This is a genomic window from Klebsiella sp. Sb-30, from assembly GCF_057652795.1.
The window spans coordinates 3778881-3836551 of the sequence record NZ_CM172749.1 but is presented as its reverse complement, the minus strand read 5'-3'; the positions used below and the strand labels follow the sequence as shown (position 1 = coordinate 3836551).

52 protein-coding genes (1 of these 52 only partly in view) are annotated in these 57671 nt (G+C 58.2%); 24 read left to right on the top strand and 28 right to left on the bottom strand.

All coding sequences use genetic code 11. From position 1 onward, the window contains the following. Positions 1–282 carry the start of a Fe(3+)-siderophore ABC transporter permease gene (gene fepD / locus AC236I_RS17960; protein ID WP_015584924.1) on the bottom strand. The gene continues 726 nt to the left of window position 1, outside the view, so 282 of the gene's 1008 nt are visible here — the first part of the coding sequence; it begins with the start codon at positions 280–282; the stop codon falls past the left edge of the window. 237 nt (positions 283–519) lie between these two features. Between fepD and entS the strand changes: the two genes are divergently transcribed. Further along, on the top strand, positions 520–1761 hold the full coding sequence (entS, locus tag AC236I_RS17955) for an enterobactin transporter EntS (protein WP_004859354.1): 1242 nt from the start codon (positions 520–522) through the stop codon (positions 1759–1761). A gap of 49 nt (positions 1762–1810) precedes the next feature. Here the strand turns inward: entS and fepB are convergent, their stop codons facing one another. After that, entirely contained in the window at positions 1811–2770 is a 960-nt protein-coding gene (fepB, locus tag AC236I_RS17950; protein WP_004859357.1) for a Fe2+-enterobactin ABC transporter substrate-binding protein, read from the bottom strand. Between the two features lie 187 nt (positions 2771–2957). On the opposite strand from fepB, the gene entC reads away from it, so the two are divergent. The 7 genes from entC to AC236I_RS17915 all read left to right on the top strand — a co-directional run bounded on the left by entC (position 2958) and on the right by AC236I_RS17915 (position 10584). Next, on the top strand, positions 2958–4133 hold the full coding sequence (entC, locus tag AC236I_RS17945; RefSeq protein ID WP_487608566.1) for an isochorismate synthase EntC: 1176 nt from the start codon (positions 2958–2960) through the stop codon (positions 4131–4133). Between the two features lie 9 nt (positions 4134–4142). Beyond that, complete coding sequence (gene entE, locus AC236I_RS17940) at positions 4143–5750, top strand: (2,3-dihydroxybenzoyl)adenylate synthase EntE (RefSeq protein ID WP_487608834.1); 1608 nt, start codon at positions 4143–4145, stop codon at positions 5748–5750. Positions 5751–5763: 13 nt separating this feature from the next. Then, positions 5764–6615, top strand: coding sequence for an isochorismatase (locus tag AC236I_RS17935; RefSeq protein ID WP_004859366.1), 852 nt, complete (start codon positions 5764–5766; stop codon positions 6613–6615). After that, positions 6615–7370 carry a 2,3-dihydro-2,3-dihydroxybenzoate dehydrogenase EntA gene (gene entA, locus AC236I_RS17930; protein WP_004859369.1) on the top strand — a complete coding sequence of 252 codons (756 nt, stop codon included), beginning with the start codon at positions 6615–6617 and terminating at the stop codon, positions 7368–7370. The genes AC236I_RS17935 and entA overlap by 1 nt, the downstream gene beginning before the upstream one ends. Then, positions 7371–7784 carry a proofreading thioesterase EntH gene (gene entH, locus AC236I_RS17925; RefSeq protein ID WP_004859373.1) on the top strand — a complete coding sequence of 138 codons (414 nt, stop codon included), beginning with the start codon at positions 7371–7373 and terminating at the stop codon, positions 7782–7784. A gap of 448 nt (positions 7785–8232) precedes the next feature. Then, positions 8233–10338, top strand: a complete 2106-nt coding sequence (cstA, locus tag AC236I_RS17920; RefSeq protein WP_004859376.1) for a pyruvate/proton symporter CstA — start codon at positions 8233–8235, stop codon at positions 10336–10338. 48 nt (positions 10339–10386) lie between these two features. Then, positions 10387–10584: a YbdD/YjiX family protein gene (locus tag AC236I_RS17915; RefSeq protein WP_004859378.1), complete on the top strand. Its 198-nt coding sequence runs from the start codon at positions 10387–10389 to the stop codon at positions 10582–10584. A gap of 159 nt (positions 10585–10743) precedes the next feature. Here AC236I_RS17915 and AC236I_RS17910 read toward each other — a convergent pair whose 3' ends face one another. Both AC236I_RS17910 and AC236I_RS17905 read right to left on the bottom strand, forming a co-directional pair. After that, complete coding sequence (locus AC236I_RS17910; protein ID WP_004859381.1) at positions 10744–11487, bottom strand: SDR family NAD(P)-dependent oxidoreductase; 744 nt, start codon at positions 11485–11487, stop codon at positions 10744–10746. 60 nt (positions 11488–11547) lie between these two features. Continuing rightward, entirely contained in the window at positions 11548–12645 is a 1098-nt protein-coding gene (locus tag AC236I_RS17905; RefSeq protein WP_004859384.1) for an oxidoreductase, read from the bottom strand. Positions 12646–12806: 161 nt separating this feature from the next. Between AC236I_RS17905 and AC236I_RS17900 the strand changes: the two genes are divergently transcribed. From AC236I_RS17900 to AC236I_RS17885, 4 genes are all read left to right on the top strand, one after another. After that, positions 12807–14309 carry a sugar ABC transporter ATP-binding protein gene (locus AC236I_RS17900; RefSeq protein ID WP_004859389.1) on the top strand — a complete coding sequence of 501 codons (1503 nt, stop codon included), beginning with the start codon at positions 12807–12809 and terminating at the stop codon, positions 14307–14309. Further along, positions 14306–15304: an ABC transporter permease gene (locus tag AC236I_RS17895; protein WP_004859391.1), complete on the top strand. Its 999-nt coding sequence runs from the start codon at positions 14306–14308 to the stop codon at positions 15302–15304. The genes AC236I_RS17900 and AC236I_RS17895 overlap by 4 nt, the downstream gene beginning before the upstream one ends. Positions 15305–15324: 20 nt before the next feature. Beyond that, positions 15325–16389: a sugar ABC transporter substrate-binding protein gene (locus AC236I_RS17890; RefSeq protein ID WP_004859396.1), complete on the top strand. Its 1065-nt coding sequence runs from the start codon at positions 15325–15327 to the stop codon at positions 16387–16389. A gap of 125 nt (positions 16390–16514) precedes the next feature. Then, positions 16515–17720: a hypothetical protein gene (locus AC236I_RS17885; RefSeq protein WP_182925161.1), complete on the top strand. Its 1206-nt coding sequence runs from the start codon at positions 16515–16517 to the stop codon at positions 17718–17720. 146 nt (positions 17721–17866) lie between these two features. Here AC236I_RS17885 and mtnK read toward each other — a convergent pair whose 3' ends face one another. Then, a complete protein-coding gene (mtnK, locus tag AC236I_RS17880) occupies positions 17867–19066 on the bottom strand; it encodes an S-methyl-5-thioribose kinase (protein WP_104896177.1) in 1200 nt (399 codons plus the stop codon). Between the two features lie 103 nt (positions 19067–19169). On the opposite strand from mtnK, the gene mtnA reads away from it, so the two are divergent. Beyond that, the gene (gene mtnA, locus AC236I_RS17875) at positions 19170–20198 is read left to right on the top strand and encodes an S-methyl-5-thioribose-1-phosphate isomerase (protein ID WP_004859407.1); all 1029 of its coding nucleotides are present in this window, start codon (positions 19170–19172) and stop codon (positions 20196–20198) included. Positions 20199–20375: 177 nt separating this feature from the next. On the opposite strand, the gene AC236I_RS17870 is transcribed toward mtnA, so the two are convergent. From AC236I_RS17870 to codB, 7 genes are all read right to left on the bottom strand, one after another. After that, on the bottom strand, positions 20376–21644 hold the full coding sequence (locus AC236I_RS17870) for a histidine-type phosphatase (protein ID WP_213894175.1): 1269 nt from the start codon (positions 21642–21644) through the stop codon (positions 20376–20378). Between the two features lie 25 nt (positions 21645–21669). Beyond that, a complete protein-coding gene (locus AC236I_RS17865; RefSeq protein WP_088402172.1) occupies positions 21670–23031 on the bottom strand; it encodes an MFS transporter in 1362 nt (453 codons plus the stop codon). Positions 23032–23367: 336 nt separating this feature from the next. Then, positions 23368–24177 (bottom strand): inositol monophosphatase family protein, encoded by an 810-nt coding sequence (locus AC236I_RS17860; protein ID WP_004859418.1) that lies wholly within the window; start codon positions 24175–24177, stop codon positions 23368–23370. 120 nt (positions 24178–24297) lie between these two features. After that, positions 24298–25287, bottom strand: a complete 990-nt coding sequence (locus tag AC236I_RS17855; RefSeq protein WP_004859419.1) for a LacI family DNA-binding transcriptional regulator — start codon at positions 25285–25287, stop codon at positions 24298–24300. Positions 25288–25431: 144 nt separating this feature from the next. Continuing rightward, positions 25432–26670, bottom strand: coding sequence for a cytosine deaminase (codA, locus tag AC236I_RS17850; RefSeq protein ID WP_088912098.1), 1239 nt, complete (start codon positions 26668–26670; stop codon positions 25432–25434). Then, complete coding sequence (locus AC236I_RS17845) at positions 26667–27902, bottom strand: PucR family transcriptional regulator (RefSeq protein ID WP_015584912.1); 1236 nt, start codon at positions 27900–27902, stop codon at positions 26667–26669. Before AC236I_RS17845 ends, codA begins: the two co-directional genes overlap by 4 nt. Beyond that, positions 27899–29167: a cytosine permease gene (gene codB / locus AC236I_RS17840; protein ID WP_004859431.1), complete on the bottom strand. Its 1269-nt coding sequence runs from the start codon at positions 29165–29167 to the stop codon at positions 27899–27901. Before codB ends, AC236I_RS17845 begins: the two co-directional genes overlap by 4 nt. A 794-nt stretch (positions 29168–29961) precedes the next feature. Here codB and AC236I_RS17835 point away from each other — a divergent pair. From AC236I_RS17835 to AC236I_RS17825, 3 genes are read left to right on the top strand one after another with little or no spacing between them, the layout of a single operon-like run. Next, entirely contained in the window at positions 29962–30573 is a 612-nt protein-coding gene (locus tag AC236I_RS17835) for a methylthioribulose 1-phosphate dehydratase (RefSeq protein ID WP_004859435.1), read from the top strand. 25 nt (positions 30574–30598) lie between these two features. Continuing rightward, positions 30599–32095, top strand: coding sequence for an FGGY-family carbohydrate kinase (locus AC236I_RS17830; protein ID WP_004859438.1), 1497 nt, complete (start codon positions 30599–30601; stop codon positions 32093–32095). Further along, positions 32092–33120 (top strand): 2-hydroxyacid dehydrogenase, encoded by a 1029-nt coding sequence (locus AC236I_RS17825; protein WP_487608565.1) that lies wholly within the window; start codon positions 32092–32094, stop codon positions 33118–33120. Before AC236I_RS17830 ends, AC236I_RS17825 begins: the two co-directional genes overlap by 4 nt. 15 nt (positions 33121–33135) lie before the next feature. Here AC236I_RS17825 and AC236I_RS17820 read toward each other — a convergent pair whose 3' ends face one another. From AC236I_RS17820 to AC236I_RS17800, 5 genes are read right to left on the bottom strand one after another with little or no spacing between them, the layout of a single operon-like run. Further along, positions 33136–34080: a carbohydrate kinase family protein gene (locus tag AC236I_RS17820; protein ID WP_004859445.1), complete on the bottom strand. Its 945-nt coding sequence runs from the start codon at positions 34078–34080 to the stop codon at positions 33136–33138. Between the two features lie 11 nt (positions 34081–34091). Continuing rightward, positions 34092–35090 (bottom strand): ABC transporter permease, encoded by a 999-nt coding sequence (locus AC236I_RS17815; protein WP_004859447.1) that lies wholly within the window; start codon positions 35088–35090, stop codon positions 34092–34094. Beyond that, positions 35090–36076, bottom strand: coding sequence for an ABC transporter permease (locus AC236I_RS17810; RefSeq protein WP_032716874.1), 987 nt, complete (start codon positions 36074–36076; stop codon positions 35090–35092). The genes AC236I_RS17815 and AC236I_RS17810 overlap by 1 nt, the downstream gene beginning before the upstream one ends. Continuing rightward, positions 36073–37578, bottom strand: coding sequence for a sugar ABC transporter ATP-binding protein (locus AC236I_RS17805; protein ID WP_155075374.1), 1506 nt, complete (start codon positions 37576–37578; stop codon positions 36073–36075). Before AC236I_RS17805 ends, AC236I_RS17810 begins: the two co-directional genes overlap by 4 nt. A 44-nt stretch (positions 37579–37622) precedes the next feature. Further along, positions 37623–38603 (bottom strand): sugar ABC transporter substrate-binding protein, encoded by a 981-nt coding sequence (locus tag AC236I_RS17800; protein WP_048024613.1) that lies wholly within the window; start codon positions 38601–38603, stop codon positions 37623–37625. Between the two features lie 416 nt (positions 38604–39019). Here AC236I_RS17800 and AC236I_RS17795 point away from each other — a divergent pair, with 416 nt between their 5' ends. Continuing rightward, positions 39020–41329, top strand: coding sequence for a molybdopterin-dependent oxidoreductase (locus AC236I_RS17795; protein ID WP_069476137.1), 2310 nt, complete (start codon positions 39020–39022; stop codon positions 41327–41329). A gap of 109 nt (positions 41330–41438) precedes the next feature. On the opposite strand, the gene AC236I_RS17790 is transcribed toward AC236I_RS17795, so the two are convergent. Both AC236I_RS17790 and mtnC read right to left on the bottom strand, forming a co-directional pair. Beyond that, positions 41439–41981: a 1,2-dihydroxy-3-keto-5-methylthiopentene dioxygenase gene (locus AC236I_RS17790; protein WP_015584906.1), complete on the bottom strand. Its 543-nt coding sequence runs from the start codon at positions 41979–41981 to the stop codon at positions 41439–41441. Beyond that, the gene (mtnC, locus tag AC236I_RS17785; RefSeq protein WP_004859463.1) at positions 41978–42667 is read right to left on the bottom strand and encodes an acireductone synthase; all 690 of its coding nucleotides are present in this window, start codon (positions 42665–42667) and stop codon (positions 41978–41980) included. Before mtnC ends, AC236I_RS17790 begins: the two co-directional genes overlap by 4 nt. A 168-nt stretch (positions 42668–42835) precedes the next feature. Between mtnC and AC236I_RS17780 the strand changes: the two genes are divergently transcribed. Beyond that, the gene (locus tag AC236I_RS17780) at positions 42836–43981 is read left to right on the top strand and encodes a pyridoxal phosphate-dependent aminotransferase (protein ID WP_162661861.1); all 1146 of its coding nucleotides are present in this window, start codon (positions 42836–42838) and stop codon (positions 43979–43981) included. Here AC236I_RS17780 and AC236I_RS17775 read toward each other — a convergent pair whose 3' ends face one another. From AC236I_RS17775 to dsbG, 4 genes are all read right to left on the bottom strand, one after another. After that, on the bottom strand, positions 43982–44608 hold the full coding sequence (locus tag AC236I_RS17775; protein WP_044023555.1) for an IbrB-like domain-containing protein: 627 nt from the start codon (positions 44606–44608) through the stop codon (positions 43982–43984). Further along, positions 44593–45816, bottom strand: a complete 1224-nt coding sequence (locus AC236I_RS17770; protein WP_004859472.1) for a phosphoadenosine phosphosulfate reductase — start codon at positions 45814–45816, stop codon at positions 44593–44595. The genes AC236I_RS17775 and AC236I_RS17770 overlap by 16 nt, the downstream gene beginning before the upstream one ends. A gap of 112 nt (positions 45817–45928) precedes the next feature. Further along, positions 45929–46855, bottom strand: a complete 927-nt coding sequence (gene citR / locus AC236I_RS17765) for a DNA-binding transcriptional repressor CitR (protein WP_004859477.1) — start codon at positions 46853–46855, stop codon at positions 45929–45931. A 190-nt stretch (positions 46856–47045) separates the two neighbouring features. After that, complete coding sequence (gene dsbG, locus AC236I_RS17760; RefSeq protein WP_004859480.1) at positions 47046–47792, bottom strand: thiol:disulfide interchange protein DsbG; 747 nt, start codon at positions 47790–47792, stop codon at positions 47046–47048. A 408-nt stretch (positions 47793–48200) separates the two neighbouring features. On the opposite strand from dsbG, the gene ahpC reads away from it, so the two are divergent. Together ahpC and ahpF are read left to right on the top strand one after the other, a co-directional pair. Beyond that, positions 48201–48764 carry an alkyl hydroperoxide reductase subunit C gene (gene ahpC / locus AC236I_RS17755; RefSeq protein WP_004859485.1) on the top strand — a complete coding sequence of 188 codons (564 nt, stop codon included), beginning with the start codon at positions 48201–48203 and terminating at the stop codon, positions 48762–48764. A gap of 239 nt (positions 48765–49003) precedes the next feature. Continuing rightward, positions 49004–50569, top strand: a complete 1566-nt coding sequence (gene ahpF, locus AC236I_RS17750; protein ID WP_487608564.1) for an alkyl hydroperoxide reductase subunit F — start codon at positions 49004–49006, stop codon at positions 50567–50569. A gap of 68 nt (positions 50570–50637) precedes the next feature. Here the strand turns inward: ahpF and uspG are convergent, their stop codons facing one another. Both uspG and rnk read right to left on the bottom strand, forming a co-directional pair. Beyond that, positions 50638–51066 carry a universal stress protein UspG gene (gene uspG / locus AC236I_RS17745; RefSeq protein ID WP_004859493.1) on the bottom strand — a complete coding sequence of 143 codons (429 nt, stop codon included), beginning with the start codon at positions 51064–51066 and terminating at the stop codon, positions 50638–50640. 198 nt (positions 51067–51264) lie between these two features. Then, complete coding sequence (gene rnk, locus AC236I_RS17740) at positions 51265–51675, bottom strand: nucleoside diphosphate kinase regulator (protein ID WP_004859496.1); 411 nt, start codon at positions 51673–51675, stop codon at positions 51265–51267. Positions 51676–51915: 240 nt separating this feature from the next. Between rnk and AC236I_RS17735 the strand changes: the two genes are divergently transcribed. Next, positions 51916–52746 carry an alpha/beta fold hydrolase gene (locus AC236I_RS17735; protein ID WP_015584901.1) on the top strand — a complete coding sequence of 277 codons (831 nt, stop codon included), beginning with the start codon at positions 51916–51918 and terminating at the stop codon, positions 52744–52746. Between the two features lie 28 nt (positions 52747–52774). On the opposite strand, the gene rna is transcribed toward AC236I_RS17735, so the two are convergent. Then, positions 52775–53572 carry a ribonuclease I gene (gene rna / locus AC236I_RS17730; protein WP_015584900.1) on the bottom strand — a complete coding sequence of 266 codons (798 nt, stop codon included), beginning with the start codon at positions 53570–53572 and terminating at the stop codon, positions 52775–52777. Positions 53573–53657: 85 nt separating this feature from the next. Then, on the bottom strand, positions 53658–55028 hold the full coding sequence (gene dcuC / locus AC236I_RS17725; protein ID WP_004859503.1) for an anaerobic C4-dicarboxylate transporter DcuC: 1371 nt from the start codon (positions 55026–55028) through the stop codon (positions 53658–53660). Positions 55029–55319: 291 nt separating this feature from the next. Between dcuC and pagP the strand changes: the two genes are divergently transcribed. Both pagP and cspE read left to right on the top strand, forming a co-directional pair. Next, positions 55320–55895 carry a lipid IV(A) palmitoyltransferase PagP gene (gene pagP, locus AC236I_RS17720; protein WP_032716882.1) on the top strand — a complete coding sequence of 192 codons (576 nt, stop codon included), beginning with the start codon at positions 55320–55322 and terminating at the stop codon, positions 55893–55895. 195 nt (positions 55896–56090) lie between these two features. Further along, on the top strand, positions 56091–56300 hold the full coding sequence (gene cspE / locus AC236I_RS17715; protein ID WP_004859511.1) for a transcription antiterminator/RNA stability regulator CspE: 210 nt from the start codon (positions 56091–56093) through the stop codon (positions 56298–56300). 57 nt (positions 56301–56357) lie between these two features. Here the strand turns inward: cspE and crcB are convergent, their stop codons facing one another. Beyond that, positions 56358–56741 (bottom strand): fluoride efflux transporter CrcB, encoded by a 384-nt coding sequence (gene crcB, locus AC236I_RS17710; RefSeq protein WP_004859513.1) that lies wholly within the window; start codon positions 56739–56741, stop codon positions 56358–56360. Positions 56742–56831: 90 nt separating this feature from the next. Here crcB and AC236I_RS17705 point away from each other — a divergent pair, with 90 nt between their 5' ends. Further along, positions 56832–57620: a deaminated glutathione amidase gene (locus tag AC236I_RS17705; protein WP_015584898.1), complete on the top strand. Its 789-nt coding sequence runs from the start codon at positions 56832–56834 to the stop codon at positions 57618–57620. The last annotated feature ends 51 nt before the right edge of the window (positions 57621–57671 follow it).

Genomic DNA, 57671 nt, shown 5'->3' with positions numbered 1-57671 from the left:
AATGCCGGGGTCGGCAAGGGGATTACGCGTCAGAGTCTGCATCAGCGATCCTGCCAGGCCCAGCGCGGCGCCGGCCAGCAGTCCCGCCAGGGTTCGCGGCAGCCGGGCGTCCAGCACGATCGTGCAGTCGGCACTCTGACAGGTAGCGGAAAAAGCATCAACGACGACGCTCACTGGAAGAGGTTTGGCGCCAATCAGCAGGCTGAGAGCGATAGCAAAGGCTAAAACGAGTAACAGACCCGGTACGGCAACGGCGCGCACCGTGGTCGTAGAAAACGACATAATTCACATCCCTGACATGATAATGATAGTAATTATCGTTATCGATTCTGTTCAGTTATGTTAGCATGGCGGCCCACAAGAATGGTATACGCAAAATCATTCAGAATGCATCGCGGCGGCAAACGCACGCTTGCCTGGAAGTATCGCTAACCGTATGACCGGGCTAAGGAAGTACAGCCAATAAGCACGCTGCCTGAACGATCGCGCGTTGATGGAAAATAATAACAAGGCGCTGTAATGAACCGACAATCCCGGCTGCTGAATCTCAGTCTGCTGCAAACCCATCCGGCGTTTCGCGCCGTCTTTATCGCCCGTTTTATCTCGATCCTGTCGCTCGGCCTGCTGGGCGTGGCGATTCCGGTCCAAATCCAGATGATGACCCACTCTACCTGGCAGGTGGGGCTCTCGGTCACTTTGACCGGCTGCTCAATGTTTGTTGGCCTGATGGTCGGCGGCGTGCTGGCGGATCGCTATGAGCGGAAACGTTTGATTCTGCTGGCGCGTGGGACCTGCGGCGTGGGGTTTGTCGGTCTGTGCCTCAACGCGCTGCTGCCTGAGCCGTCGCTCATCGCTATCTATCTGCTGGGTATCTGGGATGGTTTTTTTGCTTCGCTGGGCGTGACGGCGCTGCTGGCGGCGACGCCGGCGCTGGTCGGGCGTGAAAACCTGATGCAGGCCGGCGCGATCACCATGCTGACGGTGCGTCTGGGCTCGGTGATTTCGCCGATGATCGGCGGTCTGCTGCTGGCCACCGGCGGGGTGGCCTGGAACTATGGCCTGGCGGCGGCGGGGACGTTTATCACCACCCTGACCCTGCTGCGGTTGCCGCTGCTACCGCCGCCTCCTCAGCCGCGGGAACACCCGCTGAAGTCGCTGCTGGCGGGACTGAAGTTCCTCTTCAATAGCCCGCTGATTGGCGGGATTGCTCTGCTGGGCGGTCTGCTGACAATGGCGAGCGCGGTTCGGGTGCTTTATCCGGCGCTGGCCGACGGCTGGCAGATGTCGGCCTCGCAGATTGGTTTGCTTTATGCCGCTATTCCGCTGGGGGCAGCGCTTGGGGCGTTGACCAGCGGTCAGCTGGCGCAAACGGCGAAACCGGGCGCTCTGATGCTGATGACGACGGTCGGCTCATTTGTGGCCATTGCGCTGTTCAGCCTGATGCCGGTCTGGGCATTGGGCGCGCTGTGTCTGGCGCTATTTGGCTGGCTGAGCGCGATCAGCTCGCTGTTGCAGTACACCCTGATTCAGACCCAGACGCCGGAAGCGATGCTCGGGCGTATTAACGGTCTGTGGACCGCGCAGAACGTCACTGGCGATGCGATTGGCGCCGCGTTGCTCGGCGGACTGGGGGCGATGATGACGCCGGTCGCGTCTGCAAGCACCAGCGGTTGGGTGCTGGTGATTGTCGGCGTAATACTGATTGGGCTGCTGGGAGAGCTGCGTCGTTTCCAGCGTCCTGAGGCGGTCAGCGAAAGTTAAACGCGCAGGGGCATCCCGGTCAGGCGCAGCGCCTGCCGGGCATGATGGGTTAGCTGAAGAGCGTGGCGAGACGCTGCAGTACCAGCATGGCGCTGTAGTAATCGAGACGGAATGTTTCTGTACCGAGCGGATAGACGCGCTTGTTCTCTACCGCCGGGAGGTGCGCCAGCAGCGGGTTGGCGTAAATCGCATCGGCATCTTTTCCGTCACCGGCAAACAGGAACAGGCTGTTGCCATTGAGGCCTGCGGCTAAATTCTCGCCGCCCAGCTGGATAATGTCATGGCGTTTCCCCTGGCTCTGGCTGGCATGCAGACCGGCGGGTAAGGTCGCCAGTTTAAAGCCCAGCTGTTCAAGCATCTGACCTTGAGCGGATTCCGGCGTCCACAGGTTGGCGCTGTGGGCGGCGGCGGTATAGACCAGCGCGCTGATCGGCTGCGGCGGGAGTTTCATCTGGTGCTTCAGGGTGGCGAGCTGCTTATCAAACTCAGCAATACGCGCCGTCGCCTGCTTTTCGTGGCCGGTGATGTGCCCCAGTTCGGTCAACAGCGCCTGCCAGCTTTTGTCATCGTAATTAATGATAAGCGTCGGCGCGATGGTGGAGAGCTGGTCATACAGCGCGAGGGCGGAGTCGCCGCCGGTAGCGCTGATCAGAATCAGATCCGGCATTTGCGCGGCGACGGCCTCGGCGCTGGGTTCGCCGATGTACAGGCGCGCGAGCTTACGTTCTTTCGCGACGGCGCTCCACTGACGCAGAAATCCCCGATCGTCGGCTACGCGGTTGTTCGGCGTGGTTGCACCGCTGGCGACGACCGGCGCGTCAATCGCCAGTAAGGATCCGGTGAGGGTGACGCTGGTGGAGACGATGCGCAGTGGTTTGCTTTCCAGCGTATGTGCGCCGCGGCTATCGGTCACCTGACGAGGCCAGTCGGCCGCCAGAGCTGAGGTAATTCCTAAAAGCACCAGCCCGCAGGCCAGCAGGGTACGGCGGCATAATGTGGACAAATTCACGAATTCGCATCCTGATTCAGTTGGGATAAATGCGTCTCATTTTCAGCTTTGTCGTGCGTGGATGCAAGCCTAAGTCGCACAACATGCCGTTTGTACGGTTGACATGGCAGGCAATACCTTTTAGGTTAGCCAACCAAAATATAAATGATAATTATTCGTAATATCTTTATCGTTTTTGGAGGATGATATGGAAACGTCACTGGCCGAGGATGTACAGGAACAAAAAATGACCCTGTTGCCGGAAAGCTTCTTCTTTATGTCGCCGTACCGCAGTTTTCGTACCGCGGGCTGTTTTAGCCGTTTTTCCCACTCGGCCGCCGATGGCGCGCTGCTCGATGGGGAGTTTCAGCGGAATATGGCGGCCGCGTTCTCCGACGCGAAGGCTGCCGGGATCCGTAATCCGGTGATGGTCGGCGCTATCCCGTTTGATACCAACCAGCCTTCCGAGCTGTTTATTCCAGAGAGCTGGGAGAATTTCTCCCGCACCGGTAAACAGCAGTCGGCGCGCTACTTCAGCGCCCAGACGCCAATGGATGTCGTGGATCGTCAGGAGATTCCTCAACAGGATGCCTTTATGGCGATGGTGGAGCGGGCCGCCGAGCTGACTGCGACGCCGGAAGTGGACAAGGTTGTCCTGTCGCGCCTGATCGACATTACCACCCGCGAACGCGTGGACAGCGGCGCGCTGCTCGAGCGCCTGATCGCGCAGAATCCGGCCAGCTTTAACTTCCACGTGCCGCTCTCCGACGGCGGCGTGCTGCTGGGCGCCAGCCCGGAGCTGCTGCTGCGTAAAGAGGGCGATCATTTCAGCTCCCTGCCGCTGGCCGGCTCGGCCCGTCGCCAGCCGGATGACGTACTGGATCGCGAGGCGGGTAACAAGCTGCTGGCTTCCGGAAAAGATCGCCACGAGCACGAACTGGTGACCCAGGCAATGAAGACGGTGCTGACTCCGCGCTGCCGCGAACTGTCGCTGCCGGATTCCCCGCAGCTGGTCACCACGCCGACGCTGTGGCACCTGGCGACGCCGATTGAAGGTACCGCGCTGGCGCAGGAGAACGCGATGTCGCTGGCCTGCCTGCTGCATCCGACCCCGGCGCTGAGCGGTTTCCCGCATCAGGTGGCGAAACGACTGATTGCCGAGCTTGAACCGTTCGATCGCCAGCTGTTCGGCGGCATTGTTGGCTGGTGCGATGACGAAGGTAACGGCGAATGGGTGGTGACGATTCGCTGCGCTCGCCTGCATCAGCGTACGCTGCGTCTGTTTGCCGGCGCGGGGATTGTTCCGGCCTCCTCTCCGCTGGGTGAGTGGCGTGAAACCGGCGTCAAACTGACGACCATGCTGAATGTGTTTGGCTTGAATTAAGAGGCAATGATGATTGCATTTAACCGCTGGCCGGAAAGTTTTGCCGCCCGCTACCGCGAAAAGGGCTACTGGCAGGATTTGCCATTAACCAACCTGATTACCCGTCACGCCGACAGCGACGCCATCGCCATTATCGACGGTGATAAGCAGCACAGCTATCGTCAGTTCAATCAGCAGGTGGATAACCTGGCTTCGTCGCTCCAGCGTCTGGGGCTGAAGCGCGGTGAAACCGCGCTGGTGCAGCTGGGCAACGTCGCCGAATTCTACATCACCCTGTTTGCGCTGTTGCGTATCGGAGTGGCGCCGGTGAATGCGTTATTCAGCCATCAGCGCAGCGAGCTGAATGCCTACGCGACGCAAATTGAGCCCGCGCTGCTGATTGCCGATCGTGAGCATGCGCTGTTTGCCGATGATCATTTCCTGAATGGCTTTGTTGAGCAGCATGCGTCAGTACGGGTTGTGCTGCTGCGCAACGATTGCGGTGAATACGATCTGGCGGCGGCGATCGCGCGGCCGGCGGAGAACTTTATCGCTAATCCGACGCCTGCCGATGAAGTGGCCTTTTTCCAGCTCTCCGGCGGCAGTACCGGTACGCCGAAGCTGATACCTCGCACCCATAACGACTACGACTACAGCATCCGTCGCAGTAACGAAATTTGCGGTATCAGCGCGGAAACCCGCTACCTCAACGCGCTGCCCGCCGCCCATAACTACGCGATGAGCTCGCCGGGTTCCCTCGGCGTGTTTCTGGCCGGTGGTCGGGTGATTCTGGCCGCCGATCCGAGCGCCACGCTCTGCTTCCCGCTGATTGAACAACATCAGATTAACGTCGCTTCGCTGGTACCGCCGGCGGTCAGCCTGTGGCTACAGGCGATCCGCGAGGGGGCCGGGAACGCGCAGCTGCGTTCGCTGAGGCTGCTGCAGGTTGGCGGCGCGCGTCTGTCGGCAACGCTGGCGGCGCGGATTCCGGCGGAGATTGGCTGCCAGCTTCAGCAGGTCTTCGGCATGGCGGAAGGGCTGGTGAACTACACCCGCCTCAACGACAGCCCGGAACGCATCATCAATACCCAGGGCTGCCCGATGTGTCCGGACGATGAGGTCTGGGTGGCGGATGCCGACGGCAACCCGCTACCCCATGGTGAGGTGGGGCGTCTGATGACCCGGGGTCCATACACCTTCCGCGGCTACTACAAAAGTCCGCAGCATAACGCCGAAGCGTTTGATGCCGACGGTTTTTACTGCTCCGGCGATCTTATTTCGATCGACGAGGACGGCTATATCACCGTGCAGGGGCGTGAAAAAGATCAGATCAACCGCGGCGGCGAGAAGATCGCGGCGGAGGAAGTTGAAAACCTGCTGCTGCGCCATCCGGCGGTGATCCATGCCGCGCTGGTCAGCATGGAAGATAGCCTGCTGGGCGAGAAAAGCTGCGCGTATCTGGTGGTGAAAGAGCCGCTGCGCGCGGTAGCGGTACGTCGCTTCCTGCGCGAACAGGGCGTCGCAGAATTTAAACTGCCGGACCGTGTGGAGTGCCTGGATTCACTGCCGCTGACGCCGGTGGGCAAAGTCGATAAAAAACAACTACGCCAGTGGCTGGCTTCACGCGAGCCGGGCTGAAGGAGAAAAGAGAATGGCCATCCCTGAATTACAGGCTTACACGCTGCCGGAAGCCAGCGACATCCCGGCGAACAAAGTGAACTGGGCTTTTGAGCCATCCCGCGCCGCGCTGCTGATCCACGATATGCAGGAATATTTCCTCAACTTCTGGGGTGAAGACAGCGCCATGATGGCGAAAGTCGTTGCCAATATTGCCGCGCTGCGTGATTTCTGCAAACAGCATAATATTCCGGTGTTTTACACCGCGCAGCCGAAAGAGCAAAGCGATGAAGATCGCGCCCTGCTGAATGATATGTGGGGACCGGGCCTGACCCGTTCGCCGGAGCAGCAGCGGGTGATTGCCGCGCTGGCGCCGGATGAACACGACACCGTCCTGGTGAAGTGGCGCTACAGCGCGTTTCACCGCTCGCCGCTGGAAGAGATGCTCAAAGAGAGCGGCCGCGATCAGCTGATTATCACCGGCGTCTATGCCCATATCGGCTGTATGACCACCGCGACCGACGCCTTTATGCGCGACATTAAACCATTCTTCGTCGCCGATGCGCTGGCTGACTTTAGCCGCGAAGAGCATCTGATGTCGCTGAAATATGTTGCCGGTCGTTGTGGCCGCGTCGTGATGACCGAAGAGCTGCTGCCGCTGCCGGCATCAAAAACGGCGCTGCGTGCGCTGGTACTGCCGCTGCTCGATGAATCCGACGAGCCCATGGATGACGAAAACCTGATCGACTATGGTCTGGACTCCGTACGCATGATGGCGCTGGCCGCCCGCTGGCGCAAAGTGCACGGCGATATTGATTTCGTGATGCTGGCGAAAAACCCGACCATTGACGCCTGGTGGGCGCTGCTATCCCGTGAGGTGAAATAATGGCCGCGCTGGATTTTCAGGGGCAAACCGTTTGGGTCACCGGCGCCGGTAAGGGGATTGGCTACGCAACGGCGCTGGCGTTTGTTGAGGCCGGCGCTCGGGTGAGCGGTTTCGATCTCGCTTTCGAGGGGGATGACTATCCGTTTGCCACCCACACGCTGGATGTTGCCAATGCGCAGCAGGTGGCCGAGGTATGCGGGCATCTGCTGAAAGGCATCGATCGGCTGGATGTGCTGGTTAACGCCGCGGGGATTCTGCGCATGGGCGCGACCGATGAGCTGAGTCTGGACGCATGGCAGCAGACTTTCGCCGTCAACGTCGGCGGGGCGTTTAACCTGTTCCAGCAGACGATGGGCCAGTTCCGTCGCCAGCAGGGCGGGGCAATCGTCACCGTCGCCTCCGATGCCGCGCATACGCCGCGCATCGGCATGAGCGCCTACGGCGCCTCAAAGGCGGCGCTGAAAAGTCTGGCGCTGACCGTGGGCCTGGAGCTGGCGGGCAGCGGCGTACGCTGCAACCTGGTCTCTCCGGGCTCCACCGACACCGATATGCAGCGCACGCTGTGGGTAAGTGAGGATGCCGAGCAGCGCCGTATCCGCGGTTTCGGCGAGCAGTTTAAGCTCGGGATCCCGCTGGGTAAAATTGCGCGTCCGCAGGAGATTGCCAGCACGATTCTGTTCCTCGCTTCCGATCACGCCAGCCATATCACGCTGCAGGATATCGTGGTGGACGGCGGCTCGACGCTGGGGGCATAAATGGCCTGGAAACGTCAGCTGACGCTGGAGGCGCTTAATGCCACCAGCGACAATACGATGGTCGCTCACCTGGGGATTGTCTACACCCGGCTGGAAGAGGGGCTGCTGGAGGCGAGTATGCCGGTTGATGCGCGTACGCATCAACCGTTTGGCCTGCTGCACGGCGGCGCCTCCGCGGCGCTGGCGGAGACGCTGGGGTCGATGGCCGGCTGGCTGATGACCGAAGAGGGCCAGTGCGTGGTGGGGACCGAGCTGAATGCAACCCACCATCGGGCGGTCTCGAGCGGTCGTGTGCGCGGCGAGTGTCGCCCTCTGCACCTGGGACGTCAGAACCAGAGCTGGGAGATTGCGGTGTTCGACGAGCGGGGCCGTCGCTGCTGCACCTGCCGCCTCGGCACCGCGGTACTGGGCTGAGGAGGTCTGCTCCCGGCGCGCGGGGTGAACTCTTAAGCCGGGCGACGGGCCCACAACCGCCGGTGATTTTGTCGCCCGGACAAAGCGCAATGTGCCATCTCCGGAAATGTCCTTGGTGTTGCCATACTCTGCGGCTGACTTACGGCCCGGGCTAACCTCTCTGTTTTCCCGGCTGGCGCTACGCTTAGTCGGGCGACGGACCGGTGCGCTAAGGTTGCCTGGTTCAGGCGTTTACGCCGCGAGCCGGGGTGTCGTCTGACGACGTATCATGTAGCGCTTTCTTGCTGGCGATACATTCCATTTTCCCCCCAGAAGTGATCTCGCTAGCAATGTGAGATAAATCCCTGTCTTTGTACGACATCTGTACGGTTTCAATGTTGTTAAACCCGGCGTTGTGTTCTAGAAACAAAATGTAACATCCTGATTACCTTACCGGTGGAACGCAACGATGAATCATTCAGGGAAATACCTCATCTGGACATTGCTCTCGGTTGTCGGAGCCTTTGCCCTCGGCTATATCGCCTTAAACCGAGGTGAACAGATTAATGCGTTATGGATTGTCGTCGCGGCAGTCTGCATTTATCTGATCGCCTATCGTTTCTACGGTCTCTACATCGCCAAAAATGTGCTGGCGGTTGACCCGACGCGCATGACCCCCGCCGTTCGGCATAACGACGGCCTTGATTATGTCCCGACCGATAAAAAAGTGCTGTTCGGTCATCATTTTGCGGCGATTGCCGGTGCGGGGCCGCTGGTAGGACCGGTGCTGGCGGCGCAAATGGGCTATCTGCCGGGGATGATCTGGATCCTCGCCGGGGTAGTGCTGGCCGGCGCGGTGCAGGACTTTATGGTGCTGTTTGTGTCTACGCGCCGCGACGGACGTTCTCTCGGCGAGCTGGTGAAAGAAGAGATGGGGCCAACCGCCGGAGTGCTGGCGCTGGTGGCCTGCTTTATGATTATGGTGATTATCCTCGCCGTACTGGCGATGATCGTGGTGAAAGCGTTGACCCACAGCCCGTGGGGCACCTATACCGTGGCCTTCACTATTCCGCTGGCGATCTTTATGGGGATCTACATTCGCTACCTGCGTCCGGGACGCATCGGCGAAGTGTCGGTGATTGGTCTGGTGATGCTGGTATTCGCGATTGTCTCCGGCGGATGGGTGGCGGAAAGCCCGACCTGGGCGCCGTGGTTTGATTATACCGGCGTACAGCTGACCTGGATTCTGGTGGGCTATGGTTTTATTGCCGCCGTTCTTCCGGTGTGGCTGCTGCTGGCGCCGCGTGATTACCTGTCGACCTTTCTGAAAATCGGCACCATCGTCGGGCTGGCGATTGGGATTCTGATTATGCGTCCGACTCTGACCATGCCGGCGCTGACCAAATTTATTGACGGCACCGGCCCGGTCTGGTCTGGCAGCATGTTCCCGTTCCTGTTTATCACCATCGCCTGCGGCGCGGTCTCCGGCTTCCATGCGCTGATTTCATCCGGAACCACGCCTAAGATGCTGGCGAATGAGGGCCAGGCCTGCTTTATCGGCTACGGCGGTATGTTGATGGAGTCCTTTGTCGCCATCATGGCGCTGGTGGCGGCCTGTGTTATCGATCCGGGCGTCTACTTTGCGATGAACAGCCCGATGGCGGTACTGGCGCCGGCTGGCACCACCGATGTGGTAGCCTCTGCCGCACAGGTGGTCAGCAGCTGGGGCTTTAGCATTACGCCGGACACGCTGCGCCAGATAGCCAGCGAAGTGGGCGAGCAGTCGATCATCTCGCGGGCCGGCGGCGCACCGACGCTGGCGGTGGGGATGGCCTACATCCTGCACGGCTCGCTGGGCGGTCTGATGGATGTTGCCTTCTGGTACCACTTCGCCATTCTGTTTGAAGCACTGTTCATCCTGACGGCAGTGGATGCGGGCACCCGCGCAGCGCGCTTTATGCTGCAGGATTTACTGGGCGTGCTCAGCCCGGGCCTGAAGAAAACCAACTCGCTGCCGGCCAACCTGCTGGCGACCGGGCTTTGCGTGCTGGCGTGGGGATACTTCCTGCATCAAGGGGTTGTTGACCCGCTCGGCGGCATCAATACGCTGTGGCCGCTGTTTGGTATCGCTAACCAGATGCTGGCGGGGATGGCATTGATGCTGTGTGCGGTGGTACTGTTTAAAATGAAGCGCGAACGCTATGCCTGGGTTGCGCTGCTGCCGACGTCCTGGCTGTTGATTTGCACCCTGACCGCCGGCTGGCAAAAGTCGTTCAGTCCGGACACCAAAGTCGGCTTCCTGGCGATTGCCAATAAGTTCCAGGCGATGATCGACAGCGGCACGATTCCGCCTCAGTACACCGAATCTCAGCTGGCGCAGCTGGTCTTTAACAACCGTCTGGATGCGGGATTAACCATCTTCTTTATGGTGGTTGTGGTGGTGCTGGCGTTCTTCTCCATCAAAACCGCGTTGGCGGCGTTGAAAGAGGATAAACCGACGGCGAAAGAGACGCCTTATGAGGCGTTACCTGCCGCTGCAGAGCCGATGGCGGCGCAGGCGAAGCGCGCACATTAAACCCTACCCCCTTTCCACGTGCGGAAAGGGGGACCATGAGAGAGCACTATGTTTGATACCCTTTCGAAAGCCGGGAAGTATCTGGGTCAGGCGGCGAAAATGATGATTGGCGTGCCCGATTACGATAATTATGTCGAGCATATTCGCCTGACGCATCCTGAGCAAACGCCGATGACCTATGAAGAGTTCTTTCGCGAGCGACAGGATGCACGCTACGGCGGAAAAGGGGGGGCGAAGTGCTGCTAAGAGCCTATTCCATTAGGCTATTTTATTTGCCATTTTGACCCAGGGCAGTGCTCACCATCCCCACCTAGTGCGTGTACGCTCCGGTGGTTCCGCGCTGTCCGCGGCCAGACTGGCGGCAACACGCCTACGGGGATAGGCTTTTAGTCGCCTTCTCAGGCGTCAGGCATTAAGTCCCCCATCAACATCCAGACCGGTGCCGGAGATTTGTCCGGCCGCCGGGCTGGCCAGAAAGGTCACCGCAGCGGCGACGTCATCCGGCTGACCGTAATGTCCGACGGCAATAAGCTGACGCTGCGAGTCGGCCTGCTCCCCGTTCGCCGGGTTCATATCGCTGTCGGTAGGGCCCGGATGCACCAGGTTTACGGTAATGCCGCGCGGCCCGAGATCGCGGGCGAGGCCGCGGGTCAGCGAGTTGAGCGCAGATTTGGTCATGGCGTAGACCGCGATGCCCGGTGAGGCGACGCGGTTGGCGAGGCAACTGCCGATATTGATAATGCGCCCTCCAGCGGGCAGATGCGGCAGCGCTGCCTGGATGGCGATCACCACGCCACGGATATTGACGTTGATCAGCGCATCGATATCTTCCAGCGACAGCGACTCCAGCGGGCCGCCGCGGGCGATCCCGGCGTTATTGACCAGAATATCCAGCCCGCCGAGGGTCTCTACCGTGCGTGTGACGGCCTGCTGAATCGCCTGGGCGTTTGCGCTGTCGGCCTGAATCGCCGCGCCGCGGCGGCCGAGAGCCACAATCTCGTCGACCACCGCCTGCGCTTTATCGGCGGATTTTTCATAAGTGATAACCACATCGGCGCCCGCCTGCGCCAGCGACAGCGCAATGGCGCGGCCAATTCCGCGACTGGCGCCGGTAACCAACGCTTTTTTACCCGTTAACTCGATCTGCATGATGACCTCGTACTGTGAGTGGGAGATGCATCATTAGGTATAGAGCGAGATTGCTGTCCGTCAATGCACCTGCCTGCGGAAGTTTTCCACTTTCTCAAAAGCGGCGGCCAGGCTTTGCGGCGTCAGTTCCACCGGCAGGAAGTGGATCGACTCCACCGGACGCAGGGTATGGGCAATGACCCGCTCCAGTTCGTCCCGATTGTGGATATCCACGTCGAGTTCCGCCAGGGTCGTGGGCAGGTTGAAACGCTGCCAGGCGTTAATCAACTGGGCCAGCACGTCGTCCTGACCCAGCAGGGCGCTTTGCACCAGAATGCCGTAGGCAACCTTGGTGCCATGAAGGAATTTATCAGTCTGCGGCAGGATCGTCAGGCCGTTATGCACCGCATGGGCGGCGGCGACGCGGGTATAGCGCTCGCCTAAGCCGCCGACCATCCCGCCGCCGGCGATAATGGCATCCGTCACGTCGCGGAACGCCTGCGACAGTTCGCCGCGCTGCTGATCCGCCAACGCGGTTTCGCTGCTTTGCAGCAGAACGTCGCGAATGGCCAGCGCGCCGTTAATCCCCAGGCGCACGGTCAGCGGCAGCGTTTCCGGCTGCGGCGCCAGTACCACCGCTTCATACCATTTCGCCAGCGTATCGCCGATTCCCGCCAGCAGATATTCCGCCGGAGCGTTGAGGATGATTTGCGGTTCCACCAGCACGAGGAAGTTGGCGTCATCAAAAATTTCAAAATGCAGCGCCTGGCCGGCGTCGTTGTACCACACCGATAGCGGGGTCCACGCGGCGCAGGTGGCGGCGATGGTCGGGATGGCCACCACCGGCAGACCCAGCCGCCGGGCCACGGCCTTGGCGGTATCCAGCAGCGCGCCGCCGCCGACGCCAATCACCACGGCCCGGTCATCCCCGGCTTCCGCGACCAGCTGCGCGACGTCGCTTTCGCTGCAGTGCCCACTAAACAGCACTTTTTTGGCGCCGACGGCGTGAAACGCCTCCGGCAGGAAGGGCTGCGCACCGGCGATGGCGCGCTCGCCGTAGATCCAGATGGCGCGGGCAAGCTGCTCGTCGCTGTAAAAATCGTGCAGGTGGGCAAGGCTGCCGTTATGGGAAAAATAGTTAGCCGGGCCGGGTACCACGCGGATATCGCTGTTGCTCATGAACGCTGTCCTTATTTCGTTTCGCTAACCTGATGTTATGTCTGGACATCCGGATGGCTAATATTATTTCGTTTTATCTTATGCCTTTTACGCAGTTGTCAGTCAAGGTCGGCTGTGAAAAATTCGTTAAATCAGAATATTAATCGTAAAGGTCCCGGCGGATGACAGTGAATCGTCTTGAGATGAACAACATTAATCTGGCCTTTTCCGGTTTCAGGGCGCTGAGCAATGTGGCGTTCACCCTGCGGGGAGGGTCGGTACACGCGCTGACCGGTGCTAACGGGGCGGGGAAATCGACGCTGATGGCGGTGCTGTGCGGAACGCACGCCCATTATGAGGGCGAGATCGTCATCAATAATCAGCCGGTGAGCGTTCGCTCGCCGCGGGATGCGAAACTGCTGGGCATTCATCTGGTGCAGCAGGAGGTCGATGTGGCGCTGGTGCCCGGCCTGTCCATTGCGGAAAACATTATGCTGGATCGTCTGGCGGAGCCGGGGCTGGGCTTCAGCTGGCGCGCAGTGCGTGAGCAGGCGCGCGAGGCTCTGGCCCAGCTGGATATTACGCTCGATGTGCGTCGCCCCATCGACAGCTGTACCCTGGCCGAGAAGCAGCAAATTCTGCTGGCCCGCGCGCTGTCGCACCATTGCCGGTTTTTAATTCTGGATGAACCCACCGCGCCGTTGGATCAACATGAAAGTGAGCGCCTGTTTACAGTGGTACGCCGTCTGCAGCAGCAGGGGATCGGCGTGGTGTTCATCTCCCACCGTATTCATGAGCTGAAGGCTATCTGCGACACCCTGACGGTATTGCGCGACGGAAAGCTGATTGAAAGCAGCCCGATGCACGATCTGAGCGGCGAGCAGATCGTCGAGAAGATGCTCGGCCACGAGCTGAGCGATATCTTCCCGCCGAAACGCCCGCCCCACGGCGAAGAGGTTCTGTTACAGGTTGACGGTCTGCATGACGAGGGGCTGTTGCAGGATATTTCGCTGCGGCTGCGCAAAGGCGAAATTCTCGGTATCGCCGGTCTGGCCGGCGCGGGAAAAACCGAACTGTGCAAAGCGCTGTTTGGCGCCAGCAAAAGCCGCCTGACGCGCGGGGAGTTGAACAGCCAGCCGTGGCGGCCTCGCGACCCGGCAGATTCTGTGCTGCGCGGGCTGGCGCTGGTACCGGAAGAGCGACGCAAAGAGGGCATTTTTATCGAAGAACCGATCGGCATGAACCTGGCGGTCAGCGCCGATAACAGCTTTTCGCGCTGGAGCCTGTTCGGCCATCGCCAGGCGTGGCGCTGGGCGGAAGAGGTGATCGCCCGGATCGGGATTCGTACCACCGGTCCGGCTCAGACCCTGCGCCGGCTTTCCGGCGGCAATCAGCAGAAAGTGGCGATCGGCAAATGGCTGCGCGGCAACGCCAACGTCTTGATATTCGATGAGCCGACCAAGGGTGTCGATGTGAAAGCAAAAACCGACCTGTTCACCCTGATCGACGGGCTGGCGCGAGACGGGAAGGGGATTATCTATGCCTCGGGCGAATTCTCTGAACTGGTGGGATTGTGCGACCGCATTTGCGTGTTGTGGGATGGCCGTATCGTCGCAGAAATTCCGGGCGCTGAGGCCCGGGAAGAGACACTACTTTATTACTCCACCGGAGGAGCAGCAGCGTGAGCAAGGCCCTGACAGTTAACGCGACGGCATCGGGTCGTCAGCGATTTTTTGATTTTCTTTATAAATGGGGCATGTTGCTGACCGTGGTGGCGCTGATTGCCGTTTTTGGCCTCGCCTCGGACAACTTCCTCGACCCGTTCAACATCATCAACATTTTGCGCTCCATCGCCATCGTGACGGTGATTGCGATCGGCGTCTCTGTGTCGTTAACCATTGGCGGCTTTGACCTGTCGGTGGGGTCAACGGCTTCGCTGGCAAACGCGCTGGTGATTTCGCTGTTTGTCTGGCACGGCTTCGGCACCACCGAGGCGATCCTTATCACCCTGGCGCTCTGTACGCTGGTGGGGCTATTCAACGCTTTTTTAATTGTCGTCCTGCGCATTCCCGACATGCTGGCTACCCTCGCCAGCCTGTTTGTGATTCAGGGCGTGGCAATGACCTACAGCTACGGCGGCTCGATTACCGAGAACATGGTATTGCCGAGTGGCGACATGGCGGAAGGGGTGATTCCGGCCGCCTTCGGTGCGCTGGGACAGGTGCCTACGATTGTGATCGTGATGCTGGTGGTGACCGTGGTGGCTCAGCTGGCGCTCTCGTTCACCACGCACGGGCGGAGAATGTACGCCATCGGCGGAAACCCAGAGGCCGCACGGCTCTCCGGGCTGCGCATCACCCGTTATAAAGTGGCGGCCTATGTTATCGCCTCGCTGCTGGCCGGGCTGGGCGGCATTTTACTGGCCTCGCGCATCGGTTCCTCGCAGGTTAATGCCGGCAGCGGCTACCTGATGGATGCGGTGGCGGCGGCGTGGATAGGCTTTTCACTGGCGGGTTCAGGTAAACCGAACGCGCTGGGCACGCTGGTGGGGGCGGTGATTCTTGGCGTGCTCTCCAACGGCCTGGTGATGCTGTCGGTGCCGTACTACGCCATGGACATTATTAAAGGGCTGGTGCTGGCTGGCGCGCTCGCACTGACCTACTTTCAGCGCCGCACATAAAATTTTACAGGGTAAACACCATGAAAAAGATAACGCTTTCACTCATCGCATTGGGGTTGTTCAACTCTGCGGCGGCCTTTGCTGAAACTCCGACGCCGATTCCGGCGGCGATTGCCGAACATAGCGGCCCGATTCGTATCGCGGTGATCCGTAATCTTGGTTCCGACGATAACACCACCCAGTTTGTCTCCGGGGCCATCCAGGAGGGTAAAAAGCTCGGTTTCAAAATCAGCACCTTCTTGAGCAACGGCGATGACGCCAAATTCCAGGACTTCGTTAACCAGGCGATTAGCCAGAAATACGACGGCATTATTCTCTCCCAGGGACGCGATCCGTACTCGACCGCGCTGGTGAAAAAAGCGGTGGACGCCGGGATTAAAGTTGCCGTGTTCGATACTGCGGTTAACGGCGAGATCCCGGGTGTCACCGTCACCCAGCAGGATGACGCTTCGCTGACTGAGCTCTCCTTTGGCCAACTGGTGAAAGATTTCAACGGTAAAGCCAACATCGTCAAACTGTGGGTCGCCGGCTTCCCGCCGATGGAACGCCGCCAGGCCGCTTACCAGACGCTGCTTAAGCAAAACCCGGGGATTAAAGAGCTGGAGTCGATTGGCGCCGTCTCTTCCGACGTGCAGGGCGATACCGCCAATAAAGTTGGGGCGATTCTGGCGAAATATCCGAAAGGCAAGATCGATGCGATTTGGGGAACCTGGGATGCGTTCAGCCAGGGGGCTTATAAAGCGCTAAAGGAGAACGGCCGCAGCGAAATCAAACTCTACAGCATTGATATTTCTAACCAGGATTTGCAGCTGATGCGTGAATCCGGCAGCCCGTGGAAAGTGAGCGTGGCGGTGGATCCGAAGCTTATCGGCGCCACTAACGTGCGCCTGATCGCCAATAAGATTGCCGGGGAGCCGACTCCTGCAACCTATGACTTCAAAGCGGCGGCTATTCCGCAGGCGCTGCTGGCGGCGCAGCCGGGGGCGGTGAACGTTGCCTCGCTGGGTAAAATCATTCCGGGCTGGGGCCAGACGGAAGACTTTATCGCCCCGTGGTTTGCCACGCTGGAAGCAAAAAACAAGTAACGCCCGCTGGCGCTGCGCTTACCGGGTCTGCGGTTTCGTCGGCCCGATAAGGCGCTGCCGCTATCCGGCAAAAGGAGCTCAAGGTGACTGAGACTGAATTACCGCGCCCCGACTACAGCCGCAATATGCGGCTGATTGGGCATAGCGATCAGGGAGGACGCCCGGACGGCGTCCAGCTCATGGTGCACCGTGGCTTTGCGTATATCGGTCATATGGTATCGCAGGGCTTTTCGGTGGTCGACGTTCGCGATCCGGCGCGTCCGAAAGCGGTAAACTACATCGCCGCGCCGCCGGGGACCTGGAACGTGCATTTGCAGGCGCATGATGATCTGCTGCTGGTCATCAATGCCCGCGATCTGTTTGCCGACGCTCGCTTTGCCGACGAGAAAGTTTACTACACCCGTTCGGTGGGCGAGACGGTCAGCGATGTGCAGGATAAGGGCTGGAGCGCCGGGCTGCGGGTGTTCGATATTTCGCATCCGGAGCATCCGCGCGAGATAGGTTTTTTGTCCCTCAGCGGTATCGGCATTCATCGAATCTGGTACGTTGGCGGTCGTTGGGCCTACGTTTCTGCGCTGATCGACGGTTTTAGCGATTATATCTTCCTGACCATCGATCTGGCGGATCCGCGCAAACCGGAAGTGGCCGGACGCTGGTGGTTGCCGGGGATGAACCTGGCGGCAGGGGAGACGGCGGACTGGCCACAGGGCAAGCGCTACGCGTTGCATCACGCCATTATCGCCGGGGATACCGCCTACGGTAGCTGGCGCGACGGTGGCCTGACGCTGCTCGACGTGAAGGACAGAACACAGCCGACGCTGATTAGCCATCGCAACTGGAGCCCGCCGTTTGGCGGCGGAACCCATACGGCGCTGCCGCTGCCGGACAGGGATCTGCTGGTGGTGCTGGATGAAGCGGTGCTTGATAACCAGCAGGATGGGGAGAAGCTGATCTGGCTGTTTGATATCCGCGAACCGACAAACCCGGTGAGTATCGCCACGTTCCCGCCGCCGGATGAAGCCGACTACGTGGCAAAAGGGGCGCACTTTGGTCCGCATAATCTGCATGAGAATCGCCCCGGTAGTTTCATTAGCTCAACGCTGATTTTTACCACTTACCAGAATGCGGGCGTTCGCGCTTACGATATCTCCAACCCTTATCGTCCGGTGGAGACCGGGGCGCTGGTACCGGCCGCACCGGCGAAAATGATGGATACTCGTCCGGGTCGCCCGCAGGTCATTCAGTCCTGCGATGTGTTTGTTGATGCGCAGGGAATTATCTACAGCACGGATTACAACGGCGGGTTGTCAGTGATTGAGTATCTCGGGTAGTTTTTTGCCGGGTGGCGCTGCGCTTACCCGGCCTACAAAACCCCGGACGAGATGCCGGATAAGGCGTCAGGCGCGTAGGCCGGGAAGATGTCAAAGGGCCGTAGGCCGGGTAAGGCGTCAGCCGTCACCCGGCATACAGACTGCGCTTAGCTGTACTGGCGCACCCGTGCCACCAGCTCTTCGACGCTGTCGATACGGTCGGCAATCACAATCAGCGCTTTACCCAGGGTGATTGCGTGGCGCAGGCACTCGTGGCGCATGGCCTCATCCTGAATCGTCTCTATATCGGCGACGTGGGACAGGCCGACGCTGCGGCGAATCAGCTCGGTGCCGCAGAAGCCAATCGCGTCGTTCCATACTTTTTTCAGGAACGCGGAGGCATAGCCGGGCCAGGCCAGCGCCGCATCGCGTGTTTTCTCCGCTGCCAGAGAGTGGAAGCGTTCGGCAAAAGTATTCCACAGCGTCTGAATATCGTGCAGACGCTGTTCGCGAGCCGCGGCGGCATCGCGAATGCCCAGATGCCCTGGCAGGCCGCAGTAGTTCAGCAGCAGGTTGCCGATGGCGGTACCGATATCAAAACCTATCGGGCCGAAATAGCCGAACTCCGCATCGATGGCTTTAAAACTGTCCTCGGCAACAAAAATGGAGCCGCTGTGAATATCGCCGTGTAGCAATGCTTCGGTATGCGAGAAGAAGCGATGTTTCAGCGACGCGACTGCCAGCCTGAGCGACGCGTCGTCACGCAGGGCGGCCACTTCAGCTTCCAGTTCGGCCGGGTAGTTATTGCGTTCGTGAATCTGGTACGGGTCGTTGAAAAACAGGTCTTCGGTGATTTCGCACATCTCCGGATTGATAAACCGGGCGACCTGAGCCTTTTTCTCATGCGGATGGAGGTAGAAATCACTGGTATGAAACAGCGCCTGGGCCAGATATTCCCCCAGCTGGCTGGCGGCCTGCGGATAGTAAACATTGTTAATCAGCTCGCCGCGCCAGATACGGTGATCGGAGAGATCTTCCATCACCATCACCGCCAGTTCGGGGTCGAAGTGGTGGATTTTCACCGTGTGCTGCGGGGCGTGCTGGTAGTGTGCCACCAGGGTTTGTGCCTCGAGACGAGCGCGGTCGAGGGTCAGCGGCCAGGATTCACCGACGCAGCGAACGTAGGGCAGGGCCTGCTTCACGACAACGCGGCTCACGCCGTGGGTATCATAAATCTTAAAGACCAGGTTGAGGTTACCGTCCCCCACTTCCTGCGCGGACACCAGCTCCGACGGGTCATCGATGCCGCCAAATTGTTGTGCGTATGCCACGGCATCGCCGGGGGTGAAGGTATGGTATTGCGACATTGCCTCGATCCTCAAAAGTTCTGATTAAGCCGTTCAGACGTCTATACTTCTGGATTTCATCCTGACACAATGTGATACAACAACGCAACAGGGATTTAACGATATGCAGACACTACAGACCACCAGCCTGCGGGTAAGCGAAAATCAGCTTTTTATTCTTGATCAGCAGGCATTGCCGCAGGAAAAACGCTGGCTGGCGGCGGATAACGTTTCGTTGCTGGTGGACCATATTCACGCCCTGCGGGTACGCGGGGCGCCGCTAATCGGCCTGTCGGCCAGCCTGCTGCTGGCGCTTCTGGCCCGGCGCGGCCTCAGCCGGGATGAACTGGCCCAGGCACTGGAAACGCTGCGGGCCGCGCGCCCGACGGCGGTAAACCTGATGAATAATCTCGATCGCATGAAGCTGGCGCTGGCGGAAGAGAATCATGCCCAGGCACTGGAAGAGGAAGCGCTGCGCCTGATCGCAGAAGATAAACAGCTGTGCGCCAGCATTGCCGAGGCGGGCAGCGCACTGGTGACGCCGGGCAGCCGCCTGCTGACGCATTGTAATACCGGCGGTCTGGCAACGGCGGGCGTAGGGACTGCGCTGGGGGTGATTGCGCTGGCCCATCAGCGCGGGCTGGTGGAAAATGTCTGGGTCGACGAGACGCGACCGCTGCTGCAGGGCGGTCGGCTGACCGCCTGGGAGCTGGGTGAACTGGGGGTGCCTTACCGGCTGATTACCGATTCGATGGCCGCCAGCCTGATGGCCAAAGGAGAGGTTGACGCCGTATGGGTCGGGGCTGACCGGATCGCCGCTAACGGCGATGTGGCGAATAAGATCGGCACCTATTCCCTGGCGGTACTGGCGAAGTATCACGGTATTCCGTTCTACGTGGCGGCACCGCAAACCACCCTCGATCGCCACTGTCCGAACGGCGAGGCGATTCCGATTGAGCAGCGGGCGCCAGCGGAAGTGACCGGCGTCGCCGGCAGCTTTGGCGCGGTGCAGTGGGCGCCGAAAGATGCCGCCGTTTACAATCCGGCATTTGACGTCACCCCCGCGGCATTAATTAGCGGCTGGGTGCTGGATAGCGGCGTGGTCACCCCGGAACAGGTGGCGGCCGGGGCGTTTGCAGCGGAAAAAGCCTGAGTTAAAGCGCAGTGATTCCCATCGCTTCCTGTCAGGCTATATGGGTAACGCGCCTCTTTAAAATGCCCGGCGGCGGCTGACGCCTTACCGGGCTTACGGGGCGGGATCAGATCGGCTTTTGTCGGTCAGGAAAGGCGTCAGCCGCCGCCTGACAAGCGTGCGGGCACGATCGCCCAATCACGGCAGAACCATATCGACCGCCGGAGCCGCGTGCGGATCGATATGCCGGCCGAGCGTTGTCAGCGCCGCCTGGTAAGGGCACAGGGTTCCGACTTCGGTCGTCTGGCAGTCCGCTTGACGCCACTCCTGGCGCAGCAGCGGATGCTGGCTGTCCGGGATTTGCAGACGACGTAAATCGTCCAGACTTTGCGCCTGGAAGTAGACGCGCAGATAGCGTTTACCGCTATGGGTATCGCGCCAGCGTTCCAGGACCAGGCTGCTGCCCGGCGGGATATTGCCCCGGCTGTACCCCGGCAACTGCCAGCTAAAATCCATTAACGTACGCACCATGGCGATATTGGTGTCGTGCGCCACCAGCAGTAGCCAGCGCACGTCCGGCGTGGCGCCTTCTTTGACCCCCTCCAGCATGGCGTTGAGCAGAATCGAACCGCGTTTTTGCGCGGTATAAAACACATCGTTGCTCAGATCGTAGTTCTCCGTCAGCAGCGGCAGCAGGGCGGTGATCTGGCTGGAGCGGGTGATGTTACCCCACGCCAGTTGGCTGAGAGGCAGATTTTCGCTCCAGCCCAGGCGTAGCGTCTCAACCATATTGGCCATCACGCTCAGTCCACTAATCGACGTTTTGCCGCTTTTGCTCTGCTCGACCTGCCACGGCTGGTCGAACGCCGGACAAGGATTGTCCGGCACGCAGACCGCATTTTTCAGCAGCTGAATCACCGGAGTCAGCGCCTGCCGACGCTGTGCCAGATCGCCGGCTTTTTCTTTCACTGCCGCCAGTTGGCGGGCGGGATCGGTTTGCGTGGCGGCAAACTTATCGGTCTGAAACAGCGGATCGGCGTCGCCGCTGACGTAATGAATGGCTACGCCGCAGCCGGGAAAGGCGCCGTCCACCAGCGCCTGGGCGGTGGCCCGCGTGCGCTGCAGGGGGCTGGCGCGAACGTAAATTTCGCCGTTCGCCGGGCAGCCCGCCGTCAGCAGGCCCAGCTGGCGAAAGCGCACGCCCTCTTCGCGCCCTTTATTGACCACCGCGGCATAGCCATGGCCGGTCAGCTCGCCGTCGTGGGTGGTCCACTGGGGCCACGAACGCTGGGTCGCGGCATCGATGGCTTCCCGGTTGCCCGGCGTCGGCGGGCGAATGCCGTGGCGGCTGAGTTCAACCACTTTTTCCAGCTCAAACTGCGCGGCGGCATGCCCCGGTGCGACCAGCAGCGGCAGGGCGCAGGCAAACAACAAGCGTAGTAAAACCTGATGTCGTACAGGCATCATAAAATATTCCTTATAGATTAAATGGTTACGACGAGAATGAGGTCTGGCGTTCTATCGCGTGTCGTCTGGCGACAATCGCAGCGGTGGTAAAACAGAATAGCGCGGACATCACGCCGGCGCCTACCCAAAACAGCGACAGCGTACTGAAGTCGTACAGCGTTTTGCCATTTTCGATAATCGATGTTTTATCGATGATGATGCCGGTGAGAAACTCGCCGAGTCCCGCACCCGCGTAGCTGGCGATACCGATGGTGCCGAGCGCTGCCCCCGCGGCTTTGCGCGACGAAATATCGACCGCAATCAGTCCGCCAAGGAAGCAGGTCAATGCGCCAATGGTGGCGCCGAAGATAATCATCGCCAGAATGTCGGTGTAGTAGCCGTGCGGCGACCAGAGCATCAGCGCAAAGCCTCCGGTGTTGAGCAGGCTGATAAACCCGGCCATCACGCTGCGGTTACGCGGGAAGAGGCGGTCGGAGAGCACGCCGGCGATAATGGTGCCGGCAATACCCGCGATGGCGTTAACCCCGATAATTCCGGAGGCTTCAAGGGTAGAGTAGGCTTTATCCTGCTCGAGAAAGAAGATCCCCCACGAGTTCACCGCGTAGCGATCGATATACATAAACGCCGAGGCCATTGCCAGCGTCCACAGGGCCGGATTGCGCAGCGCCAGCAGCTGGTTTTTAAACACCGAGCCGCGGACTTCCGCCTCTTCCTGCGGTTCGTCGCGAATCACGTTGATTGACGGGAAGCCGCAGCTTTGCGGTGAGTCGCGCATAAACAGCAGCAACAGCGCCACCCCGACGGCGCCGAGCGCTGCCGTGGACAAATAGCCCATTTGCCAGCCAAAACCCGCAATGACGGCGGCGATCACCATGTAGGTCAGCGCTTCGCCGATGTTGTGGGCGGTTGACCAGATACCATAAAAGGTGCCGCGCTCTTTATAACCGTACCAGCGGGCCAGCGATACCGCACAGGGACCGACCCCCATCGATTGCGCCCAGCCGTTGATCCCCCAGAAAACCGCCAGCAGCAGGGCATTGCTGGTCATCCCCATCATCAGGTTCATCCCGGCGCTCAGCAGCAGGCCGAGACTCATATAGCGAACCACATTGGCATGATCGGCAACGAAGCCATTAACCAGTTTGCCGATGGCGTAGCTGAAAAACAGCGCCGAGCCGATCATGCCCAGCTCGGTAGGAGAAATACCCAGCTCGACGAGCGCGCTTTTGGCGACGGTAAATGACAGCCGACAGACGTAAAAGGTCACGTAGGCGACGGTCATGGCTAAAAATGTTTGCCAGCGTACGCGGCGAAAGCGTTGTTCATCGAACTGCGCGCCTGCTTTGGGCGGCGAAGCGCGAAAAAATGCGATAATTCTTCCAGACATAATGGTATCTCCGAAGGTCGGAGGCCTGACTGATTAGCGTGGTTCGTCCGTGAGGTTTATCCCCGTCATACTTCAAGTTGCATGTGCGTTGGCTGCGGTCTACTCGACCCATTCATGGGCCTCGCCCTTACGGGCAGCCGCTACACGGCGTTCAAATCTGTTCCAGACAGACTTGTCGTTCACCCCGCTCACTTGCCGCGTTACCCGGCCTCGCCCCTTCGGGGCCAGCGCAAGCGCTGTTCACGGCAAAAGTGCCTTGTCCTGCAACTCGAATTATTGAGGGCATATTGTCTTTGTGTAGAGTACATAATCAGATAAAGCCTGACCCGATACGGGTTAAGGTAATGGGTGATAAAGCATGTTTTTTAATTGTGGATAGAGCGTCTTGCTGGCCAGCAGCAGCGGGTTGCCATGACGAATCCCATCCTCCGCCAGATAGTCATTGCTCAGGCCGCCGGCTTCGCGCATCAGCACCAGCCCCGGCAGCCCGTCCCACGGGTTCATGTGCGGTTCGTAGTAACCGATGAGCCGGCCAGCCGCTGCCCAGGCACTCATCAGCGCTCCGGAGCCGTTGCGGATAAACATGCCGCCGTCGCTAAGCAGCGCATTGAGAAAGGGCAGAAAAACCGCTGGCGTCACGCGGTGCGAAGTCCCGACGCCCATCACCCCCTCTTTGACCGTCGTCGCCGGATGCGGAGCGATGGGCGCATCGTTGAGCCATGCGCCCTGGCCTTTCAGGGCGTGGAACAGCTCGCGATGGTTGGGGTCGTACACCACGCCGATAACCGGTTCGCCATCGGCGACGATGGCCATCGACAGGCACCAGGTGTGCAGACCGTTAAGAAAACAGCTGGTGCCGTCGATAGGGTCGACAACCCACAGCACGCGGGCGTCAGGCATCTGCGTTCCGCTCTCCTCGCCGAGAAAACCATCCTGCGGAAAGGCGCTGATAATGCGCTGCTTAACAAACGCCTCGACCCGCTTATCGGCGACGCTGACCACGTCCTGCAGGTCGTCGCCTTTATGATCCACCGCCAGCCGGTCGCGCTGCTGATAGTATTCGAATGCCAGTTCAGCACCGGCTTGCGCCAGCTCGCAGGCCAGGCGATAGCGGGCCTGCAGCGCATCTGATTCCAGGGATTTCATGCTTATTCTCCATTTTGCACACGTGTGCATTGTATGTGAAAAAACAGCCCCGAAGGGCGAAGTGAGTGTGGATGGATTAAAAATAATATTCTGTGATCGTGCTGGCATAAAATGAATTTTTCATTTCGCGCTCTGACGAACAATTAGTTTCACTGGCACTTCGCGATGACGTGACGGCAGGTTGAATTTAGCGATCCTCGTGACCAGGAGATCCACCGCATGGTGGGCGAGCAGAGCGGTATTCTGCTGCACGGTGGTCAGCTGGTAGGGCTGCCAGTCCGCCTGCGGGATATCATCGAATCCGATAATGGCAGGTAGCGAGGCGGCAGGATTGTCCGCCCGCAGACCGTCCAGCGCGCCGAGCGCCAGCATATCGGTGGCGCAGAACAGCGCCTGCAGCTGCGGATGCGCGGCGAGCAGCTGCCTGGCGGCGCTAAAGCCCGCCTGATAGCCGCTGCTTTCGCAGAAGTGCGCGGCAACGTCGATGCCTTGCGCATGGGCAATGAACGCGTCGTAGCGCTGCCGGGTGCTGAAGTTATCCAGACTTTCACCGATAAACCCGGCCTGTCGCCACTGGCGCTGAACAAACAGGTCGGCCACCAGCTTCGCCCCCTGCGCGTTGTCGCTGCATACGCGATCGCAGCCGGCCAGATCGGCGTGGCGGTTGATCAGCGTCACCGGGATTTTTCGCTCCAGATACTCCTCCGCCAGCGACAGCGGCGGCGCTCCGGAGGTGATAATGACGCCCGCGACGTGATAGCTCAGCAGCTGCTTGAGCGACGGGGCGAGCTGCTGCGGATCGTCGGCGTTCATCAGCAGCGGCATAAACCCGTTGAGCGCCAGCTGGTGGACCAGCGGCGACAGCAGCTTGCTGCGGAACGGGTTATCAAACCCGGCGGTGACGATGCCGATAAAGTTGCTGCTGCCGGTATTCATCGCGCGGGCGATGATATTGACCTGATAGCCCAGCGTTTCCGCCGCGGCGAGGACCTTCTGCCGGGTTTTTTCCGCCACCGATGCGCCGGGCGTAAAGGTGCGGGATACCGCGGAACGGGAGACCCCAGCGAGCCGGGCAACATCCTCAGCCTTAATCCATTTTTTTTCGCTCATAGTGTCAGGGTACGGGTTGTTCTTAGTAAGCCCATGCCGACGCGGGAGCCCATGGTCGGCACAAAAAAGTAGTAAGAAGGTATCACATAAATCCCTGCGCGAGCAGCGGGTTGACGCGGGATGCGTACCGCGTCAACGTTGCGCTTAGGCCGGGTAGTGAATCTGTTCCGCCTGGCGCTGCATAATGATCTTGCCGTGACGAATGGAGGTCAGCACTTTGGCCTGACGGCGCACCGCGTCATAGTCGTTATGCGCATCAAGGATCAGCAGGTTTGCCGGGCGGCCTTCGGCGATACCGTAGTTGTCGCCGAGGCACAGCGCCCGGGCGCTGTTGTCGGTAATGAGATCGAGACAGCGCTGCAAATCTTCATAGCCCAGCATATGGCAGATATGCAGCCCGGCGTCGAGAATGCGCATGATGTTGCCATTGCCCAGCGGGTACCACGGATCCTGAATGGAGTCCTGAGCAAAGCAGACGTTAATCCCGGCGCGGTCCAGCTCCGCCACCCGCGTCACGCCGCGGCGTTTCGGCCAGCTGTCGAAGCGCCCCTGCAGGTGAATGCTTTCGGTCGGGCAGGAGATAAAGTTGATGCCCGAGGCCTTGAGCAGACGGAACAGTTTCGAGCAGTAGGCGTTATTGTAGGAACCCATCGCGCAGGTATGGCTGGCGGTGACCTGCGCGCCCATGCCGCGCACCCGGGCCTCTTCCGCCAGCACTTCGAGGAAACGCGACTGCGGGTCGTCGGTTTCATCGCAGTGTACGTCCACCAGGCAGCCGTGGCGCTGGGCCAGGTCCATTAAAAAGCTCAGGGAGCTGACGCCCTTATCGCGGGTGTTTTCGTAGTGCGGAATGCCGCCCACTACGTCGGCGCCCATTTCGATGGCGCGGGTCATCAGCTCGCGCCCGCCGGGGAAGGACTCAATGCCCTCCTGCGGAAAGGCGACGATCTGCAGGTCGATAAGATGGGCGGCCTCTTTTTTCACCTCCAGCATCGCTTCAAGCGCGGTCAGGGAGGGGTCGGTGACATCGATGTGGGTGCGCACATGCTGTACGCCGTTATCGCGCAGCATACCGATCGTTTTCAGCGCCCGCTGGCGCGTATCTTCTACCGTGACGCTCTCTTTACGCTGGCTCCAGCGGGCGATACCCTCGAACAGCGTACCGCTCATATTCCACTCCGGCTCGCCCGCCGTCAGGGTAGCATCCAGGTGGATATGCGGCTCGACGAACGGCGGGATAACCAGCTTTTGCTGCGCGTCGATATCGCTGGTTTCAGCCGCCTGCGCGGCGGCCTGCGGAGTGATGCTGTTAATCAGACCGTCCTGTAATTCAAGGGTATAGAGCGCTTCTTGATGGCGCAGACGCGCGTTGATGATTTTCATGGTTGTTCCCGTAAATGGTTTTGCGACATACGCCAGATCGCCAGGGCGACCGAAGCGTTGAGATGAAATTGCGGATGGCTGACCGGATTGCGGGTCAGCTTTTCAATACGTTGAATACGCTGATGCAGCGTGTTGCGGTGAATGCCCAGTCGTTCGGCGGCCCTGACCACGTTACCGCTCTCCTGAAGCAGCGTTTCCAGCGTCTCCATCAGCAGCCACGGACTTTTGCGATCGGGCTCGATCAGGCAGCCGAGGGTGTCGTGCATAAAATCGCTCAGCAGGGTGGGGTCGCTGACGGCGGAGAGCAGCTTGATAAAGCCCAGCTGCTGGTAATCGCTGATACGCTGGGCCGGACGCAGGCTATCGCTGAGGTCCAGCGCCTGACGCGCCTGCGACAGCGCCCGCTGATAGCCCTGCAGCTGCTGCACCGGCGCCGAAAGACCGCACAGCAGCGACAGCCCGTCGTCGCCTTCCGCCAGCGCATGCAGCCACGCCTGGAGCCACTTTTTGTGCTGATAAAACTCGCCTTCTTCATCCGGGAGCAGGAAAAGAAACATATTGCTGCGTTCGACCAGGGGAAAGGGGTTGCCCTGCTGATTGAGCTGTTGCTGCAGGCGCTGGCGCACGGTGCGGCGGGCCTGCTGGAGCCAGGCTTCGGCCTGCTCCGGCGGAAGCTGGCGAAACAGGCGCGGGATCCCTTCCAGGCGCAGGGCCGCCACTCGCAGCGGACGGGTAAAATCCAGCTGCTGGTGGAGCGCGCGTTGATGCAGGATTTGCAGATCGGGATAGTCGCCGGTTAACAGCTGCAGCAGAATATCGCGCTGCGACTGCAGCGCGTTTTCGCTGCGCACCAGCGCGGTACCGATGCGTTCGGTGACGATCACCATTTTGAGCAGATAGGGCTGTTCGATGAGCGGAATGCCCAGCTCGTCCGCCAGCGCGATCAATCGCGGCGGGATCGTCTGAATATATTGGTCCCCGGTGAGGATCACCATGCCGGCGATCCCGCGCTGCTTGCCCTCCATCAGCAGATGGATCAGGTTGTCTTCATCGCGGGGATGGTTGATCCCGGTGATAAACACCAGCTCTCCGCCCATGATCCATTCGGCGATATTTTCATTTTCCGCGACGTAGTACCAGCGCACCGCCAGCTGGAGCCCCTGCTGCCCCGCGCGCAGCCGCATCGCCGAGAGTCCCTCGAGAGCGAGGATTTCGCTGACCGTCAGGCTCATGACTCCTGCTCCGCGACCGAATCAGCGGCGGGCTGACGTTTGCTCAGACGAGTCAGCGCGATATAGACCAGCGCGGAAACGGTAATGCCAACCAGCGGGGCGATCCACGGCGACAGGTAAGCCACCACCGCGCCCACGGCGTAGGCGCTCAGCCCCAGCCAGTTAAAACGCGGTAAGCGGGCGGTGTGCAGCCGCGGATAGCGGCCGCCGCGATAAAACCAGTAGTCGGCGAGGATAACGCCACCGATGGGCGGAATGATGCTGCCCAGCAGCACCAGGAAAGGAATCAGCATTTCATACATCCCGCCAATGGCCAGCAGAATGCCAACGCCGGCGGCGACCACGGTCAGGGTGCGGCGGCGCTCGCTGCGCAGCAGGTGGCAGGCGGCCGCCGAGACGTTATAAATCGTCGGCCCCTGAATGGTCAGTAGGTTGAGGCACAGCATCACCACCGCGGCGACCGACAGCCCCTGCAAAATCAGCACTTCCACAATATCGGCCTGCTGGTAGACGATGGCGCACCAGGCGCCGGCCACAATCATCAGCCCGTTACCGATCAGGAAACTGCTCATACTGGCGAGGATAGCGGTGCGGCTGGAGTTGGCCAGCCGCGTCCAGTTGGTCGCCTGGGTGGCGCCGCTGGCGAAGGTGCCGAAGACCATGGTGATCGCCGCCGACCAGGTCATGGTCTCGCCCGGGGCGATTTTGGTCATTGCCTGCCAGCCGCCGGCGTGGTGGGCGGCCAGGTACATCGAGACCACCAGCAGAATGAACATCAGCGGCACCGACACGCGCGACAGCGCATCCAGCCCTTTGTAGCCCACCAGCGCGGTGACGCAGAACAGGATACCGAACAGGATCATCAGCGGGATGGTCATGGCGGCGGGCAGGGCGAGGATTTTGACCAGCGAGATGGCGACCGTCGCGGTACCCCAGGCGTACCAGCCCAGTTCGGCGAAGCCGAGAATAAAATCGGCGAGCTTGCTGCCGATTTCCCCGAAACAAAAACGGCCCATCAGTACGGTATTCAGCCCGCTGCGTGCGGCAATCCAGCCGAGGGAAGCGGCATACAGAGCCAGCAGAAAGTTACCGATCGCCGCAATCCACAGGAGGTTGACGATCGAAAAAGAGACGCCAAGTTTGCCGCCGGCGAACATCGTGCCGGTAAAAAAGGTAAAGCTGAACAGAACCATGGAGATCGAAAACAGGCCCTTACGCCCGGAGGCGGGCGCTTCGACGAGCGGAAAATCATTGCTGTTTGACATTGTGGAACCTCTGAGTGGCTATCCGAATGGCGATGGCAGAGAGGTAGCAAGAGATATGCCAACAAAATCAAGGCATGGGTGACACAATGCGATGGGCAGTGTGCACATAAAAAGTCGTTTATCAGCCGATGTTTGCCAGAAGAGTGTGCACGGTGCAAAGTTTTGCCCCGCGATGGGGCAGCGGCCGGCGGATTACCCAGGCTGGCGCTGAGATTTAGCGATTGTGCTCGCGATTGTGCTCGCATTTCTGTTGGCTGGGGGCTGGCGTTACCGGGCAGTTTCCGCGACGCGGACGCGATCAACGATCGGACAGGGAGCGGCGGCGCTGGGTTGTTATGCCGGCAATCCCGCACCTGACGATCTTGTCGGGCATCACCGTCTCTACACATTTTGCGCCCGATTTTTGCGGACCCATCGCACTTCTTTCCTGCAGAACGATCCCCCGTCTTTTTGACCACCGGTAGTTGGTAATAGGGGCTTCATGAAAACGTTCGGTTATATCATTGTTAAAAGCAGTAATTTCATATGCATTTCTGATATAACCATTATCAATGTAAGCCTTTCCTGAAATATTGTTCACTTAAGCTGGCGGTGTTAGTATCGGGTAAATAGCCATTTAGACGGCTAAAGAACCTTTCTCCAGGCTATTTTATTGGCCATTTTGGACCTGGGCAGGCTCACCCTCTCACGTACCCGGTGTACGTTCCGGGTGTGCCGCGCTGTCGGTGTCGAGACTGCCTGCAACACCTGCCGTAAAGGTTCTCAAATTAACATCGCTAAACTAAGGAACTGCTATGTGGCAAGAAAGACTCGCGCAACTGGTCACCACCTGTCATTGGATCGGCGCGAAAGGCTGGGCGCCGGCGACCGGCGGCAATATGTCGGTGCGTCAGGATGAGACCTGGTGCTGGCTTAGCGAGTCGGGACGCGATAAAGGCAGCCTGACGACGGAGGATTTCCTCCAGGTCGAGATCGCCAGCAATAAAGCGCCTTCCGGGCGTAAACCTTCTGCTGAAACCGGTCTGCATACCCTGGTGTATCGCCTGTTCCCTGAGGCTAACGTCGTGCTGCACGTCCATACCGTCAACGCGACGGTGCTGTCGCGCATCGAGAAGAGCGGGACGCTGGCGCTGCAGGGCTATGAAATGCAGAAAACCCTGACCGGTCAGCACAGTCATCTCGATACCGTCCCGGTGGCGATTTTCGATAATGACCAGGATATCGACGCCCTGGCGGCGCGCATTGAAGATTATGCGCAGACCAATCCGCTGCGCTATGGCTTCCTGCTGCGCGGCCACGGCCTGACCTGCTGGGGCAAAGATATTAATGAGGCCCGCCGTCAGCTGGAAGGACTGGAGTTTCTGTTCGAGTGCGAGCTGATGCGTCGCCGCTACGAGCGCGACTAAATTTCACTCCACTAACGGGTCAGGCATGGATTTTTATCTCGGAATCGACATCGGCACCTCGCGCGTTAAAGCGGTGCTGTTTGATGAGCATTTTCAGGCACGGGCCAGCGCGGCGGAGAATACCGGCCCGCGCCTGTCGGCGAACGGTCATGCCGAGCAGGATATGGCGCAGCTGTGGCAGTCGGTGTTGACCATTTTGCAACAGATTGCCCGACAGCCGGAACTGAAGGCCGGACGTCTGCGGGCGATCGGCCTTGCCGGGCAGGGCGAAGGCGTCTGGTTGAGCGATGCCGAGGGCGAACCGGTGGGCCCGGGGATCCTGTGGAGCGACACCCGCAGCCGCGAGCTGATGAGCGAGCTGTTACGCCGTCCGGGTTTCGACCGGCGCTTTTTCTCTGACACCGGCACTCACCTGCAGCCGTGCAATACCAGCATGCAGTTGAGCTGGCTCCGGCATTATCAACCGGAGCGGCTGGCGCAGGCGCACTATCTGTTTTTCGCCAAAGACTGGGTGCGTTTTCGCTTAACCGGGGTGGCGGCGCTGGATGTTACCGACGCCAGCACTTCGCTGCTCAATCAGCACAGCGGCGAACTGTCGGCGGTTGTGCTTAATGAAATGGGGCTGGCCGATCTGCAGCATCTGTTCCCGCCGCGGCTGGCCCCCGATGCGCCGGCCGGCACGCTGCGCGATGAGGTCGCCGCCCTCACCGGACTCCCCGCCGCCACGCCGGTGGCCGCCGGCGCGCTCGACGTTTGCAGCGCCGCGCTGGGCTGCGGAGCGGTCAACGATGGCGATATCTACACCATTCTCGGCACCACCTGCTGTACCGGGATTGTCTGCCACGGTCGTCAGGCGGTGAATGAGGGGACTCGCTATGTCACCCACACCGAGTCGGGGAGCTTTATCAATCTCTTCCCGATGCAGGCCGGTACGCCGAATATTGACTGGCTGCAACAGCATATTTCCCTGACGGCGGACCTCCAGCTGCTGGAGCAGTCTATCGCCGATGTCGAACCGGGCAGCGGCGGCGTCTTCTGGCAGCCCTACCTCAACGGCGAACGCGCGCCGTTTTTCAGCCCCGATGCGCGGGCCGGCTATTTTGGCATCAGCCAGCATACCACCCGCGCGGAACTGCAGCGGGCGGTGTTTGAAGGGCTGGCTTACGCCATCGTCGACTCGCTGCAGGGCTATCCGCAGGGGGGCGAACTGTACCTGACTGGCGGCGGCGCGGCCTCGGCAACCTGGCTGCAAATCATTGCCGACTGTACCGGGCGCACGGTGGTCTCCAGTACCTTTAATGAACTCAGCGCGCGCGGGGCGGCGATTCTGGCCGCCCGCAGCGTCGGCGCGCTGGCGCACTATCCCCGGCTGGAGCAGACCCGCTATCAGCCCGATCCGCAGGCCCACGCCCGCTACGCTGCCCTGTACCCGGTTTACCGGCTGCTGCGCGAGCAGATGCTGCCGGTCTGGCAGGCCCGACAGGATGCTCTTCACCGTCTTTCTCAGGAACAACATTCATGAAAATCGTTTTTACCGCCGAACATTCCGGCGATCTCGCAGCCTTTCAGCAACTCGGCGAGCTGCTGGTGGAAGGCTGGGCGTTGGGCAAACCGAAACTGAGCGCGGGCCAGCTGATTGAGCTGGCCCATGATGCCGAGGTTCTGATCACCAGCTATGACGATGTGACGGAAGAGGTGATTGCCGCCTGCCCGCGACTGCAGGTCATCGCCTGCACCCGCGCCAATCCGGTGAACATTGATATCAAAGCCGCTCAGGCCCGTGGTATCCGCGTGCTCTATACGCCGGGGCGCAATGCGGACGCCGCGGCGGAGCTGACCATTGGGCTGATGTTGAGCCTGGCGCGGCATATTCCGCAGTCCCATGCGGCGCTGAAACGCGGTGAGTTTACCCGCGCCGAGAACGCCACGCAGGCCACGCAGAGCGGACTGCGCCGCGATGTAGTGTGGGACGTGAGCCCGGAGAGTCCCTATGAAGTATTTAAAGGCAGCGAGCTGCGCAACAAAACCCTGGGGTTGATTGGCTATGGCAATATCGGTCGCCGGGTGGCGCGTATTGCGCGGGCGTTTGGCATGGCGGTGCTGGTAGTGGATCCGTTTGTCGCCGCCGAAGAGATCAACGAGCCGGGTCTACAGAAAACAACGCTTGAGGGACTGTTCCGCGCGGCGGATATCGTGAGCTTACATCTGAGCAGCGGCCCGCACAGCGATGGTCTGGTGAACGCGGCGTTGTTGAATAGCATGAAGCCCGGCGCGTTGTTGATTAACACCTCGCGGGCGGCGGTGGTGGATGAAGAGGCGTTGATTCACGCGCTGCGTCATGGCCCGCTCGGCGGCGCGGCGCTGGATGTCTATCACCGTGAACCGCTGTGGCGCGACCATCTGTTTATCACTGAGTTTGCTAACGTGATCATCACGCCGCATATTGCCGGGGCGACGCGGGAGAGCATCGCTAAGCATACGGCGATGATTGCCGCCGACCTCCAGCGCTATGTCGCTGGCGAGCCGCTGCTCTATCAGTGGCGCTAAGCCGCGGGCCGGAGATTATCCGGCCCGGTTGGCCGCCATAAACGCCAGGGTATGATCCCAGTCGACCACTCCGGCGTCTGAGCCTAACCCGGTCGCCACCAGCGCGGCGACCGCGGAGGCGACTTCACAGGCCTCTTTCACGCTCATCCCGCGGGCCAGCGCGGCAATAAAGCCGCCGCAGTAGCTGTCGCCGCAGCCGGTAGTATCAACGGCATCGACCCGGTACGGTGCGATATGTTCGACGCCACCGTCGCCGCTCAGCAGCCACGAGCCGTTTTCGCCATCCTTCAGAATGCAGGTCCCGACGCCCAGATCGAAGAAGAAACGGGCGATGTCGGCGGGGTCGGTGCGCCCGCTGAGGTCGCTTGCCTCTTCCAGCGAAGGCATAAAATAGTCCACCGACGGCAGCAGCGGGCGCAACAGATCCAGAGTCTGCTCGTTGGGGGCGATCAAATCAAAGCTGGTGGTGACGCCGCGGGCCTTTGCCTCTTGCAGCAGCAGGGCGCTTTGCCCGCGATCCATCGCCGCCAGCAGGCCGCTGCCGCCGTGGTGCAGGAAGCGGCAGTTGAGAATCGCGTCAAATTGTTCTTCGCCGACGAAAAGGGCATCGGAAGCGCCCCGGCAGTGCAGCGCCGGGCGCTCGCCGTTGGGACGGATCGGCAGGATCGTCGCTGACGTTTCCTGCTGCGCCGTGCGCTGGATCAGCGAGCAGTCGATCCCCAGCCGCGCATAGCTGGCAAGGATAAAATCGGCTTTTTCATCTTCGCCAAGGCAGGCGACCGCTGCGGTACGAATGCCCAGCTTTGCGGCGTTAATATTGGCTCCGGCGGCGGTACCGGCAGGGTTAAGGCGAATTTGTTCGATAAAGGCCACCCCGCCGCGCGGCGGGATGTCCGTCACCGGGCGACCGGCGATATCAAGAATAGTCAGGCCGACAAAGACGGCGTCAAAGGCTGCCATAGATGCTCCACTTAACGATGGGTTTGGCGCAGACGCGCCTGCCAGAAGGAGAGGGCCAGCGCCACCACCAGAATCACGCCAACCAGCGCATCTTTCACCAGGTAGTTGAGCCCCATCAGGTTCAGGCCGTTATCAATAATGGCGAGGAACAGCACGCCGCCGAGGGTACCGGCGATGCTGACCCGACCCAGTCGGTTAAAGGCAGTGCCGATAAATACCGCGGCGATAGCGTCCATCAAATAGGCCTGACCGGCCAGCGGCGTAAACTGGCGCAGGTTGGCGGAAAGAATAACGCCGCCGACGGCGCACAGCGCCGAGGCCGCCACCAGTACCCACAGCAGAGTCAGGCGATCGCGGATCCCGGCGATGCGCGCCGCTTCGCCGTTCTGGCCGATGGCGCGGACATATTTGCCAAACAGCGTGCGTTCGGTTATCAGCCAGGCTGCCAGCCCCAGCGCGAGGACAATCACCACCGGCGTCGGAATGCCGGCGATATTGCCGACCGCCAGGTCATGATACTCAGGAGCCATTCTGCGGTAGGAGATAGAGCCGCCGCCGTCGGTATAGATGCGTTCGGCGCTGCTGGCGATAAACCAGGTGCCGAGGGTGGCGAGGAAGGGACGAATCTGGCAGATAAGGATCAGGAAGGCATTCAGCAGGCCAATCATCACCCCGCCAAGCAGGGCGCAGCCCACCGCCGCCTGCCACGGCAGGTGCCAGGTTTTTAAGGCGACCAGCGCAAAGGCGGCACCGAAATCGAGCGCCACGCCTACCGACAGGTCGATGGCGCCGGCGCTGACGATTAAGGTCATCGCCATCGCCACAATCAGCAGAATGGCGCTTCCCTGGAGTAAATTCGCCCAGTTATCGAGGGTCAGAAAGACCGGGTTGGCCCAGCCAAACAGGGCGACCGCCAGCAGGGTAATAATGCCGAACCCGGCCCGCGACAGCCACGCCAGCGGGCTGCTGCCCGACCGGTTGGCTGAGGATTTGAGCGTCAGCTGACTCATCAGCGGCCTCCTTGATGCCTGACCGCCGAGGCCGCCAGGACGATGAGGATCAGGCCACCCTTGATGGCGCCCATCCAGAAGATATTCACCCCCAGCAGGCCAAGGCCGTTGGAGAGCGCGTTGACCAGTACCGCCCCGAGCAGCGCCCCCCAGATGGTGACCACGCGACGCCGCGAGAACGCCGCGCCGATAAAGGTGGCGAGGACAGTTTCCAGCAGTAACGGCGTTGCCGTGCCGCTGGAGCTACCGGAGCCCTGGCTGAGCAGCGGCAAAATCGCCAGCCCGGCGGCGATCCCGGCCAGTAGCCAGACCATAATCGTCAGACGACGGACGTTGAGGCCGCTCATCTGCGCCATATCGCGGTTGCCGCCTACCGCCTGTAAGTGCTGGCCGAAACGAGAGTGATGGAGCAAAAACTGAAACAGCACGAATACCGCCAGCAGGTAGATCAGCGGCCAGGGAACCCCGAGCACCGCGTTGTCGCGAAAAGCGACCATGAGCGGGTCGTTGACCGCGATGCGCCGCTGACCGGTCAGCAGATCCGTCAGGCCGGTAAAGGCGACGGAAGTCGACAGCGTCGCCAGCAGCGGCGGCAGGCCGGCGGCGAGCACCAGTATCGCGTTCACCGCTCCGCAGGCGAGGGAGACCGCGATCAGCAGCAGTAACAGCAGCAGATACGGAGTGTTCCATTCGACCATCCCGAGGCTCAGCAGGGCGACGCCGAGCACGGCGATAGCGGGAAGCGAGAGGTCGATACCGCCGGAGACCACGTCATCGCCGCCGACGGCAATCACGCACACCAGGCCGAAGCAGAGGATCGCCAGCGGCACGCTTTGCACCAGCATCATGCTGATATTCTGCCAGCTTAAAAAGAAAGGCGACTGGAGGCTGAGCCAGACCAGCAGTGCAAAAAAGAGAATCAGCGGGAATTTTTCGATAAGCGTCGTTATGCCCGGAAGCGGGCGGCGCTGGATATCTGCACTCATACCTGTTGTTCCTGTCCACCGTTAATCGTCGCCAGCAGCGCGTCGAGCGTCAGCCCCCGGGTCGGAAGATTAGCCACCAGTTCGCCGCGCCACATCACCAGGATGCGGTCGCAAAGGCCCAGCAGCTCCGGCGCATCGCTGGAGGAGACCAGTACCGCGCGTCCGCGATCCGCCAGCTCGCGGGTGCGCTGATAAATATCGCTGCGGGCGCCGATATCGACCCCAAGAGTGGGTTCATCGAGAATAAAGAGCCGTGCGTCGGTACCCAGCCAGCGGGCCAGAATGGCTTTTTGCTGGTTGCCGCCGCTCATAAAACGCACCGGCAGTTCCGGACGACCGGGGCGGATCGAGAGCCGGTCGATCCAGCTGCGCGCTTTTTCCAGCGCCCGGCCGCGATGCTCCCAGCCGAAGGTGGCGGTCTGCGGCAGGGAGGCGAGATTAATATTGTCGGCGGTGGAGAAGGGAAGAATCAGCCCCTGATGGCGACGGTCGCGCGGCACCAGCGCCATGCCGGCGCGGGTGGCCTGATACGGCGTACGCAGCCGCTTCGGCTGGCCGTCGATGCTAATCGTGCCGCTGCGGGCGCGGCGCAGCCCGTAAAGCAGATCGACCAGCACGTCGCGGCCGGCGCCCAGCAGACCGGCGACGCCGACGATCTCTCCCGGCTGAATATCAAAGGTAATAGCGTTTAATTGCGCGCCGTCGCTGAGCTGGCGTACCGACAGGACCGGCACGGCGGTATCGACCTGATGAGCGCTGCTCTGACGCGGGGTATAGAGCTGTTCGATATCGCGCCCGACCATCATTTTAATCAGCGCGTCGGTGTTCTGCAGGAGCGCCCGATCGGGGTAGCCGACGACCTCGCCGTTACGCAGTACCGTGCCGCGATCGCACAGGGCGGCGATTTCATTGAGATAGTGAGAAATATAGAGAATCGCGATCCCCTGCTGCCGCAGGCGCAGAATCGCCGAGGAGACCAGGCTGGCTTCCTGCGCTTCCAGCGGTGCGGTAGGCTCATCGAATACCACCAGCTTTGCCGCGCCGTCGATCAGCGCGCGGGCTATCTGCACCAGCTTGCGTTCAGCGAGGCTGAGGTCGCGGATCAGGCGGCGAGGATTGATTTCCAGCTGCCAGCTGTCGCGGAAAAACGCCGCGGTGGCGGCATTCATTCGCCGCCGGTCCAGCGCCCCCCAGCGGGTACGGTACTCCTGGCCGAGGAACACCGATTCCGCCACCGTAAAGTGGGGGATCAGATTGAGCTCCTGGTGAATGACGCGGATGCCCAGCGCTTCAATCGCCGCCGGATTACCCAGCGGCAGCGGCGCGCCGTCGAGGGTGGCGTTGCCGCTATCGGCCTGGTAAACGCCCGCGAGGATTTTGATCAGCGTCGATTTTCCGGCGCCGTTCTCGCCGATCAGACCGTGAATTTCGCCGGGATTCAGAAGCAGCGTGACCGCATTTAATGCAGTCACGTTGGCAAAGCTTTTGCTGATCTGGTTCATCGCCAGACCAGCGGCGGGGTGAGTCCCGCCGGAGGATTGAGTGATCACTGCAGTTCGCCATATCCCAGCTGTTTATAGACTGCTTTCGCCTCCTGCGGCCCTTTGACCGGGACCACCGGAATAAAGGTCTGCAGCGGCAGTTTCTCTTTGGCGAAGTAGCGCGCGACGTTATCGGCGGAGGTCTGGCCAATCAGATGCGGCTGCTGAGCCACGTTGGCGACGAACGGGCTATTCGGCTCGGCCATGATCTCCAGCGTTTCCGGACCGGCATCGATAGCGGTAACCTTCACATCTTTATCGCGGCCGGTCTCTTCCAGCGCCTGAACGATACCGATGGCCGGCTGATCCCAGCAGGCGACATGAATGGCATCGAGTTTGCCTTTAGGATACTGGCTGAGTAATTCGAGGGTTTTCTTCCGCGCGTCTTCCGGGGAATTGGCAAACTGTTCGGCCAGCTCCGGCTGGATAATATGAATGTCCGGATAATCCTTAAGGACATATTTCCACTGATCGTAACGAATCCCGCAAATACGCAGGGAGCTGGAGAACGCATTGAATACGGCAACGTTGCCTTTACCGCCTAATTCGTCCGCCATATAGCGGCCAATGGTTGAACCGAGGGTGTAGTTGTCGGAAGTCGTGTTATTGACCGAGTATTTTGACACATGATCGACGGTAAATACCGGAATGCCAGCGTCGCGCAGCGCTTTGAATTTAGGTTCGACAGCGCTGTCGCCGAGAATACTAATTACCGCATCGACTTTACGTGACAGTAAAATATCATGGTTGTTGGCATGGACCTGATTATCGCGGCCGCCATCGACGCCGATCACTTTACCACCCAGTTTCTCTACCTCTTCGGTGGCGCCTTTATAGGCTTCACGATCCCAGAAGTGCTGGGTGCCAACCACGGCGACGCCAATGGTCTTCCCCTGGAGCGAAAGGGCTTCTGCGGCTGACGCGCTAACGGAGACGAGCGAGAGCAGACCCAGCGCGGCGGGTAATAATTTTTTTCTCTGCGACATTCTTATTATGATCCTGTGATGAAGGTAGCTGCGGACTCGTAGCATGACAATAACGAGCACGCAACCTCAAATACGAAATACGTCTAAGTTATTCCAGTAATGTTATATCGCAGGATTAGCCGAGGAAAACTTAATTTTATCATCGACAAGCTGAAAATATTTCATGATGGATAATTTAACCCTCTTTTATATTGTGGATATTAAAGCTGATGCGTTATTTTCAGTGCAAATAATCGTTGCTGCTTAATTATTATGGTTTAGCTGATGTGAAATCTGGTAAATAACCTGTCGGGCCGGGAAGTGTGAGGGGTTAATTGCTATATATCCAGCATATTATATGGCGGGTGGCGTTTTATCTTGCCGAGCATCGCGCTCTATTATAGCGCTCTTTAGCGGGTGAGAAGAAAACAGGCACTATGAGAAAACAGCATAATCTGACCGTGATGCACTGGGGAACCTGGCAGGTTCAGGCCCGCGATGGCCATATCGCTGCGGTCACGCCGGTTCCCTGGGATAAGTCTCCTTCACGTATCGGTCAATCGCTCCCCGATGCGGTCACCGGCAATGCGCGCATTCGCCGTCCGGCGGTGCGAGAAGGCTATCTGAAGAATGGCCCGGCTTCCCGCGAGGGGCGTGGCACAGAACCTTTCGTGGAGGTGAGCTGGGAGGTGGCGCTTGATCTGCTGGCCCGCGAGCTGACGTCGGTGAAGACGCGCTGCGGCAACGAGGCGATTTTTGGCGGCTCCTACGGTTGGGCCAGCGCCGGACGTTTTCACCACGCCCAGAGCCAGCTGCATCGTTTCCTGAAAACCTTCGGCGGTTACACCGCCAGCACTAATACCTACAGCAGCGCCGCCGGGGAACGCATTTTACCGCATGTGCTCGGGCCGCTCAGTCCGCTGCACCGCCAGCACACTCATTTCTCTGAGCTGGCGCGCGAGTGCCAGCTGTTTGTCGCCATCGGCGGTTTACCGCTGCGTAATGCGCAGGTCAACGGCGGCGGCGCCAATGACCATATGCTGAAGCACTGGCTGGATAAAATGCAGGAGGGGGGAACGCGCTTTGTTAACATCAGCCCGGTGCGTAACGATCTCAGCGCCGTGGAGAGCGCGCAGTGGCTGGCGATTCGTCCGGGCACCGATACGGCGCTGCTGCTGGCGCTGTGCCACGTGCTGATAGCCGAATCACTGTACGATGCGCAGTTTGTCGCCAGCCATACGGTAGGTTTTGAACCGTATCGCGCCTATCTGCTCGGGGAGAGCGACGGGATAGCGAAAACGCCGCGCTGGGCGGCGGCGATTACCGGTATCGCGGAACAACAGATCGTCTCTCTGGCGCGGATGATGGCCAGCCAGCGCACGATGGTGAATATCTCGTGGTCCATTCAACGCGCGCGCCAGGGGGAACAGGCCTACTGGGCTACGGTAGCGCTGACCGCGCTGCTGGGGCAAATTGGCACTCCGGGCGGCGGGCTGGGCTTTGGCTACGCCTGCACCAACCTGGCGGGAGCCGCGCGTAAAGCGTTCTCCGGCCCGCGCTTACCGGCCGGGGAAAATGCGGTCAGCAGCGTGATCCCGGTGGCGCGACTGGCGGATATGCTGCTGCATCCCGGCGAGGAGTACGAGTTTGACGGCCAGCATCTGCGCTACCCTGATATCCGCCTGGTGTACTGGGCGGGGGGGAACGCGTTCCATCACCACCAGGATCTCAACCAGCTGTGTGAAGCGTGGCGGCGGCCGGAAACGGTGGTGGTCCACGAGCAGTACTGGACCGCGCAGGCTAAATTCTCCGATATCGTGTTGCCGGTAACCACCTCACTGGAGCGTGAAGATATCGGCAGCGGTGGGCACGACGGCTTTATGATCGCTATGAGCGCCCAGATCCCGCCGGTGGGCGAGGCGCGCGACGATTACGCGATTTTCTGCGATCTCGCGGCACGGCTGGGCATTGGCGAGCGGTTTAGTGAAGGGCGGGATGCCGGCCAGTGGCTGCGGCAGATTTACGAAGACTCCCGGCCGCGGGCACAGGAAGAGGGGATTGAGCTGCCTTCGTTCGATGCGTTCTGGCAGCAGGGCGTGCTGGAATACCGTGCCCCGGAAAAACCGCAGGTCTTTCTGGCGGAGTTCCGCGCCGACCCGCAGCGCTATCCGCTCTCCACTCCTTCAGGCAAGATTGAACTCTACTCGGAAACGATTGCCGCTTTTGGCTATCGCGAATGCCCGGGCCATCCGTGGTGGGATGCAGAAGAGGCGGCCCGGCAGCAGACGGAGGCCGAGCGCTGGCCCCTGCATCTGCTCTCCAGTCAGCCGCGCACCCGTTTGCACAGCCAGTACGATCACGGCAGCGTCAGCCGGGCGACGAAAATTCAGGGCCGGGAGCCGCTGTGGATGCATCCGCAGGATGCGCAGGCGCGGGGCATCGTCGAGGGTAGCGTGGTGAAGGTGTATAACGCCCGCGGGGCGATTCTCGCCGGGGTGCATCTTAGCGAGCAGATCCTCGAAGGGGTGGTGCAGATGTCAACGGGAGCCTGGTACGATCCGCTGGATCCGAAGGTCAAAGGTTCGCTGGACAAGCATGGCAATCCGAACGTCTTGACCGAAGATCGCGGCAGTTCGCGCCTGGGACAGGGCTGTAGCGCCCAGACCTGCCGGGTGGAGATCGAACCATGGCGTGAACCGCTACCGCCGATTACCGCCTTCGATCCGCCGAGGTTTATTCGGGAGTAGGAACGGGGAATTGCCCGGCGGCGCTTCGCTTGCGCGGACCGACGGGAAGGAGGGGATGCAGTAGGCCGGGTCAGGCGAAGCCGCCACCCGGCGCTATTGAATTGCGGCGTTAGGCCAGCCGCGGGTAGGCGTCGGCGATATCGTTGCCGGTAAATTTCGCTACCCAGCCTTCCGGGTTGTCGAAAATACGGATAGCGGTGAAGTCAGGCTCCGGGCCCATATCAAACCAGTGCGGCGTGTTGGCCGGTACCGAAATCAGATCGTTCTTCTCGCACAGCACCTGAAACACTTCGTTGCCGATATGCAGGCAGAACAGCCCGGCGCCTTCAACAAAAAAGCGGACTTCGTCTTCCCCGTGGGTGTGTTCGTTGAGGAACTTCGCGCGTAGCGCCTCTTTCTGCGGATTATCCGCGCGCAGGCTGATCACGTCCCAGCTCTGGTAGCCCTTTTCCGCCACCAGCTTCGCTATTGCGTGCTGATAGGCTTCAAGCACCGCCTCGGATGTCGGAGAGGGGCCTAAATCACGGTCGGCCTGCCAGCGTTCGAAGCGCACGCCTTTGGCGTTGAGCTGCTGCTGAATTTCATCGCCGTCGGTGCTATGCCAGAGAGGGGTACCGGCGTCTTTTTCTGAATAAATCGTTAATGCGCTCATGCTGGGATCTGCTCCGGATGAATGTCGTCAAAACGCTGAACTTGCGGGTGATGGCTGGCAGGATCGCGGTCGCCGCGCACCAGCTGGATCGTACGAAAACCGGCGGCTTCTGCCGCATCCAGCTCCTGATGAATATCGGAGAGGAACAGAATCGTCGCCGGATGATGCCCCAGCTGTTCGGCAATATTGCGATAAGACTGCGTTTCTCGCTTGGCTCCCGTCAAGGTGTCGAAATAGCCACTGAACAGATGAGTAATATCACCTTCGTCGCTGTAGCCAAATAACAATTTCTGCGCCGCGACGGAGCCAGAGGAATATATATATAAATCAATTCCCTGGGACTTCCATTTTTCCAGCGCGGGCAGAACGTCCGGATAGAGATGGCCGGTAAAGTCGCCATTAACATAGCCTTCGCGCCAGATAATACCCTGCAGCGCCTTGAGCGCCGTTGACTTGCGGTCTTCGTCCATAAAGGCCAGCAGGGTATCAATCAGTTCGGCGGTGCTGGCGGCGGGGTTATCGATTTCCGCTCGCAGATTATCAAGGATCGTCTTCACCGGCTCGGCGTACTGTTGCGCGGTGACAAAGGCCGCTAGCCGCTCGCGGGCGTACGGAAACAGAACGTTGTGGACAAAAGAAATGTCGCTGGTGGTGCCTTCAATATCGGTCACGATAGCGCGGATCATGGTTTCTCCAGAGTGGGCGGTGCGCCGTGATGGGCTGCTTCAGGCGAGAACCGGCATAACATTATCATTTAGACGTCTAAGCGTCTTGATTGCCAAATATTAACATCGTGTTATAGTGGCTTCAACAACAGCATTACAATCGGTAATTATAAAATGAGCAATAAGCCACTGATTCCTGAAAGTAAACTTCCTTCTCTTGGCACCACCATATTTACACAAATGAGCGCACTGGCGCAGGAACACCGGGCGATCAATCTGTCGCAGGGGTTCCCGGACTTTGACGGGCCGCGCTACCTGCAGGAGCGCCTGGCGTATCATGTCGCTCAGGGGGCTAACCAGTACGCGCCGATGACCGGTGTCCCGGCTTTGCGTGAAGCGATTGCCGACAAAACCGCCGAACTGTACGGCTATCGCCCGGATGCCAACAGCGATATTACCGTTACGGCGGGGGCAACCGAAGCGCTCTATGCGGCGATTACCGCGCTTGTACGCGCCGGCGATGAGGTCATCTGTTTTGACCCAAGCTACGATAGCTACGCGCCGGCCGTGGAGTTATCCGGCGGCGTATTGAAACGTATCGCTCTGCAGCCGCCCCATTTTCGCGTTGACTGGCAAGAATTTGCCGCAGCGCTTAGCGAGCGCACCCGGCTGGTTATCCTGAACACGCCGCATAATCCGTCGGCGACGGTCTGGCAGCGCGAGGATTTTGCCGCGTTGTGGCAGGCGATTGCTGACCATCAAATTTATGTGATCAGCGATGAGGTCTATGAGCATATTTGCTTTGCGTCGCACGGGCACGCCAGCGTACTGGCACACCCTCAGCTTCGCGAACGGGCGGTGGCGGTCTCTTCTTTTGGTAAAACCTTCCACATGACCGGCTGGAAAGTGGGGTACTGCGTGGCGCCGGCGGCGATAAGCGCCGAGCTGCGCAAGGTTCATCAGTATCTGACTTTCGCAGTGAATACGCCTGCCCAGCTGGCAATCGCCGATATGCTGCGCCATGAGCCGGAGCACTATCGCCAGCTGCCGGAATTCTACCGCGAGCGGCGAGATCTGTTTGTCGATGCCCTGCGCAGCAGCCGTCTGGAGATTCTTCCTTGCGAGGGCACCTACTTCCTGCTGGCTGACTACAGCGCGATTTCCGATCTCGACGATGTGAGCTTTTGCCGTTGGCTGACGACCGAAGTGGGCGTCGCGGCGATCCCGCTGTCGGTGTTCTGCGCAGATCCGTTCCCGCACCAGCTCATCCGCCTGTGCTTTGCAAAACAGCCGGCAACTCTGCTGGCCGCAGCGGAACGTCTCTGCCAGCTGTAGCTATTTTACGGTCCACGCCTGAGAAAATTGCCGGTCGCCAAACAGTTCGGCAAGACCGTTAATTTGTTTCAGGCGTAACACCTCGTCAGCGTCCATACCCAGCTCCTGACTGATTTTCGCGTCTGACCAGCCCAGGTTTGCCAGCTCATGGACGATCGCGGACATGGCGGGGATCTGATGGCGGCCCCGCGCGCGGTTATGGCGAATGGTGGCGGCCATCAGCGTATCGCGGCCGGGAGAAGGGTTTTCCAGGCAGGTAACCGGGAGATAGCCGTTCAACTGCTTTTTTAACGGCGCTTTGTTTCTGGCGAGCTCGTGGCGATGGAATCCGTCAACGATGGTGTAGCGCGCCTCATCTTGTCTGAGCACCACAATGGGTTGCGTAAAACCGTCCGTCTCCAGCGAAGTGAGCAGCAGACGTTTTTCCGGCGGGGCGAGGTTGTTGGGGTTGTAGTCATTTGGCGAAACGCTCTCCTGCTTGACCCACAGCACACAGTCAACGGGATGTGATTTGAACGGACTGTAATTGTGCAAAAGCTGGCGAAAAGCGTTCAGCGCCTCCACGCGTTCTGCATCCTGGAGAGTGTTCAGATAGCGCTCAAGATCCTGCATTATTTGTTGTTGCATAAGATTCCCCACTGCTGGCGTTTTTGACGCATTCGTTCGCGGTAGCGTCGGTATTGGCTGGCTTTGGTCGGACTGAAAGAGAGCATGCGGCACCAGTAATCGTTATTCAGTAGCACTTTGCAGATGCGTCGCCAGGAGGGAATATCCTTCACGCCGGTATCGGCCGTCTGGAGGTCAGGTATATCCACCATTCCTTGCTTTTGATACCAGTGCAGATAGACGGCAATTTTATTCCGGTAATGTTCGGCCGTTTTTTCCGGCATGCTGTCGAGTAAAAACAGGGCGTAGCTCTTCCAGGTATGATGTCCGGGTTTCTCCAGCTTGCGATGTCCGTAGAACTGGTTATCCTGGCCGGCGTAGATCCCGCCGCAGCCTGCGCCGCTCACCCGCTGGCACATAGCGGCCCAGCGCGCAGGTTCCAGTACGTGATAAAGCCAAAGCCCCTGGCGTTGTTCCGGACCGAAAGGTTCACAGATACGCATGTAGCGCAGCGGTACGCCGGCCTGATACATCAGGTCATAGAGTGGGTTACAGGCGAGTCCGCTTTTGGCAAACCAGGTCCAGATATCAGCGGTTTTCCAGTCATAAATAGGGTAGGCGTACCACGCGTGGCCCCCCGGCGCTGAGGTGGTCCAGGGCTTATCATCGGCAAAACGCTGTTTGCGACGCGATGAGATGGTGATAAATCGGTTAAGGGATTCATCCGCGCGGATGCCGACTAAGATCGCCGCGGGACGGTTAGCGGAAAACCAGTCGGCGAATTCGCGCACAAAGCTTTCGAAGCTCATCCCCGGGGCGTAAAAAGAAAAATAGCCGGGGTCGGTAATGGCATGCGGCGGAGGCTGGCGCACCCATGGGGTGTCAGGTTCCCAGCATTGCCATTCCGGCGCGAACTGACTGAGTGAGTTCTGCGTGGTTAGCGGCAGAGCAACCCAGAAAAATTGTTCGATGACATCCTGATATGTTTCCCGCAGCGCTTCACAATGGGTAATGGTGCAGGAAAACTGCGCCTCCCAGTCGATAAACAGCACGCTAATTTTGCGGCCTGTACGTCGTGCGTGAAGCGCGGTCAGATGTAACATCAGAGTGGAATCCTTGCCTCCGGAAAAAGAGACACAGATTCGGGAGAAATTATCCATCACCCATTCAATACGTTTCTGCGCGGCCTGCAGAACGGACTCGGGTAATGGAAGTTTTATTAATGCCACGATCTCTGTTCCTTAACTGCAGTTGACGGTTTGATTGCATACCATGCTACGACAGAAAATAACCACCGTCATTTTTTATGCGTTTACATTTGCGTGGATTATTAATTTAGACTTAATCATTCATGGCGTGAATTTTTGTCTGAGGTTGCGGATGGATTATCTTGTCGATCAGCGAAGAGAACAGGGGGGTATTTATCTGCGTCTGGTGATAAATCATGTAGATCATAATAGAGGGTAGCGGAACGGGCAGCACTCTTAATTTCAGATTAAAAAGCGGGGGAGTCAATATCGCTTTAGGAACAAAGCCGATAAGGTCGGTGTGGTTAATCATATTGATGATCGCTATCAGAGAATCGCTGCGAAAGGCAATCCTGCGGTCAGGAAAGCTTTTTTTCATTTGCGCATAAAAACTCTTTATCCCGACTTCACTGGAAAGATAAGCGGCAAAGCTTTCTCGCATAATGGCCTGCCGGTCGTTGAGTTCATCGGCCCGCGGATGGTGTTCGCCACAGACCAGTACCATTTCAGCCTCGTGGAAGGGCTGGCAGAGCGTCTCCGCGTTTTTACCGGGGGACAAACTGAGTATCAGATCCGCCTTGCGCTGTGAGAGCAAATTCTCCACTGATTCGCTGGTGAGCTGAAGGTCATGATGCTCAATCTGCATATTCCGGCTGTGGTAGAGGGCACGGATGAGTTGTGAAGAGTCGGGGGTAATAAATAACTGTGGGCTATAAATGACAAACCGTTTTTTTAAATTGTCCGGGTTGGCAATAGAAATCGTTTTCTCCAGCTGGCTTAAGTTTTTTTCGAGAAGATAATGCAGGTTGACGCTCATTTGGGTGGGGGTAATGCCTTTCCCCGAACGAATAAACAGCGGATCGTTAAGCTGAGTGCGCAGGCGTTGCAGTGACTGGCTTACGGCGGAGGGCGTAATAAATAATGTTTCCGCCGCCCGACTGATGCTCAGATGTTGATAGATGCATTCAAAAATAACCAGCAGGTTAAGATCGAATTTTTTCAGGCCGTAAAGGTTCGCCATGGCTAATTATCCGGATTACGTCGTGGTGATAAAAGTTATTAGTATTTTGTATTTTATTTTTTTGTAATAATTGAGTTGGTGAATTTATAATAGCGTTTATTTTTCGCCAATACTGAATGTATATGACTGGAGAGGCGTAAGCCAGGTTCTTTTTTCTCAGGAACCTGGCCAGGAAGAGGAGCTGAGCGGGCTACTTTTCTCCCATCATGACCTGCAGCTTGTCGGCTTCAGGCAGCCCGACCACCTGCTGCAGCATATTATCTTTGTTCATGTAGTAAATGGCCGGCGTTGCGTTCGCGCCGAGTTCATCCATTAACTGCTGGTTCTCGCTGACGATCTTCATTTTTTCCGGGGAGAGATTAGTCGGGATCTTAATAAGCATTTTTCCGGCGGATTGTTGGTAATCACGCCAGGTTTTCGCCGGATCCTCGGTAGCGAGAATTGCGGCGGCCGTCGCCGGGCTTTCGGGTTTGATAACGCCAACCAACAGCGTGCGAATCTGTACTTTGCCTGACTCTACCCACGGACGGGCCTGTTGCCAGAATTGCAGGCAGTACGGGCAGAAGGGATCGGCAAAGACATACAGAGTGACCGGCGCCTCCTTTTTCCCTTCCTGTAGCCAGCTGGCGGCCTCCATTTTCTTCCACATCGCCTGGCCTGCCGGCGTATAGAGCTCTTTCTGGAACAGCTGCTCGCTCAGGTTATTGCCATTTTCATCGTACATATAGCCGGAAATAGCGTGCTTGCCGTCGGGGGTCAGATAGATAGCGACCCCCATATCCTGATATTTCCCCAGCCATCCCTTCACCCCACCCGGTGCTTCAAAGGGCTTAATAATGGTAATTCCCTGTTTTTCTATCGCTTTTACGGGAGCCGGGAGATCTTCAGCCTGGCAGAAAAAGGGTAAAAAACTGAGAAAAAACAGACGCTTTAACATGATAATTCCTTGTTAAATCAATGTGTAAGGTGAAAAGATGACGAAGCCTATCACAGCTATAGGTAAGACCTGCTCGCGGGCGGATTGCCCTTTAATACTGCGGATGGTGTAATCGGCCTTGCTGTTACATTAAGGTAATGTAGAGCGCAACACATAGCCAGCTTGTCTGGCACTGAACCTACCTGCGGGTATTTCAGGTAACGGGGCCGCCTGAATAGGGTGGCCTTTTTACTTTCAGTGCCACGGGATGCAAAAGTAACGAAAAGCGGCGATCGTCGCGCCGGGTTCACAAAGCTGTCTTGTTCCGGTTGTTAGATATCGCTTATTGATTTGATAATGCAAACGCATTGGTCGAATCAGGAAAAGTTCGTTAACTTAGACCTCAACGAAAACACGGAGGAAGTATAGATGTCCTTGATTAACACTAAAATCAAACCTTTTAAAAACCAGGCATTCAAAAACGGTGAATTCATCGAAGTTACCGAAAAAGACACCGAAGGCCGTTGGAGCGTATTCTTCTTCTATCCGGCTGACTTCACCTTTGTATGCCCGACTGAACTGGGCGACGTTGCAGACCATTACGAAGAGCTGCAGAAACTGGGCGTAGACGTGTACTCCGTTTCTACCGATACCCACTTCACCCACAAAGCATGGCACAGCAGCTCTGACACCATCGCGAAAATCAAGTATGCGATGATCGGCGACCCGACTGGCGCCCTGACCCGTAACTTCGACAACATGCGTGAAGACGAAGGCCTGGCGGACCGCGCAACCTTCGTTGTTGACCCGCAGGGTATCATCCAGGCTATCGAAGTTACCGCTGAAGGTATCGGCCGCGACGCATCTGACCTGCTGCGTAAAATCAAAGCTGCTCAGTACGTTGCTTCTCACCCAGGTGAAGTTTGCCCGGCGAAATGGAAAGAAGGTGAAGCGACTCTGGCGCCTTCTCTGGACCTGGTCGGCAAAATCTAAAATTCACTACACCTTTCGCGCTACAGGTGCGTTGGCTACGCTTCATCCCCCGGTCACTTACTTATGTAAGCTCCGGGGATTCATAAGCCTGCCGCCTTCCTGTAACACGAAATGCTTGCGAATTTATCCTCAAGCGGGTGCATCTGCGCCCGTTTTATTCCAGCACCATGATGCAAGCCGCATTCAGGCCGCCCGCAAGGCTGCTTGCATGATGATGTTTTTTAAGCAGGAGATTAAAAATGCTCGACACCAACATGAAAACCCAGCTCAAGGCCTACCTTGAGAAACTGACCAAACCTGTTGAGCTGGTTGCCACGCTGGATGACAGCGCAAAATCGGCAGAAATCAAGGAACTGCTGGCTGAAATCGCCGAACTGTCGGAAAAAGTGACCTTCAGAGAAGATAACAGCTTGCCTGTCCGCAAGCCTTCTTTCCTGATTGCCAATCCCGGATCCCTCCTGGGGCCGCGTTTTGCCGGTTCTCCGCTGGGACATGAATTTACCTCTTTGGTGCTGGCGCTGCTGTGGACCGGCGGCCATCCTTCCAAAGAGACCCAGTCACTGCTCGAGCAGATCCGCGATCTGGACGGTGATTTTGAGTTTGAAACCTATTATTCGCTTTCTTGTCATAACTGCCCGGATGTCGTGCAGGCGCTGAACCTGATGGCGGTACTGAATCCGCGTATTAAACATACGGCGATTGACGGTGGGACTTTCCAGAATGAGATTACCGATCGCAACGTGATGGGCGTTCCGGCTGTCTTTATGAATGGCCAGGAGTTCGGTCAGGGTCGTATGACGCTGGCGGAAATTGTCGCTAAAGTTGATACCGGCGCCGAAAAACGGGCGGCGGAAGAGCTGAATAAGCGCGATGCTTATGATGTGCTGATTGTTGGTTCCGGCCCGTCTGGTGCCGCGGCGGCGGTCTATTCTGCGCGTAAAGGTATTCGTACCGGTCTGATGGGTGAACGTTTCGGTGGTCAGGTGCTGGATACCGTGGATATCGAAAACTACATCTCTGTACCGAAAACCGAAGGGCAGAAACTGGCCGGGGCGTTAAAAGCGCACGTCAGCGACTATGCGGTGGATGTGATCGACTCTCAGAGCGCATCGAAACTGATTCCGGCTTCGGTAGAAGGCGGCCTGCACCAAATTGAAACGGCCTCCGGCGCGGTGCTGAAAGCGCGCAGCGTGATCATTGCCACCGGGGCAAAATGGCGCAACATGAACGTGCCGGGTGAGGATCAGTATCGCACTAAAGGGGTGACCTATTGCCCGCACTGCGACGGCCCGCTGTTTAAAGGTAAACGCGTGGCGGTCATCGGCGGCGGTAACTCCGGCGTTGAGGCGGCCATCGATCTGGCAGGTCTGGTAGAACACGTGACTCTGCTGGAGTTCGCGCCGGAAATGAAAGCCGACCAGGTCCTGCAGGATAAAGTCCGCAGCCTGAAAAACGTCGATATCATTCTCAATGCGCAGACCACTGAAGTGACGGGCGATGGCAGCAAAGTGACCGGCCTGCAGTATCGTGACCGGGTCAGCGGTGATGAACACCATATCGAGCTGGCGGGGATTTTCGTGCAGATTGGGCTGCTGCCGAACACCAACTGGCTGGAAGGCACCATCGAGCGTAACCGGATGGGCGAGATTATCATCGACGCGAAATGTGAAACTAACGTCAAGGGCGTGTTTGCCGCCGGCGACTGCACAACCGTACCGTACAAACAGATTATTATCGCCGCGGGCGAGGGCGCGAAAGCTTCCCTGAGTTCGTTCGATTATCTGATTCGTACCAAAAGCGCATAATAAAGTAAGACCACACCTGCATATAAAAGAGGCTACCCCAGGGTAGCCTCTTTTTTTAGCCTTCGAGGTTACCGAACGACCATTACCGGAATATGGGCATGGCGGATGACGCTTGAGGCATTAGAGCCAAGCAAGTGGGTGCTGATAGAAGGGTTGCGCGAACCAATCACCACCACATCGGCTTTAATTTCGTTCGCCAGTTCATTGACCATGTCCCGCACATTACCAAAGCGGACGTGCATTTTAATCCGCGAAGGGTCGATGCTGAAATGACCTGCCATTGTTTTCAGGCGCGTTTCCGCTTCGTGCTGTAGATGCTCTTCAAAACGACGCAGATCGGCGGTAAAGCGGCTCATCGTGAAGCTGGACGATCCGGGTAAGACGTGGAGCAGGTGAATAATCCCATCCTGCTGGGCCAAAAACTCCGCGTGGCGGACGGCCTTGTCGCTCAACTCCATCTCAAAAACATCAACGGGCATAATGATAGTTTTATACATATGCATTCCTCCTTGTTCGACTGTTTCTATATCAACACATTATAGGAAAATATAGTGTCATTCAGCTCGCAAAACTGTCAGCTCAGACGAAGAGAGAGGTAAAATTTTGTCAGAACAAATGAGAGAGGGAAGAGGGCAGAAAGAGGATGCGAAGACATCCTCTGAATAAAGCGTGAAACGCCTCAGGCAGCGGGAGAATTAACGATGAAACTCACCTGCAGCTTCCGGCTGGTAAAGTAGCTCCAGGACTTCGAGATGAGCCGATGCCCCGCCCGGTAATTCCCAGTGGATCGCACTGCCGACTTTCAGACCGAGCAGCGCGGCGCCAACGGGAGCGAGCACGGAAAGCTGGGTGGCGCTGTCCGTTACCTGCGAGGGAAACACCAGTGTCCGCACGCGTTCTTCACCGCTGCTCAAATCGCGAAATCTGACTTTACTGTTCATGCTGACAACATCATGCGGCATCGCTTCGGGCGCCAGCATTTGTGCACGATCCAGTTCGTCGTTCAGCGCATCTGCCACCGGGGAATTAGCGAAAGCCGGCTGTTCGAGCAGCCTGTCGATGCGTTCTGCATCGAGCTCATTAATGATGATTGCGGGTCTGGTCATCGCATACTCCGTGTTATCCAGGAACCTGTCCGTAAAAGAAAACCCTCACCGAAAAGGCAAGGGTTAATGTCGTCCCATCATACTGAGACTTGTCGGCGGTTTGAAGTGATTAAACGCACATTAAGTGATGATCGCCGAAAGGGACATATGAAATTTATGATAATGCCGTCACAACCGAAAAATCTGTCTTATCCTTTTTAAGCTGTATCAGGTAGTACCCTTCCAATACAGGAGACTTAAATGAGCGGTTTTGACAAACTTACTCTTAACGACGGTAGTTATCTGTATTTTAAAGACTGGGGTAGCGGGCAACCGGTGGTATTCAGCCACGGCTGGCCGTTGACGGCTGATGCTTTTGAAGATCAAATGTTGTTTCTCGGATCGCATGGATTCCGCGTGATTGCTCACGATCGCCGGGGGCATGGTCGCTCGGCGCAGCCCTGGGATGGCCACAATATGGATCAGTATGCCGACGATCTGGCTCAGCTCACGGCCCATCTGAACTTACGTGATGCCGTTCATGTCGGACACTCAACCGGCGGCGGGGAAGTCGCGCGTTATATCGGCCGGCACGGAACTGACCGTGTGGCGAAAGCGGTGCTGATTGGCGCCGTGACGCCGATTATGATTCAGACGGACTTTAACCCGAACGGCGTTCCCAGGGCGGTCTTCGACAGCATCAGGGAGGGGGTTATTGAGGATCGCGGAGCGTTCTTCTATGAGCTGACGGCAGCATTCTACGGCTACAATCGGGACGGGGCCAAAGAGTCAAAAGCGGTACGTGAAGGGTTTGTCGAGCAGGGGTTGCAGGGGTCAATCAAAGCGCTTTATGACTGTATTGAAGCGTTTTCTGAAACCGACCTCCGTGAAGACCTGCGTAAGATGACGATCCCGACGCTGGTGATTCATGGTGATGATGACCAGATTGTCCCGTTTGAAACCTGCGGGAAAGTGGCGGCGCAGCTGCTGCCTGACGGCGAATTAAAGATCTACCAGGGCGGGTCTCACGGGATCTGTACGACCCATAAACACCAGATTAACCAGGATCTGCTCGATTTTATTCGCGCGTAATCTACCGGCGGCTTACGCCGCCGAATCATCAGTTGCCGGCTTTATCAATCACAAATTGTTTGCCGCAATTCCCCGGATGAGGCTGGGGCAAGAGGCTATTGGCTGAAAGCGGCTGATTGATGGCCTCCGCTTTGATGGCGATTTGCATTTCGGTTAAATAAGCCGGATTGCCGTTACAGGTCAGCTTAAATGCTTTCACGCTCTGCTTACCATATGCCTGCGCGACCGCGGCATCGAACTCATCGCGGCTGACGCTCTGCCCGTAGTGCTTCGCCAGAAAGAGGCCCAGCGGGCTCTGCTTCACTTCACTATCAAGACGTACCATCGTGCCAAAGTAGCTATCGGGATCGAAGCCAAAACAGACGCCGTGTTTCGCATACTCATAACGCTCGAGACATGAATTGCCGCCGGCTCCCGGCATCACGCTATTGAGTTTATTCGCCATCTCGAGCGACAGCCCGGTTTCAGCGGCCTGGCATTTACGCCCGGCTTTCACTTCAGGCATGTTGGGGACAGGGCGGGTGGCACAGCCAAAACGCATCCAGCGCCGATCGTCGACGCCCCGGGCAGCAATGGATTTTGGCAGGCCAGGCCAGAGGCCATGTACCGTCAGGAAATCCGCTTTATTCGGTAATTCCTGCTGCAAGCGACACTCTTCCGGCTCACTCCGGTTTCTGTCATGCATGCTCTGGCAGAACCCCGTTTGCCATGACAAAGCCAGTACATAACGGTCGAAATCGCCATATTGCGTTGCGGTGAGTGGTTCAGCGCCGGCCTGGGTTGCCGTCAACAAAAGGGCAATGGCGACGAAATCCTTCCTGAACATTTTTAATCCTGATAGTGGGTGACAATGATTTACAGGAAATGATTAAAGCATAAAAAAGGCGCCAGCTGGCGCCTTTTCGCGTTTATTAAAGCGCGCTACCGGGTACCAGAACTTCGGTGGCGATAATCACCACCAGCAGACCGACGATAACCGGAACAGAGGTCCGTTTCACCACTTCAAAGGGGGAGATTTTGGCCATCCCGGCAACGGCGACCACCACGCCTGAGACCGGCGAAATAGTCCGACCCAGGTTTGAAGCCTGTAGCATAGGAATGGACAGGTAGGCCGGGTTGATGCCTGAAGAGTGGGCTAATTTCGGGATCATCTCTACGAAGGCGTAAAACGGCGCGTTACCAGAACCGGTGGTCATTGCCGCCAGCATGGTCAGAATCACCAGCACCAGCATTAAAATAATGCTCGCCGAGCCAAATGATGTGGCGATTGAGATCAGGCTATTGATAAAGCCAATGGTGCTCAGGCCCTGAGCAAAGACGCCGGCGGCCACTAACAGCATGACGACGCCGGCGAAGGCATCGGCCATGCCGCGGTAGGCGACTTCCAGTCCGGCGAAAACATTTTTCGTATTAAAGCCGCGAACAAACTCCAGCACGGCCGCCAGCAGCATGCAGAGCACGAGGATAGCAATAATATGCAGCTCCGGGCCCCATTTCCCGTCGAAAATCAGGACGCCGATAATCGGCGTAAAGGGCAGAAGGGCGTAAAAGGAGGGAGCGGTTGTGGTGATCTCATTCACATCAAGCATTTCGTGAACGACATTCTCTTTTTTATCCAGATAGCGCTGCCAGAAGTAGTGGGCAATGGCCATGCTGATAATTGCGACGATGGAGATTGGCAGCGTGGTTTTAAACGCGAAGTCGATGAGCGGCATTTCTGCGGCTTTGGCGGCCAGCACCACGTCGCCGGAGGTCGGAGAGAGGATAATGGCGGCCGGCGAGGCGCAAATGGCCGCCGCGGCGCCGCGACTGATACCGACGTTCACCATCACCGGGAACAGCGTGGCCATCAGCAGAACGCCCAGACCGGTTGCCGAAGAGACGGCCAGCGACATCAGACAGGCGACAAAATAGGCGGCGATCATCAGCAGATAGGGAGAGTTAATATAGCGCAGTGGCTTTGAAGCCAGCTTTACCACCATATCGTTGGCGCCAATATGGGTCATATAGGTGGCGAATCCGCAGAGCATCATGATCATCATGCCCAAATCGCCGCCGCGGCTCATCAGGAGAATTTTAACGTATTCGATAATATCGGTCGCGGAGTACCCCGTGCTTTTTGTATCGCCGGGTAAAATTTTGTGCCCCATCAACGCGCTGACGATGAGTAACGTCAAACCGCCGACGAACAGCACGCCGGTGGCGGAATACCCTTTTATAATATAGCGGGCAACACCCACAATGACCACAATCCCAATCAGGATCTCAACTAGCGTAAGCATCTTTTACCCCTAAGCCTTTTACCCAAAGAATCTGCTAATAAATAAAGTGAAGATAAAATTAAGTGAGCGAATGTGCCTAATTAATGGGCGAAACATGCTGATGCAAATCAATAAACTGATGAGAACCCTGCAATCATCAGTGGAGGGGCGGCCGCTATCACAAAACGACGAGGTGAAAAGGGGGCTGTTTTTCCGATCATAAATCAGAAACTTACCTAATTTCGTTAAGGTAATATTAAGATTATACTTGTTAAATTATTGCGCTTTAAAATCGATATTGGTAAGAGATAAGTGTTGAGACAACGTCAGTTCGTATTGTTTTTTCTTGGTTTTTTAGGGGTAATGCTCTCTTGTGGCGCGGCTAACGCGTCGTTTACGTCGACGATTCGCGATGGGTATAACACCTTAAGTGATAACGTCGTGCAAACCTGGCAGGAACCTGAACACTACGATCTGTATGTTCCCGCGATTACCTGGCATGCCCGCTTTGCCTATGACAAAGAAAAGACCGATGAATATAACGAGCGTCCGTGGGGAGCAGGATTCGGGGTTTCGCGCTGGGATGATAAAGGCAACTGGCACGGCCTGTATCTGATGGCTTTTAAGGACTCTTTTAACAAATGGGAACCGATTGGCGGCTATGGCTGGGAGAAAACCTGGCGTCCGTTAGCAGATGACAACTTTCATCTTGGTCTGGGGTACACGCTGGGCGTGACGGCGCGGGATAACTGGAATTACATTCCCATTCCGGTCATTTTGCCACTGGCATCCATTGGTTATGGACCGGCAACTTTCCAGATGACCTATATCCCCGGGACCTACAATAACGGTAACGTCTACTTTGCCTGGGCCCGTTTCCAGTTTTAGAACTGGCATAACTTAGCAATAAAAGAGCTAAGTCGTTTGTCCTGTGAAAAAACAACAACTAAGGCGTGACCTCCTAAAAAAGATAGCGATATTTGTCACTTTTTAACAAAGTTGGACTGGACAAAAGGCATCACAATTGATGTACTGGTGTCCGACACAGTATCAGTGTCGTTTTTTCATATAAAGGTAATTTTGATGTCTAAGATTAAAGGTAACGTTAAGTGGTTTAATGAATCCAAAGGATTCGGTTTCATTACTCCGGAAGATGGCAGCAAAGATGTATTCGTACATTTCTCTGCAATCCAGTCCAACGGTTTCAAAACTCTGGCTGAAGGTCAGCGCGTAGAGTTCGAAATCACTAACGGTGCCAAAGGCCCTTCTGCTGCAAACGTAAACGCTATCTAAGCATTGCGTCAGTAGAATATAAAAACCCGCTCAACGCGGGTTTTTTTTTGCCTGCCGTTAGCGGCTGGCAGCGTGGGAAAAGAGCCAGAATGCCGTTGCCGTCATGGCGAATGAACCTAACAGATTGACCAGAATGTTCAGCAGCGCCCAGCTGAAACGGCCCTGTTGCAGCAGGAAAACGACCTCCGATGAGAAGGTTGAGAACGTCGTCAGCCCGCCGCAAAATCCGGTAGTGATCAGCAATTTCCACATTGGGTCAATGTTTGTCAGGCGATTAAACCATGCCAGCCCGGCACCAATGATAAATGCGCCCAGCAAGTTTGCCGCGAGTGTGCCGATGGGAATAGCGTGATGCATTGGATTGAACTTCATACCAAGCCACCAGCGCAATACGCTGCCGGTACCGCCGCCAACAAAAACGGCTAAAAGTAGTTGTGACACTCTCATTCCCTGCTATTTGGTTAATACAGGGGTTTGAGTGTAGCGCGCAAAATGCGTCATTGGCTACGAAATACCTGACGGGAGAAGAGAATGCGGGTTGCTGCGGGACAATTTGCCGTTACGGCGGACTGGCGAGTCAATGCGCGTACCTGCGTAGCGTTGATGAACCAGGCGGCCGGGCAGGGAGTATCATTGCTGGTATTACCGGAAGCATTGCTGGCGCGTGACGACAGCGATCCGGATCTCTCGGTAAAGTCGGCGCAGGAGATTGATGGCGGTTTTCTGCAGCTGTTGCGTGATGAAAGCCGGAATTATGGTTTAACCACGGTGCTGACGCTGCATGTACCTTCGGGTGAGGGGCGAGCGACGAATACGCTGGTGGCGATACGCCAGGGCGAAGTGATTGCCCAATACCAGAAGCTCCATTTGTATGACGCGTTTGCGATGCAGGAGTCGCGACTTGTCGATGCCGGGCAACAGATTCCGCCGCTGATTGATATCGACGGGGTACGCGTTGGCCTAATGACCTGTTACGATTTACGCTTTCCTGAACTGGCGTTAACGCTGGCGCTTAACGGTGCTGAAGTATTGGTTTTACCCACCGCGTGGGTAAAAGGGCCGATGAAGGAGTATCATTGGGCCACGCTACTGGCGGCCAGGGCTCTGGATACGACCTGCTATATCGTTGCGGCAGGCGAATGCGGCACCCGTAATATTGGTCAGAGCCGCATTATCGACCCGATGGGAACGATAATGGCGGGGGCAGGGGACGAGCCGCAGATGATTACTGCCGACATTTCGACAGCGTCGCTGCGTCAGATTCGCGAGCGTTTGCCGGTGTTGAAGAACCGCCGCTTTGCGCCACCGCAATTATTGTGATGTTTTTTTAAACAAGGCTTGATTCACCTTGTTACAGATTGCTATTGTGTC

What these genes read in the sequence shown, in the direction of transcription:
- entS (WP_004859354.1), top strand. Translation starts at nt 520, where the DNA reads ATGAACCGACAATCCCGGCTGCTGAATCTCAGTCTGCTGCAAACCCAT.
- entC (WP_487608566.1), top strand. Translation starts at nt 2,958, where the DNA reads ATGGAAACGTCACTGGCCGAGGATGTACAGGAACAAAAAATGACCCTG.
- entE (WP_487608834.1), top strand. Translation starts at nt 4,143, where the DNA reads ATGATTGCATTTAACCGCTGGCCGGAAAGTTTTGCCGCCCGCTACCGC.
- AC236I_RS17935 (WP_004859366.1), top strand. Translation starts at nt 5,764, where the DNA reads ATGGCCATCCCTGAATTACAGGCTTACACGCTGCCGGAAGCCAGCGAC.
- entA (WP_004859369.1), top strand. Translation starts at nt 6,615, where the DNA reads ATGGCCGCGCTGGATTTTCAGGGGCAAACCGTTTGGGTCACCGGCGCC.
- entH (WP_004859373.1), top strand. Translation starts at nt 7,371, where the DNA reads ATGGCCTGGAAACGTCAGCTGACGCTGGAGGCGCTTAATGCCACCAGC.
- cstA (WP_004859376.1), top strand. Translation starts at nt 8,233, where the DNA reads ATGAATCATTCAGGGAAATACCTCATCTGGACATTGCTCTCGGTTGTC.
- AC236I_RS17915 (WP_004859378.1), top strand. Translation starts at nt 10,387, where the DNA reads ATGTTTGATACCCTTTCGAAAGCCGGGAAGTATCTGGGTCAGGCGGCG.
- AC236I_RS17910 (WP_004859381.1), bottom strand. Translation starts at nt 11,487, where the DNA reads ATGCAGATCGAGTTAACGGGTAAAAAAGCGTTGGTTACCGGCGCCAGT.
- AC236I_RS17905 (WP_004859384.1), bottom strand. Translation starts at nt 12,645, where the DNA reads ATGAGCAACAGCGATATCCGCGTGGTACCCGGCCCGGCTAACTATTTT.
- AC236I_RS17900 (WP_004859389.1), top strand. Translation starts at nt 12,807, where the DNA reads ATGACAGTGAATCGTCTTGAGATGAACAACATTAATCTGGCCTTTTCC.
- AC236I_RS17890 (WP_004859396.1), top strand. Translation starts at nt 15,325, where the DNA reads ATGAAAAAGATAACGCTTTCACTCATCGCATTGGGGTTGTTCAACTCT.
- AC236I_RS17885 (WP_182925161.1), top strand. Translation starts at nt 16,515, where the DNA reads ATGCGGCTGATTGGGCATAGCGATCAGGGAGGACGCCCGGACGGCGTC.
- mtnK (WP_104896177.1), bottom strand. Translation starts at nt 19,066, where the DNA reads ATGTCGCAATACCATACCTTCACCCCCGGCGATGCCGTGGCATACGCA.
- mtnA (WP_004859407.1), top strand. Translation starts at nt 19,170, where the DNA reads ATGCAGACACTACAGACCACCAGCCTGCGGGTAAGCGAAAATCAGCTT.
- AC236I_RS17870 (WP_213894175.1), bottom strand. Translation starts at nt 21,644, where the DNA reads ATGATGCCTGTACGACATCAGGTTTTACTACGCTTGTTGTTTGCCTGC.
- AC236I_RS17865 (WP_088402172.1), bottom strand. Translation starts at nt 23,031, where the DNA reads ATGTCTGGAAGAATTATCGCATTTTTTCGCGCTTCGCCGCCCAAAGCA.
- AC236I_RS17860 (WP_004859418.1), bottom strand. Translation starts at nt 24,177, where the DNA reads ATGAAATCCCTGGAATCAGATGCGCTGCAGGCCCGCTATCGCCTGGCC.
- AC236I_RS17855 (WP_004859419.1), bottom strand. Translation starts at nt 25,287, where the DNA reads ATGAGCGAAAAAAAATGGATTAAGGCTGAGGATGTTGCCCGGCTCGCT.
- codA (WP_088912098.1), bottom strand. Translation starts at nt 26,670, where the DNA reads ATGAAAATCATCAACGCGCGTCTGCGCCATCAAGAAGCGCTCTATACC.
- AC236I_RS17845 (WP_015584912.1), bottom strand. Translation starts at nt 27,902, where the DNA reads ATGAGCCTGACGGTCAGCGAAATCCTCGCTCTCGAGGGACTCTCGGCG.
- codB (WP_004859431.1), bottom strand. Translation starts at nt 29,167, where the DNA reads ATGTCAAACAGCAATGATTTTCCGCTCGTCGAAGCGCCCGCCTCCGGG.
- AC236I_RS17835 (WP_004859435.1), top strand. Translation starts at nt 29,962, where the DNA reads ATGTGGCAAGAAAGACTCGCGCAACTGGTCACCACCTGTCATTGGATC.
- AC236I_RS17830 (WP_004859438.1), top strand. Translation starts at nt 30,599, where the DNA reads ATGGATTTTTATCTCGGAATCGACATCGGCACCTCGCGCGTTAAAGCG.
- AC236I_RS17825 (WP_487608565.1), top strand. Translation starts at nt 32,092, where the DNA reads ATGAAAATCGTTTTTACCGCCGAACATTCCGGCGATCTCGCAGCCTTT.
- AC236I_RS17820 (WP_004859445.1), bottom strand. Translation starts at nt 34,080, where the DNA reads ATGGCAGCCTTTGACGCCGTCTTTGTCGGCCTGACTATTCTTGATATC.
- AC236I_RS17815 (WP_004859447.1), bottom strand. Translation starts at nt 35,090, where the DNA reads ATGAGTCAGCTGACGCTCAAATCCTCAGCCAACCGGTCGGGCAGCAGC.
- AC236I_RS17810 (WP_032716874.1), bottom strand. Translation starts at nt 36,076, where the DNA reads ATGAGTGCAGATATCCAGCGCCGCCCGCTTCCGGGCATAACGACGCTT.
- AC236I_RS17805 (WP_155075374.1), bottom strand. Translation starts at nt 37,578, where the DNA reads ATGAACCAGATCAGCAAAAGCTTTGCCAACGTGACTGCATTAAATGCG.
- AC236I_RS17800 (WP_048024613.1), bottom strand. Translation starts at nt 38,603, where the DNA reads ATGTCGCAGAGAAAAAAATTATTACCCGCCGCGCTGGGTCTGCTCTCG.
- AC236I_RS17795 (WP_069476137.1), top strand. Translation starts at nt 39,020, where the DNA reads ATGAGAAAACAGCATAATCTGACCGTGATGCACTGGGGAACCTGGCAG.
- AC236I_RS17790 (WP_015584906.1), bottom strand. Translation starts at nt 41,981, where the DNA reads ATGAGCGCATTAACGATTTATTCAGAAAAAGACGCCGGTACCCCTCTC.
- mtnC (WP_004859463.1), bottom strand. Translation starts at nt 42,667, where the DNA reads ATGATCCGCGCTATCGTGACCGATATTGAAGGCACCACCAGCGACATT.
- AC236I_RS17775 (WP_044023555.1), bottom strand. Translation starts at nt 44,608, where the DNA reads ATGCAACAACAAATAATGCAGGATCTTGAGCGCTATCTGAACACTCTC.
- citR (WP_004859477.1), bottom strand. Translation starts at nt 46,855, where the DNA reads ATGGCGAACCTTTACGGCCTGAAAAAATTCGATCTTAACCTGCTGGTT.
- dsbG (WP_004859480.1), bottom strand. Translation starts at nt 47,792, where the DNA reads ATGTTAAAGCGTCTGTTTTTTCTCAGTTTTTTACCCTTTTTCTGCCAG.
- ahpC (WP_004859485.1), top strand. Translation starts at nt 48,201, where the DNA reads ATGTCCTTGATTAACACTAAAATCAAACCTTTTAAAAACCAGGCATTC.
- ahpF (WP_487608564.1), top strand. Translation starts at nt 49,004, where the DNA reads ATGCTCGACACCAACATGAAAACCCAGCTCAAGGCCTACCTTGAGAAA.
- uspG (WP_004859493.1), bottom strand. Translation starts at nt 51,066, where the DNA reads ATGTATAAAACTATCATTATGCCCGTTGATGTTTTTGAGATGGAGTTG.
- rnk (WP_004859496.1), bottom strand. Translation starts at nt 51,675, where the DNA reads ATGACCAGACCCGCAATCATCATTAATGAGCTCGATGCAGAACGCATC.
- AC236I_RS17735 (WP_015584901.1), top strand. Translation starts at nt 51,916, where the DNA reads ATGAGCGGTTTTGACAAACTTACTCTTAACGACGGTAGTTATCTGTAT.
- rna (WP_015584900.1), bottom strand. Translation starts at nt 53,572, where the DNA reads ATGTTCAGGAAGGATTTCGTCGCCATTGCCCTTTTGTTGACGGCAACC.
- dcuC (WP_004859503.1), bottom strand. Translation starts at nt 55,028, where the DNA reads ATGCTTACGCTAGTTGAGATCCTGATTGGGATTGTGGTCATTGTGGGT.
- cspE (WP_004859511.1), top strand. Translation starts at nt 56,091, where the DNA reads ATGTCTAAGATTAAAGGTAACGTTAAGTGGTTTAATGAATCCAAAGGA.
- AC236I_RS17705 (WP_015584898.1), top strand. Translation starts at nt 56,832, where the DNA reads ATGCGGGTTGCTGCGGGACAATTTGCCGTTACGGCGGACTGGCGAGTC.